We start from the raw sequence: 56174 nt of genomic DNA on the forward strand, positions 1-56174 counted from the left end.
ATTTGGCGACCGTTGCGTCAAACTCTTCCGGGGTCGTGCGCAAAGGCTTTGGGAAACAATGCACCGCGCCCAGCTCAAGCGCCTTTGCAGCTGTACCCGAGCCAGCCTGTGCGATGCTTGAAAGCATGATGACCGGCATCGGGCGTTTTTCCATGATTTCTTCAAGAAATTCCATGCCAGTCATCACCGGCATTTCAACATCGAGGGTGAGCACGTCGGGCTTCAATTCCGCGATCATCTCACGCGCTTCAGCAGCGCTGGAGGCGACACCGCAAACACTCACGCCTTTGGCATTTTCCAGGATCCCGGAAAACAAAGCGCGCATTGCGGCAGAATCGTCGACGACCATTACTCTTGTATCACGCATGGGAATTACTGTCCTGAAAACAATGAGTTAAATATTGCCTCAAGCCGCACAGTCTCTGCACAGCATTACGGCGTTAAGAGTGGCTAATCGCAAGCGGCCCAAGAATTCTTGTCATCGCGCTTAAGGGCTCGCGCTTAGATAGCCGCACAATCGGTCTTCACCCCTTGCAATTAGTCAAACGGTGAGTGCGGCCCGCAATCCAGAAGATGCGGCAATCAGAAAACTCATCGATCGAGGCCATTTCAGGTCGGAGCGCAAAGGCAAGGATGATGCTAAGATGAAAATTGCTCGCATGTCGAAACTGGGCGCAATGGGTCTGGTCGCGCTGCTGTTCCTTTCGGCGATTGTCGGCCTTGTAGGATTAAACACCATTCGCATCGGCGGTGAGTTGGATCGCGCCAAGACGCAAATGCATGAGTTCAACGCCGACATCAGCCCACCGCCCGCCTATCTGGTCGAAGCGTTCGCATTGGCGAATGTTATGGGCGTGCACCCGGAAAGCTATGATATTAATGACAAGCGTCTGGCTGATCTCGAAGCACAATATCGCGAGCACGCACAATACTGGGCTCAAAGCGACCTTGACGATGGTTTAAAGGCTGACCTTGCGCAGGCAGCGAACACCGATGCCGCAGAATTTTGGAACGTGGTGAACGATACGCTGAAACCGGCGGTTTTGCGCGGCGACGCAGCCACCACTGGCAAGGCTTTGGAGAATCTGCTCCGGATTTACCGCGCCCACCGCTCGAAGATCGATAGCCTGATCGAAAAAACAGCTGATAAACAAGCACAAGTTGAAGCGAGCAATAATAGCACGGTCACAATAACCCTCGGCGTGCTTGCGGTCATCATTCTACTTCTTATCGGGGCGTTGATTGCAGCATTGAACGTGCTTTCACGCAAGGTGCTCGTGCCGTTGGCTGATACAGCCACGACGATGGAAAAACTGGCTGGCGGTGACACCGACTACGGTCAAACCACCAGGCACCGCGATGATGAAATTGGCGCTATGACCCGCTCGATTGAAACCTTCCGAACAGCGATCAAGTCCGACAAGCTTCGTTCGAAAGAACAAAAGGAAGTGGTCGAAACGCTGTCAGAGGCGCTCAACCGGCTTGCTGCGGGCGATTTGTCCCACCGGATTGATGATACGCTGAAAGGTGAACAGGCCAAACTTCGCGACGCGTATAACATCTCAATCCAACAACTTTCGCGCATCATTGACGATGTGCGTGGCTCAGCCCGCAGTGTTAATATGGGATCAGATGAAATCCGCGCGGCGTCCGATGATCTTGCCACCCGCAATGAGCAACAGGCAGCAAGCCTTGAGGAAACGGCTGCATCCATGCGTCAGGTGACCGAGCTTGTGCGCAAGACCGCCACCAATGCAGGCTCTGCTCAAACGGCGATGAAAAAGACGCATGAACAGGTCAGCGATGGCGGCCAGGTTGTGACCAAGGCGGTCGATGCGATGGCTTCGATTGAAAAATCAAGCGAGGAGATCACCCAGATCATCGATGTGATCGAAGGGATAGCCTTCCAGACAAACCTGCTTGCCTTGAACGCCGGGGTGGAAGCGGCCCGTGCCGGAGATGCGGGCAAAGGTTTTGCTGTGGTCGCAAACGAAGTGCGCGCCCTTGCCCAGCGCAGTGCGGAAGCAGCAAATGACATCAAGAGCCTGATCTCCACCAGCACCACTCAGGTCAGTGAAGGGGTTACGCTTGTCGGCGAGACGGGTTCGCTGCTCGAGGGTATTCTTGAGAAAATCAGCTCAATGGCCGGTGAAATTGACAACATCGCGTCGATGGCGGTCACGCAGGCGACGAGCATTGAACAGATCAACTCCTCGGTGGATGCGATGGATCAGATGACCCAGCGCAATGCCGCGATGGTTGAGGAATCAACGGCGGCGGCCCGGTCACTCTCGGATGAAGCGGGACGCCTGCAGCAGATGGTGTCGCAGTTCCGCACTGCCAGCGCAGGAGAACCTCGCCTATCGGTGCAATCATCGCCTCAGGCACCGGCATTTCAAGCGCCTGCAATAAAGGCCCCTCCAAAGGCTGCTCCCCTAACAAAGCTGCCAGTGCCAAAGCCTGCAAACCCACCATCAGCGCCAGCCCCGGCTTTCAACGGCAGTCTGGCACTCGATCAACAGCCAAACGAAACCCTGGATGATCAGGATTGGAGCGAGTTCTAACTCGTCCACCCCGCCCCTTTAAAAGATGCAGCAGGTCATCCGCTCATGGAACCTGCCCAGTTCGGAGGATACGATGAACACAGTAATTCTTCCTGCCATTTGCGACCGCGCTGCGGCTCGATCGGTTTACCCCGAGCTGATCGGGTCGATCGGCGATGCCAAAGTCGCGATTGATGCAAGCGGCGTGGAGCGGGTTGGTCAATCCATGCTTCAATTGCTTGTTTCGGCTGCCGAAACAGAGGGCGGAATTGCTCTGAATTCCCCCAGCGAACCTTTCCTCAAAGCGATTTCTCTTGCTGGACTTCAGGGCACTTTGGGTGCCGATATTACAGACGCGGGTGCAAAATGAACGACGACGATATTCAGCAAATTTTCTTCGTTGAATGCGAAGAAGCGCTTGAAGCCACAGAGATGGGGCTGGATGCTTGCAAGGCAGGCACGCATGACAGTGAAACGATCAATGCGATTTTTCGCGGTGTTCACTCGATCAAAGGGGGGGCAGGTGCATTCGGTCATACCGCGCTTGCATCTTACACCCACTGTTTTGAAAACCTTCTGGGCGACATCCGCGAAGACAAGGTCGCGCTCACCCCGCAATTGACCGACCTGCTTTTGCTGGCGTGTGATTTGCTGCGCAATCATGTCGAGGCTGCGCGCGGTTCAGGGGATATCCCCGATGACACAGCCCTGATGGAAAAACTCGAAGCGGCGCGATCTGGCGGCGTTGAAACCATCGAGACAAGCACTGGCGAAATCACTGGCGACAGCATTGGCGATGACCTTGACCTTGACCTTGACCTTGATGCTCTTCTTGATGATCTGACCGGCGATGCTGGTGCAACGTCTGAGCCACAAGCTGAGGACGAGGCGCCAAGCTGGCTGGTGCACCTGCGCCCTCACGCAGCAGCCCTTGATAATGGCGGAGAGCCATTGTTGTGGCTGCGCGAACTCGCCAGCCTTGGCGGTATTTGCGAAGCGTGTGGACAAGCCGATATCCCTGGTCTGGACGGGTTCGACACCGATCAAGGGTACTTTGCCTGGACCTTCCGGATGCCGGGTTCAGTTGCCCGCGAGGATGTCGCAGAGATTTTCGATTTTGCAGGCGAAGACTGCGGCCTTTCGTATGACAATGATCCCTTGCCGCCGCTCAAGCTGCGTGCCGATACGCCGGCAGCACGGTCCAATGCGGCAAAGGAGGCTTCAAAGGCTGAGCCAGCGACAAATGCGCCGGTTGATAAGGCAAAAGATATTCGCACAGCTGCCCCGGCGCCGGAGGCTTCACCCGCTTCAACCGCTTCACCCGCTTCAACCGGAGCCGGAATTGCGCCTCCTGCGGCCTCCGCTGTCGCTCCCGACAAAGCTGAAACCAACTCCGAGGGTCAGGCACAAGAATCCAAGCCCCAGCCAGCTGCCACTTCAAATTCGGCCAATTCAAATCCCGCCACACAAAGCGTGCGGATCGATCTTGCAAAGCTCGACCGCCTCATCGACGGCGTAGGCGAGCTTGTGATCGCACAGGCGATGTTGGCGCAGCGGCTTGAGAATGAAAACTTCGCACATATCGAAGAGCTTGGGCTGCTTGATACGCTTATTCGCGATATTCAGGAGCACGCCATGGCCTTTCGCGCCCAACCGATAAGCTCGGTTTTTGGGCGTGTCCCGCGCTTGCTTCGTGAACTGGGCAGCAACACTGGCAAACACGTAAAGCTTGAGGTGTTTGGTGAGGGAACCGAGCTCGACAAAACCGTGATTGAACGGCTTTCCGAACCGATGACCCACCTTATCCGCAATGCGGTAGATCACGGGATCGAAGGGCCAGAAGACCGCAAGGCTGCTGGAAAAAACCCGGAAGGCACGCTCACACTGGCAGCTGAGCAAAAAGCGGGCCGCGTGGTCATTCACATCAAGGATGACGGGCGCGGGATCAACCGGGAAAAAGTGCTCGCCAAGGCGATCGAGAACGGCATCGTTTCAGAAGACGCCAACCTTTCCGATGATGAAATCTGCCAGCTGATTTTTGCACCTGGCTTTTCGACCGCAGCCGAAGTGACCAGTGTTTCAGGACGCGGCGTTGGTATGGATGTGGTGAAATCCAATGTTCGCGATCTGGGCGGCAGGATCACGATTGAATCGGTCGAAGGCGAAGGCACCACCTTTAGCCTCGCGCTTCCACTCACACTGGCCATCTCTGATGGAATGATCGTCCAGTCTGGCGATCTGTCGCTCGTAGTGCCGCTCACCCATGTGATCGAAAGCCTGCGCCCTTCCCCAGAAGATCTTAAAGGCGTGGGGACACAGCGAACCATGCTCAATGTCCGGGGCCGATTTGTGCCGGTAATCTCGCTTGGCGCGGTCACTGGTGCAAAGGGTTGGATTGATGATCCATGCAAGGGCGTGGTGGTTCTGGTCGAGACCGAAGGACACGGTCAGGCAGCCTTGATGGTCGATCTGATCACCGATCAACGCCAATTTGTCATCAAAAGCCTTGATGCCAATTTCCGCACCGTTGACGGGGTCGCAGGGGCAACAATCCTTGGCAATGGTCAGGTATCATTGATCGTCGATGTCGATCATATGGTCCGCGCCGCTGTCTCCCCCTCCTCATTAGCCATTGCGGCGTGATGTGATGGAACAGGCGCTCAGCAGACCAGCGGACGGATCAGTCGTGCCCGGCATCAGCCCGCAGCTCTACAAAGAAGCTGATTTTGCCAGGATTGCTGCTTTGGTGAAGGCCGAGGCGGGCATCATTCTGAGCTCAAAGAAGAAGATGCTGGCTTATTCGCGGCTGGCCCCGCTGGTGCGTGAAAGCGGCCTGCAGACCTTTACCGAGTACCTCAACGTGGTCGACCGCGACGTTGCGCACCGCAAACGCGTGATCGCCGCGCTCACGACCAATCACACCTATTTCAACCGCGAACCGCACCATTTTGAGCACTTCTCAGATGTCGTACGCCCCGATTTGATCGCGCGCAGCCAGTCAAAGGACAAGGTGCGTATCTGGTCTGCGGGATCGTCAAGTGGTGAGGAAATTCACACGCTTATGATGTTCTTGCTGGGCGAGGATAAGGCGAAGGGCAAAGCCATCGCAAGAGGCAACCTGCTTGTGCTGGCCAGCGATCTGGCCCCCCATGCGGTGAACGCAGCGCAAGCGGCAACATATGATGGCGCAGCGGTCAGCAAACTGCCTGACACTCTTCGCAAGGCGTGGTGCGATCCCATCCCGGGCGACCCCACCAACAGCGTCACCATTGCCAGGGAAATCACCCAATTGATCCGTTACCGCCAGCTCAACCTGCTGCGTGCATGGCCCTTCGATGCACTGTTTGATGTCATCTTCTGCCGCAATGTCATGATCTATTTTGATGAGCCGACCAAGGCCGAACTGGTCTTGCGTTTTGCGCGCCAGCTCAAGGTTGGGGGGTATCTCTACATCGGCCATTCCGAGCGCGTTTCCGGAGAGGGTGCGCGTCTGCTCAAGCCTGTTGGCGCAACAATTTACCAGAGGATTGAAGGATGACTATTCGCGTTCTTGTTGTCGATGATTCGGCCATGATGCGCGCCTTGATATCGCGCAAGCTCAATGACGAGGCCGATATCGAAGTCATCGCAGGCGCAAGCGATGCCTCAGAGGCGCGCCAGCTGATCAAGCAGCTTGATCCTGATGTTGTCACGCTCGACATCGAAATGCCGGGAATGGATGGATTATCGTTTCTTGGCAAAATCATGGCCTTACGCCCCACCCCTGTCATTATTGTATCGGGTTCAACCAGAGCCGGCACACAGGCAACCGCCCGCGCGCTGCAATTGGGAGCGGTCAATTGTTATGCCAAATCGACACGCGAACGCTCAATCCGGGACGATGATGGCGGCGAATTGGCCCGACTTGTGCGCGAGGCGGCCCGCGTCGTTATGCCAAAACCCAGAACAGGCGGGTCCAGAACAGATGAGCCTGCGCACAGCTCTGCACCCCGCATATCGCCTGCGCCAACACCGGCAGAGCAAAGGTCGACCACACCGCCCGCATTGATCGCCATTGGATCTTCGACCGGAGGAGTTGAGGCGCTGCATTCACTGCTCGCCGACTTTCCAGCCGATTGCCCGCCAACGCTTATTGTTCAGCACGTGAACGCGACATTCGCGCCAGCGATTGCGCAAAGCCTCGACAAAATCGCTGCACCAAATGTTGCACTCGCTGAAAGCGATATGCTGCTGCGGCCTGGCAATGTTTATCTTGCGCCGGGAGATCAAAAACATCTCGAAGTGGCGCGTGCAGGATCGCAAGGATTTCGCTGTGTGCTGCGACAGGGCGATCTGGAAACGGGTCACAGGCCAAGTGTCGACAGACTATTTGAATCGGTCGCCAAAATCGCGGACGAGCAAGCACTCGGCGTAATCTTGACCGGTATGGGCGAGGACGGTGCGAGAGGGCTTTTGTCTATGGCTCGCTCAGGCGCCTATACGATCGCGCAAGATCAATCGTCCTGCGTGGTGTTCGGCATGCCGCGCGCTGCCATAGCATTGGGGGCAGCCAAGGCGGTCTTGCCTCTTGGCAAAATCACCGCCGAAATCTTCGCAAATCACCCGGCACCAGGGCGCCTTTCTGGTGCCTCCGATATGGCTTCAAAAATTGCATCCTCTGCTCAGCCCCCTACCCGCGCAAGGCCAATCGGCTTGGGGCAAGCTGAGAGACATTTGAGCGCTAGCGGAGGAATTCATTCATGATAGCGACTTCCACGACATCAACCGTACGCACAGTCAGGCAGACCATCATGCAAGGCGAAGCGCGGGCTAGCGCTGATGAACGGGTGATCATGTCGACTGTTCTGGGCAGCTGTGTTGCCACATGCCTGTACGACCCCATTGCCCGCGTGGGGGGCATGAACCACTATCTTCTGGCAAAGCCGCTCGATCAAAGCGTTGCGTGTTCGGATGGGTCTTATGGGCTCTATCTGATGGAGCTTTTGATCAATGAAATGCTCAAACTGGGGGCTGACAAGCGGCGGATGAAAGCGCGTCTTTATGGCGGCGCAAATATGTCCGCCGGCCTTAGCCGTATCGGGTCCGAAAACGCGGCATTCGCGCGCCAGTTCTTGCGCGACGAAGCCATACAAACTGTGTTCGAAGACCTTGAGGGCAGCAATGCAAGGCGCATCGAATTCAGCCCTGTGAACGGGCTTGTGCGCGCGCGCACCGTCGTTGGTGAAGCCGTACCAAGCATCAAACCAATCAACCTCACTAAGGATAATCCACGGGGCGGCTCGCAAGGGCAGCTTGGTGATGTCGACCTATTCTAAAGATCAAAGGAGCACGTAATGGAAACAAATCAGCCATCAGCGCAAGATGCGTCATCATCGCAAGTCAGGGTCCTGACAGTCGATGACAGCGCCAGCATGCGCGCACTGCTGCGCGCGGCGCTGACATCGAGCGGATTTGAAGTAGAGCAGGCCGAAGACGGTCAGGAAGCGCTTGAATGGCTTGCGACCAATGAAGTTGATGTGGTGCTGACCGACATCAACATGCCGCGTCTTGATGGATTTGGCTTGATCGAGAAGCTTCGCGAAAGCGCCCTTCACGCAGAACGTCCGATCCTTGTCCTGACTACGGAAAGTTCGGACGAAAAAAAGATGCGGGCAAAGAATGCGGGTGCGACCGGGTGGATCGTCAAACCGTTTGACGCCGCCAAGCTCACGGCCGCCCTGCGCCGTGTTGCGCACTGAATACCTCACTCGCTTAAGTCTTTTGGAGCGACCTTGCCATGTCCTATGAATTGATCACTTTTGGTATCGCCAATCAGCTGTTTGGCATCGACATCATGACTATCCGGGAAATCCGCGCATGGTCGCCTGTAACGCGTTTGCCGCGTGTGCCAGACCATGTGGCAGGCGTCGTCAACCTGCGCGGCACGGTCCTGCCGGTTGTTGACCTTTCAATTCGCCTGGGTTGGCCTGCAACAGAGACCACTCCGCGTAACCCGATTGTCGTGGTTGAACACGAGGGTCAATCGCGCGGCCTGATCGTGCACGACGTCAATGACATCGTATCCATTGCTCAAGAAAGCATGCAGCAGCCCGATGCCGGATCGAACGATACCGTGACCCATTTCCTTGCAGGGATCGCACCGCTCGATGATCAGATGGTGATGGTGCTCGATCTCAAGAAGCTCATGGCAGCCGACGAGATAGAACTTGCCGCTTAAACATAACAAGACAACATCGGGCCTGCCTTTATGACACCTTCGACCTGTGACCTTCTCAAAGCTGCCGCTTCGTCTCTAAGGGTGATGGCAACTCAGGTCGAGAACCTGGGCGCTGAACTCGTGGTTGATCCCGAGGTTGCCCAGCGTCATCTGACCAGCCTGCAAAGCCTTGACCGGTGGAGCCAGGAACTGGTGCAGCTGGCCAATGTCATTTCGGCCGAAGATCGATTGGCCGCAGCCGATGACGTCACTTTAAGCGAGCTGCGCGACCAATTGCGCCAGGTTGGTTGAGGGCTCTCTTTTCAAAAAGCCGTCTTAAGATCACTTAAAAACTCGCAAGGGGCCAAGGTGCATTTCGCCGTGGCCCCTTTTGTGTATGTGGCATTCAGCTAGGGTCAGGACGGGGGACTAGATCAGGGACGCGCGGCTCTAAGGGATGCAGGCCTCAAGACGGGCACGATGCCTGTCTATCCGATAGGCGGACGACCTGGGCGCTGCTAGCCTTCGGGGCGGGTCCGCCGGTTTCATCACAATCAGGCTCGCCAGTAAGATGGTCGAATGTATCGCCCACCACGCGGTTCCTGCCGCCTCTTTTGGCGCGGTAAAGTGCCTCATCCGCGCGTTTGAAAGTCTGCGTGTAGTCGGATCCGGGGCGAAACTCTGCAACGCCAAAGCTGGCCGACACCTTTTCCCCATCGGGAAGGTCCGGGTGCTTGGCGCGCTCGAACCCGGTTCGCAAACGGTCCGCCAGAGCGTAGGCCCCCTCCTCTGAACAATTCCAAGCAACGACGCAAAACTCTTCGCCGCCGATCCTCCCCGCAGCGTCTCCGGGCCTGATCCGTTCGCCGATCAATTCCCCAAACCGGGTGATGACCCGGTCGCCAGCCGTGTGACCAAATGTGTCGTTGATCCGTTTGAAGTGGTCGATGTCTCCCACGATCAGGCTGACCAGGATGCGTTCAGATGCGGCGCGTGCCAGCATTTGCCTTGCCAGCAATTCAAATGCGCCGCGCGTTGGAAGCCCGGTCAAGGCATCCTGCGCCGCGACCTCTTTGGTTTGCTCCAACCGGTCGGTGATGATCGAAGCAATCAGGCACAGGGCGATAAGGGTCAACAAGGTCGCCAGGAAAAGTATGTGAAAAGCGCTTAAGACAGCCATGGCCGCATCCTGTTCCATAGGCGCAGACAGGACCAGAAAAGTGAGCGATGGTTTGACGAAGGCAAAGACACTCAGCGTTACGATCACCCACATTAAAGCAGTGTCAGCGAGGTTTCGTCTCGTTCCGTAGAACAGGCTCATCGCGATCAGCAAAAAGGCCGCCGCTGAATGGGTGTTTTGCACAAGGCGCATCGCGTCTTTCTGACCAAGCTCCATTGATAGCCAGATCAAGAAACACACCGGAACCATTGTGGCGGCGAAAAAACCAATCGGAACCTTCACCTCGGCGCGCTTTGCAATACCCCATAGCAAAGACAACATCGCTCCCATTGAAACGACATGATATGCAACATAGCCAAGTGCAGAATTCATGGCCTGCAAAAGCCAGATATTGATCGACACGCCGATTGCCAAAAACCCAAAGCAGGCGGCAAACGCAAGCACAGGTCTTTGCCCACGATCATTCCACCAAAGTGCCAGAAACACGAAAGTGAAGATCATCGAAATGACCGGCGTGATGAATGTCAGGATCGCTGTTTGCATCGCACTCTTTACCAATCGCCATACTATCGCAGGGATTGGTTAAAGGCCTCTTTGATGCAGTTACAGGCTTCGTACTTGGCGCATTTTGAGCGGAGTTTAAGACTCTTTATCGCGGTTCGAAACAGCAGCTTTCAAAACGGCGGTATTACGATTGCCAAAACGGCTGATTTGCCAGCCTCTAACCCGTTTGCCAGCCTCCACCCCACTCAAGCGCTTCGCAAACCGCGTTGATCTGGTTCTTGATCGACTGGCTTGGGTATATTGCAGGATGTGCGCTCAGCATTTTGCACCCGGTTACGCCCGCCTCCTTTGGCCTTGTAAAGAGCCCCATCAGCGCGCGCAAATATCTGTTCGTAGGTTTCGCCAAACGAAGCGGTTGCGACCCCGAAACTCGCAGTCAGGCGAATGTCAGCGCTCAGGCCCTCGTGAGAGAGCTGAGCAAAGGCCTGTCTGATGCGTTCGGCGAGGCGTTCTGCGGGTTCATTGGGGCAATTCCAAACCGCAATGCAGAACTCTTCGCCGCCAACCCTTGCTGCGGTATCACATCCGCGCACCATTTCACTGATGAGCCCGCCGAAGCTTGCGATCGCACGATCACCGGCCTGGTGCCCCCATATGTCGTTAACCTGCTTGAAGTGGTCGATATCGGCAATCACGAGACTAATCGGAACAGCTTCAGTGTGCGCCTTGGGAAGCAGGGTTTGCATGGATTGTTCGAACGCAGCGCGGTTGCGAAGGCCGGTCAATGGGTCCTGCTCGCTGGTTTCGCGCAAGGTTTTGGTCAATTCTGCAATCGTTGCGCCGATCAAAACCATCGCAGAGCCAACCGATTTCACACCCAGCACCAGACCGATAAGCGAATAATAGATGGAATCGCGATAAGCTGTCTCGTGTATGGACTGTTCAAACATCAAGGTCAGGTTGGGACGAACGAGGTAATCAACCGCTTGCAAGGCAACCACGGCAATGATCGCGTAATCGGCAAGCTCGCGGCGCCTTGCCATCAACAGTATGGCCAGTCCCATAATGTTCATCGCGCCATAAGCAGTGTTCACGATGATCAGTCTTGGCCCGACCTCCGGGGTAATGCTCACAGCCAAAGCGAGGACGAAGGCGCTAATCGCATAGATTCCCACCATGGTGGGAATATGCACGCGCTGGCCAACCCGCTCGCACGCCGAAGCAATCGAAACGATCGTGCCAAGGCTGTAGAAAAACTGGGTCGTGTGAAAAAGGTAGAACGCATCGGCTGGAAGGAAATGCGCTGCAAGAAAGCCGATCGCGAACAGGAAATAGCCGATCGCAAACCCAAGCACATGGCGCCTCATTCCCCCAAGCTTCCAGAACACCGCAAAGGTCGCTGCAAAGAGCAACGCCATCATGGGGGTCAGCATTCCAAGGATTTGAGCTTGCATCGGTTCGAACGTCTCCCGAACGCCTGTCGCTACGCAGATAAGGTTAATTCTCCCTTTCGAAGAACCCCTTAAACGGCGATCCATGCCGTGTTTTCTTCGCGGGATGCGCCCGGCCTTTGGCAAGCTCGCATTTTTTCCGGAGCCAGGGCTTCCTCGTTTCCAATGCCGTCTTGCCCCAAAGCGCTCTCGCGCCTATCTGGACGGGCAAAGCGACATTTCATAAATTTTCGACCCAAAGGACCCGCCCCATGGCTGCGCAATACGCTTTCGTAATGAAAGGCATGACCAAGAGTTTTCCCGGCGCGAACAAACCGGTGCTCTCGAACATCAACCTGCAATTCTACCAAGGCGCCAAAATCGGCATCGTGGGCCCTAATGGCGCGGGAAAATCGACCCTGATGAAAATCATGGCCGGGATCGACACCGATTTTTCGGGCGAAGCATGGGCTGGCGAAAACATCACCGTTGGCTATCTCCCGCAGGAGCCTGAGCTTGATGCGACCAAAACGGTTCTTGAAAACGTCAAAGACGGCGCGCGCGAAACCGCTGATCTGGTTGAGGAATTCAACGCTGTTTCTGCCCAAATGGCAGAGCCAGACGCGGATTTTGACGCGCTTGGCGACAAGATGGCCGAGCTTCAGGCAAAGATTGATGCGGTTGATGGATGGACCCTCGACAACCAGCTTGAAATCGCGATGGAGGCACTGCGTTGCCCACCTTCGGATGCGAGCGTCGAGAACCTTTCCGGTGGTGAAAAACGCCGTGTCGCCCTCACCCGCTTGCTGATCCAGAAGCCGTCAATCCTGCTGTTGGACGAACCCACCAACCACCTTGACGCGGAAAGCGTGGAGTGGCTCGAAAACCACCTCAAGGAATATGCAGGCGCCGTCCTGATGATCACCCACGATCGCTACTTCCTTGATAACGTGGTGGAGTGGATCCTCGAACTCGACCGGGGCACGTACTACCCCTACGAAGGCAATTACTCGACCTATCTCGAGAAGAAGGCCAAACGTTTGGAGCAAGAGAGCCGCGAGGAAAGCGGCAAGCAAAAGGCTCTGTCGCGCGAGCTTGAATGGATCAGGCAAACGCCTGCTGCACGCCAGACCAAATCAAAGGCACGTATCCGCAAGTTTGAAGAGCTTCAGGAAGCGCAAGCTGGCCGGGCTCCCGGTAAAGCGCAGATCGTCATTCAGGTGCCAGAGCGCCTTGGCGGCAAGGTGATCGAGGCCAAGAACATTTCCAAAGCTTACGGCGATAAGCTTCTGTTCGAAAACCTTTCTTTCATGCTGCCGCCGGGCGGCATCGTTGGCGTGATCGGCCCCAATGGTGCGGGCAAATCGACACTGTTCCGTATGATTACGGGGCAAGAAACGCCGGACAGCGGCACCATCGAAATCGGGGAGACTGTGCACCTTGGCTATGTCGACCAAAGCCGCGACGATTTGACGCCGACAAACAACGTGTGGGAGGAAATCTCCGACGGGCTCGATTACATGCAAGTCAACGGCCACGAAACGTCAACCCGAGCTTACGTGGGCGCGTTCAACTTCAAAGGCGCAGACCAGCAAAAGAACGTCGGCAAACTGTCCGGCGGTGAGCGCAACCGTGTGCACATGGCAAAAATGCTCAAGCAAGGCGGCAACGTCCTGCTGCTCGACGAGCCTACCAACGACCTTGATGTCGAAACCCTGGGCGCGCTTGAAGACGCAATCGAAAACTTCGCCGGCTGCGCCGTGGTAATCTCGCACGACCGCTTCTTCCTGGATCGTCTGGCGACGCATATTCTGGCGTTTGAAGGCAATTCCCACGTCGAGTGGTTCGAGGGCAACTTCGAGGCTTACGAGGAAGACAAGCGCCGTCGTCTGGGCGATGCAGCGGATCGGCCTACGAGGTTGGCTTATAAGAAGCTGACTAGGTGATAGTCTACTCAAAGAGTAAAATCACTTTGCATTCTCTTTCCCCTCGTGCATGAGTTCGCAGATGGGGGAAGAAAATCCACGGCTCGTAGTTCGGATTGATACTAAGAACCCAATAGAGTTGCGCGATTTTGTTGGCGCATTCATTGGGATAGGGAATCAATTCGAGGTACAGTACGCTCGCGAGCATGGGGTGTCCAAAGGAACCGCGCGGTTCTTCGTGCACGAGGTGCGCGAAGGTTCTATAATCGCGGAACTTGTTCCTTACTTTTTCCGGCGAGCCTAGCTGCTGGCGGGGTCTTGGCTGCAATAGCGAATGCGAACGAGCTGATTTCGTTCGTCAAAAACATCAAGTCGGGCATCGGATTTCTTAAAAGGCCGAGTGGACGGCTCCCTGACGCATCGAAGAGCGAATTGGGGGACTTTCTCCGGACTGTGCAACCTGTCGCTCACGACAGCAATGGCACTCTGAGCTTAGCTGTATATGAGAACGACGATTGCCGTGTCGCTTTTCAGTTCGACACCCGCGAAGCCCGTGATGTCGAGGCAAATATTTTGGCGCAGACTGCTGAAATGAATCAGACCGAAGATGCAGATCACAAGAGGGTTTTGATGGTTTTCACTCGCACGAATGTTAGTCATGCGCAGACAGGAAAACGTTCGGGAGAATTGGTCGAAATCGAAACGCTTAACTCGCGACCCCTTCCAATCGTTTATGCTTCTCGGCTTGCTGAAGAACGAATCCGCCATGAAATCGCCGATGGCGACGATAATGTCTATAAGAAGGCGTTCGACGTCGATGTGAATGTCGAAATGCGTGCGGGCAAGCCTATCGCTTACCGACTTGTCGCGGTGCACGATGTCATTGACCTGCCTGACGAAGAATAATGCTTGCAACTGCCATATTGCTTACGGCGATGTGGCATAAGCGTTTATTCCCACCACCTCGTCACCCCGGACTTGATCCGGGGTCCAGCTTCTTCTCTTCGCGGACAACCTCAAAAAGCAAGCTGGATCCCGGCTCGGGGGCCGGGATGACGGGAGTGGCTCCTCACCCCCCAAACGCGGCATCCATCGCTGCCTGCGCGCTTTCGGTTAGCTCAACATAGGTCATGCGGTGGTCGGTCTTATGCGCGATCCGGCGAACCGCGCCCTTTTTCTGGAGCGCCTCCAGATACCGCAAAGTCGTGGTCGGCGCGATGCCGCCTGTCAGGCCCAGAACCGAAACCGTGACCGCTCTGCCCTCTTTGCCCGCTTCGTAAAGCTCAAGCATCAAAGCCGCTTCGGGCTTTAAACACGTGGTGAGCCCAAGCGCACCAGAGAGCGCTGCGTCGCGTTTCTTGAGCGTTGAAAGAGGTGTGGTGCCCTTCTCTGATTCAAATGAAGCACCGGGAAAACTGTTCTGTAAAAACGATTGCATTACCCGCACCTTACTCGCGTAAGAATGTTTATCCGAAGGTAGGATCGTCCTTCGTTTATAACGTAGCTGCACCGTGAAAAAAGCATCATAGCCGTTCCATGAATCCGGGCAAGCCTAATGCGCTTTTCCCCTAACCCCAAATTAACCAGGCACAGCTAACACGGCCCTTCGATTTTCCGGGGGTTTCATCATTTGCGCGAGTTGCTGCTCTTTTTCTCAACACCATTGTTGACGTTGATCTTTGCGACCGCGTTCCTTGTGATCTGGAGCCGGGACAGGGGGCGGATGGAAAATCTGGCCTTGAGCATTGGCTGGCTCCTGTTGACCTCGGGCTTTTCGATCTCGCTTTTGAGCCCTGACCATTGGGGCCGCGCTATTCCTGCGATTACCCACGTGCCCTACGCTCTGTCCGCGGTCGCGATGTCTTGGGGCGTGCTCACCCGCATCGGGGTAAAGCCGCCGATTGTCGCGCAATTGTGGATCGCCTTCACCGGCTTTGCGACGTTAATGCTGGTGCAAAATGTGGGCAATTCGATCGTCGCTGACATTTACATCACCAATCTGACGTGCGGTGCGATGATGATGCTGACTGCCCAGCTGTTTGCGCAAGGTGCGGGCCGCGATCTGGTTGAGCGATTCCTGCTCGTGATGCTCGTTCTGACCGCAGCGCAATTCTTCATTCGCCCGGTCGTATCCTTCATGTTCGATGGCCCGATTGCCGCTGAAAGCTACCGCCAAAGCGTCTATTACTTCGCGTTCAACTGGGTCTTTGCCTTTGGCTCTGTATTGTTCGGGCTGGCGCAGATTTCCGGTTCGGTAAAAGATCAGGTGACCGCGCTTCAGGATAAAACCTCGCGCGATGATTTGTCTGGCCTGTTGCTCAGGGGCGAGTTTGAAGCCCGGGTCGAGGCCGCCCTTGCAAGAGCCAATGTCGAAGGCGTCAACACCGCGCTTGTGATTGGCGATATCGACCACTTCAAGCAGGTGAATGACATCTGGGGACATCTCGCAGGTGACGCAGCGATTGCGGCTTTTGGCAAGATGACCGAGGCCATGATCCGATCAAGCGATATCGCAGGCCGGGTTGGCGGCGAAGAATTTTGCATCCTTGTGTGGAATGCGGATGAAGACATTGCCGCAGGCCTTGCAGAACGCTTGCGCATTCGCACCAGCTCGCTGGAGATCGGCAACACATCCCTCGATGTGCGGCTTACGGCCAGTTTCGGTGTCGCGCAGCAGGAAAAAGGCGAAGGGTATCGCGGGATCTTCGCAAGAGCCGACAGCGCGCTCTATGCCGCCAAGCAGGCCGGGCGCAACTACGTCAGCCGCGACAGCGTGGTTTCTAAATCTGCATCACAAGCAAACGCCAAGAGCGCCGTTCAGCATCAGGACCGCGTTTCTCAAAATGGCGGTAGCCCGGAAAAGATCAGCCTTAACGATGATTTAACGCCCAATAGCGAAAGATACGCAGGTTAGATGATCGAAAGATCGAGCGTTGGAACGACCGTGGGGACGAGCGATGACCGAACAGGGGGCAATTTTGGAAAGCTTAGGCGCAGTTGATCCAGTCCTTATCCTGATCATTGGAGTTGCGATTGGCGTGGCTGCGACGCTGGGGATGCGCCAATTGACGCGTGGCCCGCGAAAGACAGCGGACCCTTTGTCCGGCCTGTTTGCAAGAGAAACGCTCGACACCCAACTCGCACAATTTGCTGACCCTGTTGCGGTGTCTGAACGCAAGGACAGAGAAGCCTCAGCCTTCAGAGCCAAGATGTTCGCCCGGCGCGTGACCCATCCATCCGAAACAGCCGACGTGCACCCTCACCGCCCCCCTCATTTGGCCGACCGCTATGACCACGCAGCGGTGCTTGCACACGTTGCCAAGGTTATGCGCGCGGGCACGCATTTGGACGAGGAGGCGCCTTACCAAACCGCCGCAGAAGGCGATGATGACGCGGGCGATTGGGAAGAAGTGCTGCTATTGCCTGCGCCCGCTCATTCACCGCAAGAAAACGCGGCTGCCAAGGCGGCCTAAGAGATGGCGGCCTAAGAGATGGTGGCCTAAGAGATGGTGGCGCGCCTAGGGCGAGACCCAGCGTCCCGTCCAATTCCCCGCCTCATCCTTTGCAAACTGGGCTCTGACATGGCCGGTATGCGCCAGATATAGCCAATCCAGCTCAGCCAGCTCGACCAATAGCACAGCGAAGTTTTCGCGCGCGGGGACCAATTGTTCATCGGTTGGCTCGTGCCCCTCAAACTCAGCGGGAAGGCCCGATGTCGGGGTATCACTTGCCGCCCCTGGCCCCTCGCCCATGTAACACCGCCGCGCAAAATTGGTGCCGTTGTCCCATGCGGTTTGGGTAAGCGGATCATCGCGCAAGATGAGCCCTTTGCCCCTCACGCGGATCTGGATTTTTGAACCCTTGTCATAAAACAATACCGCCATGCGCGGGTCAGCCTCGACCGCTGCCACTTTGGGGGCGCGGGTGTCGGTATGAAAGCGCAAGGTCCATGCCGATGAATTAAACTCGCGCAGGACCATGCTGCGCACGTCCACATCGCTTGTGACGACAGCCGGCACATGCATGGGTGAACGCCGATCTTTGGCCGCGCGGACAAGGCGCTGTTTGAGGTCGGTTTCGACTTGGTCAAGTGTTTCGAACATAGACAAGGGGCCATTGAGGCTTTGACCGCTCTCGTCAAGACGGCCACATTCAGGTCGTTCATTTTGAAGGCGTCGAACATGAACGGGAGCCTAAACGAGTGGTTAAGCTTGCGCTCAGCGTTTCCGCTCTAGACAGGTTTCAACGAGGCATTCGATGGCTCGTAATCAACAAGCCGTAAGTGGTGGGGCGGCAACACTGGAAGGCATTTCTCATGGATTTAACGCAGTTCTTGCGAGGAAGCGCTCTATCGGCCTTGGCCATAACGCTTGTCTTTGTTGCACCTGTTGAAGAAGCGCAAGCCGAAGTGCTGGCCGTGTCAGCATCGGCTGCGACCGAATTTCAGCCAGACAGAGCGGATCGCCGCAGTGAACGCCGGGCCAACCGTGGGGAACGCCGGGCCAACAGGCAGGATAATCGCCAAGAGCGCCGCGCAACGCGTTCTGAACGCCGCCCTGAACAACGCTCCGAAAGGCGCGCGAACCGGGACCCGCAAACGCAGGACCGCGCAGATCGCTGGGTTAATCGCGGTGACCGCGCGCGCCAGAATGCGCAGCGTAACGCGCGTGCGGACCGCGTAGATCGTCGTAGTGAACGCCGGGCCGACCGGGTCGATCGCAGCAGTGAACGGCGCGCGGACCGGGTTGAACGGCGCGGTGACCGCACGGCGGACCGTTTGGACCGGCGTGGCAATAACCGCGCAGCTGACCGGGTTGATCGGCGCACGGATCGCCGGGCAGACCGAGTGGAGCGCCGGGGTGACCGGCGTGCGGATCGGATCGAGCGTCAGGGTGACCGCCGCGCGGATCGGGTTCGTGATGGCCGCTTTAATGATGGCCGGGTAAACCGCCGGATAGACCGCGCTGAGCGCAGGGGCTTTCGCGATGGCGTCCGCTCTGAGCGGCGCGCTGATCGCAGGGATGATCGCCGCATCCGCAACGACCGTGGTTTTTATCGCAACGACCGTGGCTGGCGTGATCGCAGGTTCGCTTATGGCCGGGGTTACCGCGATGGTCGCAGTGACTTCCGCCGCTGGAACAATCGTGGCTGGCGCAATGACCGTCGCTTTGGCTGGAGAAACTGGCGCGGATCAAACCGCGATATCTTCCGCCTTGGCCGCTATCATGCGCCGTTTTATGGCCACCGCTACAACCGTCTGAGCGTAGGTTTCTATCTCGATAACCTGTTCTTTGGACAGCGGTATTGGATCAACGACCCGTTCGCCTATCGCCTTCCGCCCGTCTATGGCCCCTATCGCTGGGTCCGGTATTATGACGATGTGGTTCTGGTCGATGTTTACACCGGCGAAGTGGTCGATGTGATCCACGATTTCTTCTGGTGATGACCGGAAGCCAAGACCTGAGTTAAGTCGGGTGCAAGTGGATGGAGAACCCCCGAAGGAGCCAATTCTTCGGGGGTTTTCTTTGCTTCATCCCCGGTGCTAATCATCCGGTGGTATGGCGACGACACAAAACATTCCTGACCAGGACGCGCTGAGGCGCATGGGCAAACAAGTGCGCGAGCGATTGGCCGCTGACCCTCGGGTTTATAAGATCGAAACCGACAAGGTCGAATTGTTCGCAGTCGGCGACTTTTTGACCCCGGAAGAATGTCAGCGCCTTTGCCTGATGGTCGATGAGACCGCCCGCCCCTCATCCTTGCACGAGATCGGCTATGACAGCGGCTTTCGCACCTCTTATTCGGGCGACCTCAACCCCCATAACAGCGTTGTGAAAGAGATCAGCCAGCGCATCGACAACCTGCTTGGGGTCAAAGCAATCGTGGGCGAGGCCATCCAAGGCCAGCGCTATATGGAGGGGCAAGAGTTCAAGCCGCACAATGACTGGTTTTACACCAGCGAAAACTATTGGAAGGGCGAACGCAAACGCGGCGGTCAGCGCAGTTGGACAACGATGGTTTTCCTGAATGAGGTCGATAATGGCGGCGAGACGCATTTCACCGAGCTTGGCATCAAGATTGAACCCAAGACCGGCGTGCTGCTCATCTGGAACAATGCGCTACCCGATGGGCGGCCCAATGAATCCACCATTCACGCAGGCACGCCCGTGTTGAAAGGCACTAAATACATCATCACCAAATGGTATCGCACACGCAAATGGAAGTAACCGGGCGAAAGTCGCCTACGCCTTCGCCAATGCTTCCTCGATCAATTTGCGGGTCGGCTCCACACCGTACAACGCGATAAAGCTGCCCATGCGCGGCCCCTGCTCTGATCCGAGCAGCGTTTCGTAGAGCGTCTTGAACCAATCGCGCAGGTTTTCAAAGCCATAGGCCTCGTTCTTGCCGATTTCATAGACCATGGTCTGCAAGGTTTCCGCGTCCGCATCCGCTGCGGCTTCGGCCAGTTTCGCATCCAGCTCGCGCAAGGCATCCACCTCACCGCCTTGGGGAGCGCGCTTTTTCAGCGTGGGCACGATAAAGTCGCGGGTGTAGGCAACCGCTGCTGTGATCATCCGGTCGAGATCAGCGTTCTTCTCTGTCTCACCGAGATAACTCGCGACATAATTCGACAGGTTTTCCGCCGTCGCCTCCGCACCCAGCACGCTCGCCAAGTTCAACAGCAGGCCAAAGCTCACCGGAACCGTGTCCCCAGCGCCGGGTGCCTCAGCGCCCGCAAGCGAGTGGTTGGCGCGCAGCAAGTGCCAAACAGGATTGCCCAATTGCTTGTCGAGCGGTTGTTCGGCCAGACGCTCCCGGAATTGCCAGTAGTCATCAACCGCGCGCGGGATGACACCAGTGTGCAGCTGCTTTGCGCTTTTGGGATTGGGGAAGATGTAGAAGCCAAGGCTCTCTTCGGTCCCGTACTCCAGCCATTGCTCAATCGTCAGGCCATTGCCTTTCGACTTGGAGATTTTCTCACCCTTTTCATCGAGGAACAGCTCATAGATGAGCCCCTCAGGCTTGTTCCCGCCAAGGACACGCGCAATCTTGCCAGATTGCACGCCAGTGTCGGTCAAATCCTTGCCGTACATCTCATAATCAACGCCCAGAGCGACCCAGCGCATGGCGAAGTCGACCTTCCATTGGAGCTTGGACTGACCGCCAAGCGCGCTTTGCTCGATCACCTCGCCGTCTTCATCGGTGAAGCGGATGGTGCCAGCGTCGGCATCCACGACTTCAACCGGCACTTGCAGCACAACGCCCGACTTGGGCGAGATCGGCATGATCGGCGAATAGGTCGCCGCGCGCTCTGCCCGCAAGGTGGGGAGCATAATGTCGAGGATCGCCTGATTGTTGCGCAGGACATTTTTCAACGCATCATCGAACGCGCCTGTGTTATACCGGCTGGAGCTGGCGATAAATTCATATTCAAACCCGAACCGGTCGAGAAATTCGCGCAGCATCGCATTGTTATGCGCGGCAAAACTTTCAAACTTTTCAAACGGATCAGGAATGCGGCTAAGCGGCTTTCCAAGATGCTCGGTCAACATCGCCTGATTGGGCAGGTTTTCGGGCACTTTGCGAAGCCCGTCCATATCATCGCTGAACGCGACCAGACGCGTCGCCTCACCTGTCAGCGCCTCATAAGCGCGGCGCACGAAGGTGGTGCGAAGGACCTCTTGGAACGTGCCGATATGCGGCAGGCCTGATGGGCCGTAACCCGTCTCAAACAACACCGGCTCACCGTTTGGTTTTCCGTTACCGCCCTTCCCATGCAGGCGCTTGTGCAGGCGCTGGGCCTCCTGAAAAGGCCAGGCTTTGGAAGAACGGGCGGCTTCGATCAGTGCGGTGTCAGTCATAAGGTCGGCGCATATCGGCATGGCGCGCGCGTGTGAAGCGATTTTGTGCAGGCGCGAAAGTGTAACCTTTCGGGCGGCTACGTCGAAGCTGGATTCACTGCGGGTCTCCACGATGCGTCCGTTCGCGTGATTGGGCGTTCACCCGCAGGGTCGCAAGGGAGGGGCGGCTCGGCATTCCTTTACGTGACTAAGATGCCGGGTCGTCCCTCTTTTGTGCGCGCCCTCTTGGTAAAACCACAGAAGTCTTGTCCATCGCCGTTTACATCGCCGCCAAGCATCTCCATCAAATCGGCAAGGTGTCAAAAGCGAACCCCCTTCCCCTTCCCGCGCTTCATGCCAGCCATTCTGGCAATTGGCTGCGTGCGTCCAATGGATCGACCGAGGCCGCGTCCAAGGGGGATGCGATTATGGCGGCGGCCGATACGCCGGTGCTTTTGCTCAATGCGCCCTTGGTGGCCAATCGGTTGGGGTATCCGGATTTATCAGGACTCGACCTGTTGGAGCTTTTTGCCTTTGTGCATCCGGCGCGTTTCTGTGTGCCGACACCGCGCGGGCTTGCCTCGGCGCTAGGGCTCGACGAACCGGCAAGCGATCAGGATGTGCCCGAATTTCTGCAAACCGCAGCGGGCGTTTTGGCAGAGGCGTGCGAGGACCCGGAGTGGTTTGAGCGGGCGGGCGCGTGGTCTTCGCTCCAGTCGTTAGAGCGGCTGCGCTGGCCATGGGCGCAGGTGCTAAAGCCGCATATCACGCGGCCCGAAAAGGCGGAAAAATGGCTGTTCTCGGCCCTGCCCGAATGGGAAGAAGCGGGAGAACGCGGCCCGCCCCGGCAGGTGGAACTGGTCCCGGCTGATGTGCTGGCAAAGCTGGATGAGCTGACCGGAGAGGGGTCAGAAAAACGCGAGGGACAGCGCAATTACGCGGGCGATGTGGCGAAGATATTTGCCCCGCGCGACAAACGCGAATTGCCGCATGTTGCGCTGGCGCAGGCGGGCACGGGGATTGGCAAGACGCTTGGCTATCTTGCGCCCTCCTCGCTGTGGGCGGCGCAGTCGGGCGGGACGGTCTGGGTGTCGACCTTTACCAAGAATTTGCAGCGGCAATTGCGCGCGGAATCGAGGCGGGCCTGGCCAGTGAAGCGACCCGATGGCACCCCGCCCGTGGTGGTGCGAAAGGGGCGCGAGAATTACCTGTGCCTGCTAAACCTCGAAGACGCTCTCCAAGGCGGTTTTGCAGGGCGTCCCGCGATCCTGGCGCAGCTTGTCGCGCGCTGGGCGAGCTTTACCCGCGACGGCGATATGATCGGTGGCGACCTGCCCGGATGGCTCGGCACGCTGTTCCGCAAACGCGGGATTGCCGCGCTTACCGACCAACGCGGTGAGTGCATTTATGCAGGCTGCCCGCATTATCGAAAGTGCTTTATCGAACGCGCGGCCAGAGACAGCGCGCAAGCCGATCTGGTGATTGCCAACCACGCTCTGGTGATGGTCAATGCAGCGCGCGGCCGCGATCATGCACAACGCCCCACCCGCGTGATTTTCGATGAGGGACACCATGTGTTCGAGGCGGCGGACTCCACATTCGCCGCGACCATTTCGGGCCAGGAAGCGATTGAACTCAGGCGCTGGATCCTCGGGCCAGAACGCAAGAACCGCGGACGCAGGCGCGGGCTTTCGGCCCGGCTTGCCGATATCGCTTCCTATGACGAGGAAGGCGGCGAGGCGATTGATCTGGCTTGTGAAAACGCGAGCGCCCTGCCCGGTGAAGGCTGGCTCCAGCGCCTCAACGAAAACGAACCGTCCGGCCCCATCGAAACGCTTCTGTCGGCGGTGCGCACCGTGACCTATGCCCGCGATGAAACGGGACAGGAGGCAGGATATGGTATCGAAACAGAAGCTTCGGGCTTGCCGGGCGAAGTGATCGAGGCGGTAAATTTGGCGGCAGATGCGCTTGCCAGTACTCGCACACCCCTGATGAAATTGGGCGCGCGGCTTGAGGCGATTATGGCGGACCCGCCCGATTGGCTTGATGGACAAGGCAGAGCGCGGATCGAAGGGGCGCGGTTCTCGCTTGCGTGGCGGGTTGATCTATTGGCTGCATGGGAATCGCTTCTGGTGCGCCTTGGTGGACCTGCTGACCCCGAATTTGTCGATTGGCTTGCGGTGGACCGGTCCGACGCGCGGGAATTTGATGTGGCGATCCACCGCCGCTGGCTCGACCCGATGAAGCCCTTTGCCAAGGTCGTACTGGAGCCTGCACACGGCGTGATGCTGACCAGTGCAACGCTTACTGACCGCATCGACAGCGAGGCGGGCGATCCTTGGGAAAGTGCAATCGCAAGATCAGGCGCGGCACATATCGAAAGCCAGCCGCTGCTCACCCAGGCGAGCAGCCCGTTCGATTATGCAACCCGCGCCGAGGTCCTTATCGTTACCGACGTGAAGAAAGGCGACCTGCCGGGCTTGGCGGGCGCATACGCGCGCCTGATCGAGGCAAGCGAGGGCGGCGTCCTTGGCCTGTTCACGGCCATCCGCCGGATGCGCGCGGTCCATGGCCGGATTGCCGACCGTCTGGCGCGCGAAGGTCTGCCGATATACGCGCAGCACGTGGACCCCATCGATACGGGCACTTTGGTGGATATTTTCCGCGATGATCCAAAAGCCAGCCTGCTTGGCACCGATGCGCTGCGCGACGGGGTGGATGTGCCCGGACGAAGCTTGCGCTGCGTGGTGCTGGAAGCGGTTCCATGGCCCCGCCCCGATATCCTCCACAAGGCACGCCGCGCGGCGGGCGGCGGCAGCAAGCATGACGATCGCATCATCCGCGCAAAGCTTGCCCAAGCCTTTGGCCGCCTGATCCGTAATAAGGATGACGCAGGCCATTTCGTTGTGCTCTCCTCCGCTTTCCCCTCCCGCCTGCTCTCCGCTTTCCCCGAAGGGACCATGGTGCGCCGGGTGACATTGGACGAAGCGCTAGAGCGGGTCAAAAGCGGCTTCATCGGCGAAGACCCACCAAAAGCCGATCAAACTGCTGGTATGTTGGACGATCAATTGCCAGATACATTCGCATGACGAGGCGGGGCAAATGATCGAACAGTGGGACTACCTCATCCGGCTGATTTCTATCGGCAGCGGTTTGACGCTGATTGCGATGGTGGTTGCCAGCGAAGTGCGCCTTGCGATCCGTGTGCCATTGATCGGGATGCTTGTGGGGTCGGTTGGCTATATGCTTAACAGTTCGCTTATGACCACTCGCGGACCCATGAGCCCATGGGTTGATTTTATCGCGCTTTCCACGCCGTTCTGGATTTGGCTGTTTGGCCGCCGACTGTTTGAGCGCGAACCTGAGCGTCGGATCATCCTGGTTGCAGCCGCCTTGATGGTGCTTGGGTGGTTCTTGTCAAATTTCGTCCCCATCGCAGGTGTCACAGGCTTTCTCGTCCTGCACACGGTCGCCCTGTTGCTTGTCGCGGACCTTGTGCGGGTCGGCATATTCGAGCGCGATGACGACCTGATTGAGGAACGCCGCATGGTGCGCCTCTGGTTGCCTTTGCTGGTGGCCTTGCAGGCAGGGCAGATCTTGATGATCGAGATGCTTGAGCTGATATCTATCGTCGACAGCCGACAGCCGGTTGTTTCGGTCGTAAACTCCTTTGTAATTCTCGTTATAATGCTGTTTGCAAGCATCACCTTGTTCCGCACCAACCGCGATCTCTTGCCGGCACAAGGAGAAGAAGAGCCCGCCAATCCGGACAAGGAGCTGATCCCTGATCTGGATTTGTCGCCTTCTGAAAAAGTGCTCCATGACAAGTTGACCACTGCGATGGAGGACGGCGCTTACACAGCCCCCGGCCTGACGATTGCGGCACTCGCCGATCAACTTGACACCCCCGCCCATCGCCTGCGCGCGCTCATCAACAGCCGCCTTGGGCACCGCAATTTTAGCGCATTTCTGAACCGTTACAGGATTGCAGAGGCGCAGCGGATGCTGTCCTCAAGCGAGCATGTCGATTTGCCAGTCCTCACTATCGCGATGGATTTGGGTTACAATTCGCTGCCCCCCTTCAACCGCGCCTTTCGCGAGCTAACCGGTTCAACGCCAAGCGAATATCGCAGGCGAGCCTTTGTTGAAGAGCCGCTTGAGCCAGAAGCGATTGCAGCTGATCAAAACTGAAAAGAGCGGCTCAATTTTGAAAATGAACGGCATTTTGCAAAGTTGCTAAGACGCTGGCGACAAACCGGTCCACACCAAGGGCACACCAATTTGATGGAGCCCACGACATGACGCCTGCCGATGCCATTCAAGACACCGCCTCGCTTGACACCGCCTCGCTTGACACCGGCTCGCTCGACTATGCGATCGCGCAGGTAGGGCAGCATTTTGCAAATGTGCTGTATTTTGATCTTGGGCGCTATCTGATCGCGGCAGGGGCGCTCACAGTGTTCCTGCTGGTCTTTCGAAGCTGGTCGGACGCGCGGCGAATTCAAACAAAGCGCAAGGCATCTCGCCGCGATTACATCCGCGAAGTGCTCTCATCGTTTCGCACGGTTATCGTGTTTGCCTTTGTCACATTGGCGACGCTTGTTGGCCGCGAAATCGGCGTGATTGAGGTAAAGCTCGACAGCGCCCCGGTGCTTACCGTGGCGTGGCAATTTGCCTTGATCGTCTTGGTTCACGATGCCTATTTCTATTGGATTCACCGCGCCATGCACACCAAGGCGCTGTTCAAGATTGCCCACCTTCACCACCACAAATCGCGCACGCCCACGCCGTGGACGGCTTATAGTTTCGCGACAGTAGAAGCCGTGGTGGAGGCCGCATTCATGCCGGTCTTCCTCGTCATCACCAGCCTTCTGGGGCTGCAATATGCAGGGTTGGCGCTGCTGTTTTTCCTGTGGCACATGATTATCCGCAATGTGATGGCCCATGCTGGCAGCGAGCTGTTCCCGGCTGGCTGGGTGGACAACCGCTGGACCAGCTGGATCAGCACCACCACGCACCATGATCTGCACCATTCGTCGGGCCATAATTACGGGTTCTACTTCACATTCTGGGACCGGATGATGGGCACAGAGCACCCGCGCTACGCCGAGGAATTTCGCAGACACGCAAAGCCCCTTTTTGGCGGCAAGCGTTTCCCACAATTCTCGCGGGCCAAGGCTGAAAATATCAGCATTATCCTCGCGGCGATGCTTGCCGCGGCGACCACGGTGCACGGCTGGCTGATCGCGGTCGATCCCGGCTTTATCTGACCGCCACCCACTTACTTTGAAATTGGCTTTGCAGGTTCGGGGTACTCCTCGTGCCCGGACCTTGCACGCGGCAGTCTCCACGACAACGCCCTTCCCCAGCGGCCAAACACCGATGGGCGCAAAGTGTGAGACTGCCGCATTCCATTTGCTTTCAAGTCATGGCATGGGAGCACAATCACTTCGCCGACATGCTTTGGGGACTGCCACTTGGCCAAATTATTGGGAATCCTGCGCCACGCAAAATCCGATTGGAGCGACGGGGCCAGCCGCGATTTTGACCGCGGTTTGAACGAGCGCGGGCAAAAAGGCGCGGTCGTGATGGGCGACCATATCCGCGAAGACGGGCAAGTCTGGGACAAAGTCATCGCCAGCCCCGCACAGCGCGTAAAAGCCACCTTCGAAGTCGGCCTTCCTGAAATGGGAGTAACCTTTGATGACCGGCTGTATCTGGCCAGTCCCGATACGATCTTTGAGGTTGTGCACGAGCATGGGGGCGACGCAGACGCGGTCCTGATTTCGGGTCACAATCCGGGGCTTTATGAAACGATCCTTGAGCTGGTTTCGCCGGCGCAGGAAAACGATTTGTTCAAAGAGCTTATCATCAAATTTCCGACCGGGTCATTTGCCATTCTTGAATGCAATATCGACAGCTGGGCTGATCTTAGAAAGTTCACCGGCAAGCTGGTTCATTTCAAACGGCCACGCGACCTTGATCCGGCGCTTGGTCCTGGCGCGTAAGGCTATTCGCTCACTGCCAGCCCCGCTTCTAAAGCCTCTGAAAGAACTTGCCTTGGCCCCGGCCCGTCTGCGCCAAGCTTATCCTCCGGATTATAAATCGCGCATTTTTCCAGGCTAAGGCAGCCGCAGCCGATACATCCATCAAGCCTGTCGCGGGTGCGTTCAAGCGCGGCGATACGCGCATCGATTGAAGCACGAACGGCTTTGCTGATCCGGCGCCAATCCTTGGCTGTGGGCGTACGGCCATGGGGCAGATCGCGCATGACCCACTGTATCTGGGCAAGGCTCAACCCCAGTTTTTGCGCAATCAGAATAAAGCTCACCCGGCGTATATCGGACCGCAAAAAACGCCGCTGATTGCCGCCTGTGCGGATCGGCTCAAGCAGCCCTTTATCCTCGTAAAAGCGGATCGCAGAGACGCTTTGCCCTGTGCGGCGAGAGATTTCTCCGATGGGGATGAGGTCCTTATGAGACAGCGGGCGATGCGAAGGCGAGCGTGTCGGGGGTGTCGGGGGTGTTTTGGCCATAACCCTCGATAGCGCATTCAAAGCTTGACCTCAACTTAGGTTGAGCTTGCACAGTAGTCCTACTTAGTGATTCGAACACGGGTCACTGTGCCTGAATAAAGGAGTAAAACCAATGGCTTTAGGACGAATTGAGCACGCAAACCTGACAGTCACCAACCCGGAGCGAAGCGCGAAACTTTTCCAGGAAATGCTGGGTTGGGAGGAACGCTGGCGCGGAAAATCGCAATTGGGCGGCGACACGATCCATGTGGGAGAGCCGCGAAATGGAGCGACCTATCTGGCGCTCTATACCAATGAAGAGGTGCGGGCGGATGAGGGGAGACGCTATTCAAAAGGGCAGCCGCTGAACCATGTGGGTCTGCTGGTCGATGATCTGGATGCAGCCGAAAAGGTGGTCACAAGCGCGGGGCTCAAGCCATTTGGTCATGACGATTATGAGCCGGGTAAGCGGTTCTATTTCTTCGACTGGGACGGGATCGAATTTGAAGTCGTCAGCTATGCGGGAGACGCGTCATGAACGAGATTATGCCGCGCGAGCCTCTATTCCCTGACCAACCAAAAAAGCGCGCTAAACCTCAGCGACGCGTCCCCCCGCCAACCCAGGGCTGGTCGGTCGCATCAATCGTGATGGCCGCGTCCCATGGCTTGCAAAGGCTCTTCGCCTCGTCAGGTGCGCCCGACATCCACAGGCCATAATCATCGGGCGCAAGGATGACGGGCATGCGGCGGTGGACGCTCTCAACATCTGAGCCAGCGCTGTCGGTCATGACCATGGAGTAGCAGGTGCCGAACTCCTCGCTTTTGCGCCAAACACCAGCAGCGGCAAAGGTTTCGGCATCGGGCAGTGACAGCCAGGTGCGGGTCTTTGCCCCCTTTGCCCCTTGCGCCTCTGCCCATGCGGTAAGCGGGATCAGGCACCGCCGCCGCTCAAACGAGGCGCGCCAGAAGAAGCCATCGAGCTTGTCTTGCCTCGCATTGTTGACGGGTTTGGGCTTCAAAGGCTGGCCGTTCTTGCCTTTCATCACGAGGGGGAAGCCCCAGCTCATGGTGCCCACCTGATATGCCCCTTCGGCATTCGCCGCGACGACCAATCCGGGATAGCCGGGGTAAACCTCTTCGCCAAAGTTCGCGCCTTTGACGGCATCTACTGCATCGAAGAGCCCTGCGATTTCATCGACGGTTTTGGTCATACGGTAGAGGTTGCACATCGCTTACGCCCCCCTTCAAGCGCCCGCGTTGCCAACCACAAAGCACGCGGCCGCCATCAATGCGCCTGCCATGCGGTTGGAGCGGAACCGTGCAAGCGGGTTGTCTGGATCATTTGGATCAAGCGTAGAGACTTGCCACAGGAGGTGCCCCGCGACCGGCAACAGCGCCAAGAGGGCGAAAACATCAGGGCGATAAAGCCAGATGCCCAGCCCCCAAAAGCTAATGGTCGCAGCATAAAACGCAGCCACTCCGGCGTGCACATTCTTACCCATGCGAAGGGCGCTGGACCTGATCCCGACAAGCGCATCATCCTCGCGGTCTTGCAGGGCGTAGATGGTGTCGTAACCGATGACCCAGCAAATGCAGCCCGCATAAAGCGCAGCCAGCGCGTCCCAATTGTCAAAGCGCAGCTCAGTCCAACCGACCAGCAGCCCCCAATTGAACACCATGCCAAGCCAGGCTTGCGGCCACCAGGTGATGCGCTTCATAAAGGGATAGGCAGCGACCAGAGCAAGGCTGGCCAGTGCAACCACTTGCGCGGTCAGGCGCAGTTGGAGCAGCACCACAAGCCCGATGAGGCACAGGAATACCAGCCAGCCCCAAGCGAGCTTTTTGGACACACGCCCGCTTGCAACAGGACGCAGAGCCGTTCGCGCAACACTCGCATCAAGCTTCGCATCGACGATATCGTTGTAAACGCACCCCGCCCCGCGCATCGCAATCGCGCCCAGCAAGAGCCAGCCGAGCAGCGCAAATTGCGGACCGGCCCCGGCGAGCCACACGCCAAAAACGCAGGGCCAGAACAATAGCCACCACCCGATCGGGCGATCAAACCGGGCAAGCTGCGCCAGGTCACGCGGCAATTGCGGGAGCCGCGCGATCAGGCCGCGATGCTCGCTGTCTGGAACAATGTCGGGAGAGTTCGTGTCGTTCACGGACGTACGATGCCCCCTGAACTCTTGTTATTCTTGCCCTTGCTGCCCCCGCTTCTGGTCTGTTTTCCAAACCGGCGCAGAAGCCCAACAACAATCCAAATCTTGCGAATGCGCGCTATCATCTCTTCCCCCTAGCCGCTCAAACGCTTAGGGAAAAGCCATGCCTGCAACACCCGCCTGGCCGCCCAAGAGCGCACCACGTTTGTTCGTCGAATTTACGCTCGGCGCAGGCCGGACTTTTGCGCTCGATGGGCCTCAGGCGCACTACCTTGGCAAAGTCATGCGGGTGAAGACAGGCGACACCGTGATCCTATGCGATGACCAGACCGGCGAATGGGCCGCCCGCGTCGGGCAGGTCGAAAAACGCCGCGTCGATGTGACCATTGTAGAGCGCCTGCGCCCGCGCGAAGAAGTGCCGGACTTGTGGCTTTGTCCTGCGCTTCTCAAGAAAGACCGTTTCGACCTTGTGCTTGAAAAGGCAACAGAATTGGGGGTCGCACGCATTCAGCCGGTCATCACCCACAGATGCGTTGCGGACAAACTCAACGAAACCCGCGCTCGCACCGTCGCAACAGAGGCCGCCGAGCAATGCGCGCGCACCGCGCTTCCCGAATTGGCGGAGCCGATGAAGCTGGAGGCGCTGCTTAAAGACTGGCCCGAGGACAGAGTGCTGTTCTTCGCCGATGAGGAAGGCGGAGAGCCTGCCGCTGAAACCTTCGCCGCGCATGACGGCCCCGCTGCGATCCTGATCGGACCCGAGGGCGGGTTTGACGATGCAGAGCGCGCCAGTATCCGCAGCCACCCCCAAGCCCGCGCCATCACCCTTGGGCCGCGTATCCTTCGCGCAGAAACCGCAGCCATTGCGGCGCTGTCGGTCTGGATGGCATCGTCTGGCGATTGGGGCACGGGTGTTTCGCCTCGCAAAGAATGACTTGGCGCGGCAATAGCGAGTTTACCCTTCCCCATGTCACTTTCGTTTTCTAAAGCGACGCTCCAACAAAGGAGCTCTCAATGAGCACACGCGAAGCTTCCAGCCAAGACGAACCCGTCATCGAAGGCATGGATGACCTAACCGCCCCCATGCGCGGCGGCGAAAAGCCCAAAGCAGACTGGCGCATTGGGACAGAGCACGAAAAGCTCGTTTACAAGCGGCTTGATGCAGGGGGCGACAGGCGTGCGCCGTCCTATGACGAGCCATGCGGCATTCGCGATCTTTTGATGGGACTGCGCAAATTTGGCTGGGAACCGATTGAGGAAATCGGACCGGATGGAAAAGCAAATGTCATAGCCCTCAAAGGCGAAGACGGCGCGGTCAGCCTTGAGCCTGCGGGGCAATTGGAACTTTCCGGCGCGCCGCTGGAGACGTTGCACGAGACCTGCAACGAAACCGGGCGCCACTTGGCACAGGTCAAGGAAGTGGGCGAGAAATGCGGCGTGGGATATCTTGGCCTTGGCATGTGGCCCGACAAGACCCGCGAAGAGCTGCCCGTGATGCCAAAGGGCCGCTACAAGATCATGATGAACCATATGCCCAAGGTCGGCAATCTGGGCCTCGACATGATGCTGAGAACCTGCACCATTCAGGTCAATCTCGACTATTCGTCCGAGACTGACATGGTGAAAAAATTCCGTGTAGGCCTCGCGCTCCAACCGCTTGCCACCGCGCTGTTCGCCAATTCGCCTTTCACCGAAGGCAAGCCCAACGGCTACCTCTCTTACCGCAGCCACATCTGGTCAGACACCGATCCGCACCGCACCGGCATGCTCCCCTTCGTCTTCGAAGACGGTTTCGGGTATGAACGCTGGGCTGAATATATGCTCGATGTGCCGATGTATTTCGTTTTCCGCGACGGGAAATACATCGATGCGGCCGGCCTATCGTTCCGCGACTTTATGGACGGCAAACTGTCCGTCCTGCCCGGTGAACGTCCAACGGCGAGCGATTGGTGGGATCACCTCTCGACCGCTTTTCCCGAAGTGCGCCTCAAAAGCTTTCTTGAAATGCGCGGCGCTGATGGCGGGCCTTGGGGCCGGATCTGCGCGCTACCTGCGTTCTGGGTGGGCCTGCTCTACGACCAAGGGGCATTGGATGCCGCTTGGGACCGGGTCAAAGGCTGGTCGATGGAAGAGCGCGAGAAATTGCGCAACGATGCGCCCAAACTGGGCTTGCAAGCGCCCTTACCCGGAGGCGGCACAATGCAGGATCTGGGCCGCGAAGTGCTCGAAATTGCGCGCAAGGGCCTCTCTGCCCGCGCCCGTCTTAACGTCAGCGGCGACAATGAAACCGGCTTTCTCGAAGAGCTCGATGAAATTGTCTCCAGCGGCAAAGTCCCCGCACAACGCCTTCTCGATGCCTATTACGGCGAATGGGACGAGGACGTGAGCCAGGTTTACAGATATTCGTTTTAGAACAGGTCAATTACACCTCAGTTTCACCCCCAACCGATGAATTCTGTTCACGGTGTGTTGGCCAGCACATCGATTGTTCCAAGAACTGTTCAGACGCTCTCTCAGTCATATCAATGAATGGGGGAAACCATGTCAAACCACAGAATCAAACTCATCCGCCAGGCGGACGCACATATTGATGTCGGCAATCCAGTTGCCGTCGTAGAAGAGGCAATCTGTACCTGCCGCGAAATGTGCGTCAGCGCGAGCAAGGAAATCAGCGATATCCGCCTTGCAGGCGGGGCAGTCGGCGAAGGAATGGATAAGGTCAAGGAAGCCTATTTCAACAGCGAAGGGCGCAGCTTTCCAATCTGGTTCGGCTGGTATGAAAAAGACCCGGACCGCGCGCTGCGACGCATCGAATTGCGTTTCAACGAGATCATTCAACGCATCGACAAAGGGCTTAATGTGCGTTGCCGCCCGGCCACAGGACGGCGGGCGCGGCGGTGCGACGAGGGTATCACCGCCTTTCAAAGTGGAGGTATCTCAAGACCGCGCAAATTTCACCTGTGTCCCGAATGGTTCAATAAGAAATATCAGGACGATGCTCATCGGCTGAAGCTGGACAAGAAATATTACCAGGCATCGGTCATCGCGCACGAATTGTGCCATGCAATCGGTGCGTTTGGTGCTCCCGACTTCAAAGATGCTTCTGGCAACAAAGTTTACGGCGAGGTTCGTTCGCTTGCATTTGCGGCGGCCGATCCATTGAACGCGGTACGAAGCCCGGAGAATGTGGAGAATTTCCTGACTTATCGCGAGCGCATCAGACAAAAACCCACAGATTTCATCCGTATGCCCAAGGCAGGCACAACGCCTGCGCTTCAATGGACGGGCGTACCCGCCAATGTCGATGCGGCGATTAATCATCCCAATGGCAAGGACTACTTTTTCAAAGGAGACCGGTATTGGCGCTATGATCATTCAATCCACCAGGTCGACAAGGCAAATGCCAAGATCGGACAGGACGGTTGGGCAGGAGTTCCAAGCAATCTGGACGCAGCCATCCTCCACCCCAAGAACGGGAAAGCCTATTTCTTCAAGGGCAATCAATATTGGCGCTACAAATTCGGCGAAGGCGTCGATATCGACCGGCCCCGCACAATCGGCAAGGACGGCTGGGCCGGAATGGACGGCAATATAGACGCTGCGATCGTCTCCAAAGACAAAAGCCATGCGCTCTTCTTCTATGGCCCATACTACCGGGTGTTCAATTTTCAGACCGACACGGCAGGTGCGCTGATGAACCTTCGCACTACGACGCGCTGGGGGCAGTTTGACTACCTTTATGGTAACTTCAATGCTGCGCTTATGAATGAGCACACCGGACACGAGACATTTTTCACCAGCGACTTTTACCAAATGGATGATATGGCTGGATATAGTATCGCGTGAGGCAACGCATAAGCAGTTTGGCCTCAGCACTTCGAGGGGGGACAATTTCATGCTAATCGTGTTGGCACAGGCCACATTGGGTGATGGCGCGCTCGACAAAGGGCGCGCCGCATTCACCGCCATGATCGAGGCGTCGCGCAAGGAAGAGGGCTGTATCGCCTATTCCTATGGCGTCGATGTGCTTGACGCAGCCAAGCTTGTCATCGTTGAAAAGTGGGTCGATGATGCCGCCCTCGCCTATCATTTTGGCACGCCGCATATGGCTGCGTTTCAAAACGCTCTTGCCGGGCTCGATATAACCATAACCGAGCTCAAGAAATTTCAAGCCGATGGCGGCTCTCCCCTTTCGTAAGGCCATAGGAGCGATATTATGATCGTTGTGATCGGAAGCTTTCGTATCCCGCCCAGCATGGTCGATGTCATGCGCCCGGTGATGGAGGCGATGATGAACGGAAGCCGCGCAGAGGAAGGGTGCATCGAATACACCTATGCGCTTGATGCGTTTGACCCCGGCCTTGTTCGAGTGATCGAAAAATGGCGCGACAAGCAGGCTTTGGAGGCACATTTGCGCACTGTTCACATCGCAGAATGGCGCGCGCAATGTTCAGCGCTTGCGGTAAGTGACAGAGAGCTCACAGGCTATGAAACCAAGGACGATGGGTTCCACTTTTAGGGTCAGGACCTAATAATCCCACCTTCGAGGTTTGAAGCAAAATGGCCGCTTATTCCGCCGGTTCCTGAGCGCCTTCAAGGGGGGCTTGAGGCTGGCTGGGCTTTGCCCCCCTGCCCAGCACCACACCCATCAGCCAACGCTTTAACGCAGCGAGCCTTGAGGTGATGACGCCGTTTTCTTCCATCCACTCATAATACTGGCGGTATTTGGGGTCCTCGGCGAGCAAATGCGCCTCTTCCGTGCGCGCGCGCCAGTAATATATGGCGTTCACAATCGCGAGGAAGAAACAATTGCGGATCATATCGGTGGCAGAGCCATTGGTCACCAAAAACGGCATGACCGAACACCACCAGAACAGGTTCTTTGACAGATACGCCGGGTGTCGGGTGTAGCGGTACGGCCCATTGGTCAGAACACCGCGATAGGTGAGGTTGGAAAAGCGAATGCCAAACACTACCGTTGCCCAGGCATAAATCGCGGTCAGGAATACCAGCCACACTGCCCAAATCCACAAAAGCCCCGGTTGTCCCGCTAACCAATGGCCCCAACCGGCCGTTGCGCCCTCATAGCTCAAAATCTGGCTGTTATTGCCGATAATGCCCCACACAAATGGCGGGTAGCAAAGGAGCGCTGCCAGCCAGCCGCTTACAAACGGATTGCCAGAACGGATGTGAGCATCAAGCGGGCGCAGTGTAAAAAGGTAACCCACGGTCCCGATTTGCACATCGACCACGAACAGAAATGTGATCAGGAACATTCCGATTTCAAACGGATTGGCGAAGATGGCCTGTGGGTCGGCCTCAACAATGATCGCAAACCCGCCGGGCAGGATCGAAATCATAAAGGCACCAAAGAAGCCTTTGATAATCCACGCACGCCAGTGTTTCTTGACCGCTTCGATGTCGATCTGGGCACGGTCGTCACTCGCAGGATTGGTCGCGATCAGCGCGCCAAAATGCCAGGTCGCGTCCTTGGGTTCGACCATATATCGGTCAAGCCAGATGACATAGGGAACGCAAAGCACGATCAGCGGCAAGATGGCAGCGCCCAGCACCTCCATCGCAAACAGGTAATCCCCGCCCCAATACCACCGGCACAGCATATACAGCCCCGCCAGAACGGCCCATGTCGCCCACAGACCGATGATCTTGATCGATGAGACACCGATGGTTTCCTCAATCGGGCGCTTAAGGCTCCAATCAAGGCCGGTTGAGCTGCGCTTGTGAACTTTGTCGACCAAAAGCGACCACACAGCCATCGGCCCTGCGGTAAACGCCATTGCGGTGAGCGAGGCATAAGGCCCTGAAAGGACGCCATATTCGCCCTCAATCCCTAAAGACTCAGCGATTAGCGGGAAGCTTCGGCAAAACAATATCCACACGAGCAGGCCAAGCAGGCCAGCAAAGCCCACGCCCGAGGACACGTCGCTCTTAGGCAAGGTCTTCGGGGCATCCGTGACCGCATTCGCGGCGTTGGTCGCATTAGCTGTGGTGGCCGTAGTCATGACCCTCCTGCGCTTAAGGCAAAAGGGTTAATATGCTGCGCACACGATCATTTTCGGCCATTCTGGGTCGTTCTGGGTCGCTCTGGCTGCCCGCCGCAGAGGCGCGGCTGGCATCCGGTCCGGCTACTGCCAAGCGTGCACCGTGCCCGAATCGTCCAGGATATAAAGCATGTTGTCAGACACCACAGGGGCAAGGCTTACCGATGAATCAAGCTCGGTAAAAAGCTGCGCCGAGCCCTCGCCAGCACTGACCTTCCAAACTTCGCCGCGCGAGCTTGCCACCCAAAGGTGACCGCCTGCGAGAACCGGCCCCGTCCAGAAGATCGGGTCTTTCTTTTTCTCAACATTGCGGTGGGTTTGCAGCTGGGTAATCCAGCGCACCCGGCCGGTTGAACGCGCAATCGCAAGAAGGCGCGCGTCATCGGTGAGGGTGAAAATCCACTCGCCCGCAATCGCAGGGGTGGAAATACCCGCAAGGTTAAGCTCCCAGATCCGTTGACCTGTGACCAGTTCATAAGCGGCCATCCGGCCCCCTTGGCCAAGGGCATAAACACGGCCTGAATCGATGATCGGATCGGCGTCAATATCCGTGACAGAGCTCACCTTGGTTGAGATGTTGGTCCGCGCCAAAGCATCGGCCCAAAGCGTGCGGCCATTTTCATACCGGTATGCGGAAAGCTCGCCAGAGGAATATCCTGCGATAATCGTGCCCTGCCCTGCGGCAGGTGCCGCAACGCCAAAGACGCCCGATTGGGTTGTTGAACCGGACTCGTTCCACAACAATTCACCATCAGCAGCGTTGAGAGCGATGACCTGATTGTCCTGTGTCATCACATAAATCTGGCCAAAGGCAATCGTTGGCGAACCGCGAAGTGGCCCTGCCGGGTGAACCTTCCAGATCAATTCGCCGTTTTCCGCGTTCAGCGCCTTCACATCGCCCGCGCCATTGGTGGCATAGACGATGCCGCTTTCAAAGCTCACCCCACCGCCGAACGCAGATGGACGCATATCGTCGCTCATCTCATCGTCATCCAGCCGCCAGACTTGGGCACCTGTCTTCTTGTCGAAAGCGTACACTGCCCCATCGGTATCGATCGTGAAAAGCTTGCCTGCGCCCGTCACCGGGGCTGCGGCCAAACGCTGTGCGTTGCTTGAACCGGCGATAGAACGGCTCCACACCTTGGACGGGTTTGCAGCAAGCGCAAGGTGGCCATAACTCTTGCTGGCCGAGCCACCGACTTGCGCCCATTCGGTGTTCACTTGTGCAGGCGGAAGCACGACAGAAACACCGGCAAGCGCCGGGTCAACCGCAGCACCGCTTTCGATCCGCGACAGGATCGGTGTGCGGTTGCCAACCGTGGGGGTCGTGCGGTCTTTACCGCCGCATCCGGTCAAAACCATGGCCAAAGCCCCGGCGATGACAACGCCCTTCAATCCGGTTTTTGCGTATTTCATCTTCATTCCCGTCCAAAATCCCAATTCTCTTTACCCAAGCGGGGGATGCTCCCCAAACCCCGCCCGGTTTTACCCTGCTTAATTCGGCGCAGGGCCGCCTTGCTGTTCGAGCAATTCTTCAACATCATCAATCGCGTCCACGCCCAAAAGGCCTGCCATCTGGCGCGAACGATTGCGCAGCGTGTCTGGAATGGTCTCATCCTGAGCAATTGCGGAAAAGAGCGCGCCCGCTTCCTTGCGGTTGCCCGCCTCAAGGTGAGCAATCGCGACCAATTCTCCAGCGCTCCCGAAATAGGCGTTGCCCGGCACAGCAAGGCCTTTGAGCTTCGCGATCACGTCGGCTGGATCGCGGTCATCGAAATTGGTCGAAATTTCGCGGATAAGCGCCAGGTCGCGCAGGGCCTGAGGCGCCTCGGCATCGGCCACGACGGCGGCGTACAGTTCGACCGCGCGCGCGTCTTCGCCTTGTTCAAGGGCTGCGCCTGCCTGAAGGAAGCGGGCAACGGTGCGCGCCCCGCTTGAGCCATCTTCGACAAGCCCTGCGACTTTCTCTTCAGCGCCGGCGAAATCGCCCGCTTCGACGGAGTCGAGCGCGCTGACGATGGTTTCCGACTGCGTTTCAAGCCCGGCCTCGCTGGTGCTGTCCCACCACCAATATCCAAACATGCCCACAATGATGAGCGCAACCGCGCCGCCAAGGGCAACGCCGTATTGCTGGAAGAACTGGACCGTATCGTCCTGACGCACAGCCTCATCAATTTCGCGCATAAGGATTTCGTCCTCGCGCGATGCGCCGTTTTCAGGTGAGCCGGGCTTTTCGGTATTATCGGATTTTGTCGGAGTACGCGCCACGGGGCGGATGTTCCTCGTTACAGTTGTTTTTCTCTAGCGCGGCTCTTTAAGGCGCACGCGGCTAACGCGCAATGGTGGGCACGCGCTTCGCCGGATTCTTTGCCAATCTGTGTGAATCATATTGAACGACAGGTGAAGGACGTGCGGGCCAATCACTTCCCTTCCATCGCCCCCCAGTAGAGCGCGCGGTATGCCTGGGTCATGGTTTGCGCGTCGAAATGGGTGCGCGCCTTGTCCCGGTTTTGTTTACCCAGCTCACGGCGCAGGCCATCGTCACTGGCAAAATCGGACAATATCTGCCCCAAGGGTTCAGCCCCGCCAGCGGGCACAATGAACGGGCGGTTTGCGTCTGACACCATTGCCTTCACATCGCCCACATCAGGCGCAGCGACCGGCAGGCCTGCCGCCATGGCTTCGACAACGCTAAGCGGGAATTGTTCGCTCTTCGAAGAAAGGGCGAAGACATCGAACAGGCCGATGACCTGCGCAGGGTTCGGGTGTGCGCCGGGTAAATGCACGCGGGTGCTGATCGAAAACCGCTGTGCCGCCGCCTCAATGGCACCCCGCTCCGGCCCTTCGCCAAGGATCACAAGGTGCCAGTTTTCGGGAAGGCCCGCAAAAGCCTCCACCAACATCGGCAACCCCTTGACCGCGCGAAGGCCCGCAAGCGTGCCGACCCAGCGCTCCCCTTCCCGCTTTTGCAAGGGCAAGGACGAGGGCAAGGACGAGGGCAAGGACGAGGGCAAGGACGAGGGCAAGGACGAGGGCAAGGACGAGGGATCGGGCGCATTGGCAAAGGCTTGGGTGTCGATCCCATTGGCAATGCGGTGCACTTTGGCTGCGGGCTGTTTCCACACGCGAAGGGCAATCTGTTCCAGAACGCTGCTGGGCACGACAAGGCTGCGCGCAGTTCGCAGCGCAATCCGGCGCATCCAATTGCGGCTGGATTTAAGACCATGCGCCTCGTCTTCGTTAAAGCCATCCTCATGATGGATAAGCGGGGGCAGCCCCATGGCTTTGGCAAATATCCGGTGCGCCAGAACGCCGTCCATTGCGCCCCAATTGTAGGTGAGCACGAGATCAAACGGCTTCATCGCTTTAGCCAGAGCGGCGAGCCTTCCCGGAGCCAGCCGCCCGGTAAGCGATGGAAAATCAACGGGAAAATCCACTTTGAGCGATGGATCAATCGCCCCGCGCGCCGCCATCTGCTGGGGCATCCCAGATACAACAGTATGATGGAGCGCATCGCCAAACGCGTTCATCAAGCTTACCGCGCGTAGCTCCTTTCCACCGGCGGCAAAGGTCGAATGCAGGTGCAGGACTTTGGGCGGGCGGGTCGATTGCGTCATCGAGGAAGGCGCGTCACACCGTCGCCAAAAGCGCCTCGATAGCGCTCAAAGCTTCTGGCTCATTGAGCATCGGGGCATGGCCGACATTTGGCACAGTCACTTGCGTCATGGCGGGGTTGCGCTTGCCCATTTCGGCGACGGTTTGGGGCGACAAAAGGTCGGACAAGGCCCCGCGCACCAGCACCATGGGCACGCCTTTCAGCGCATCGAACGCGGGCCACAGATCGGCGGGCGCTGCGTTACCGGGCTGTTTGAACGGTTCGGCGATGGCCATGTCATAGTCATAGCTGACCCGCCCGTTTTGGCTGACCACCATGGTGCGCTTGGCCATTTCGATCCATGCTTCAAGGTCGTATCCGGGAAACGCCTCCCCATGCACAGACGCCATTGAGCGCGCGGCGTGGATCCATGTGGGATAGCTGCGCCCCTGGCCGACATATCCGCCGATCCGATCAAGGCCCGCGGTTTCGATCTGGGGACCGATATCGTTCATCACCACCGCGACAAGCCGCCCCGGTTTTGCAGCGGCCAACATCATCGTCATCAACCCGCCCATCGATGTCCCGATGGAGATAAACCGATCAATCCCCTCTTGTTTCAGAAGAAGTTCGACATCGGCGACATATTGCGCAGGGTTATAGGTAGAGCTGTCGGGTGCATAATCGCTTTGCCCCCGGCCGCGCATTTCGGGCACGATCACCCGCCGCGTTTTGGCGATATGCTGTGCCAATTCGGCAAAATCACGCGAATTGCGGGTAAGGCCGTGCATACACAGCACCGGAGGACCATCATAGCCTTGAGGCCCCGCATAATCGCGAAAGTATAGGGTCAGCCCGTCCGCGCTGGTCCAGCTTTTGTCTTGATAAGGTGTGGCCATGGAGGCTTTGCAAATTCCTGTGGTTTAAGCAGCGCTTGCGCCGCGCCTTGTTCGCCCCCACTATCACCCCATGAGCGACGAACCGCAAGCAGCGATCTATCACCCGGACCCCAAAATCAATGCCCTTGCCGATTGGCTGGGAGCCAAGGTCGAGGCGGCAGATTTCCCTGAGGCGAAAATCCGGTTCCGCAATGACCGGGCAGCGGCCAGCGTGGGGCTGGACACGTTAAGCGATGAGGAATGGGCGCAGCATTTTGGCCGGTTTGCCCCGCTTAAAGGCAATCTGCCCTCCCCACTCGCGCTCAAATATCACGGCCACCAGTTTCGCGTTTACAACCCGGAAATCGGTGATGGGCGCGGGTTTTTGTTTGCACAAATGCGCGGGGGCGATGGCCGCCTGTTGGACCTTGGCACCAAGGGGTCTGGCACGACGCCATTTTCAAGAGCGGGCGATGGGCGACTGACATTGAAAGGCGGCGTGCGCGAGATATTGGCAACCGAAATGCTCGAAGCCCTTGGCGTCAACACATCGAAGACTTTCTCGATCATCGAAACGGGCGAGAATCTGTGGCGCGATGACGAGCCTTCGCCCACGCGCTCAGCGGTCATGGTGCGATTGTCGCATTCGCACATCCGCATCGGCACGTTTCAACGCCTGATGGCGCATGAGGAAGCCGACCATATGGAGGCGCTTGTGGCCTATTGCCTTGAGCATTTTCCCGGTCCCCCACCACCAGAAGATGCGCCCGATCGCGACAATCCGGCGGTCATATTGCTCCACAATGTGGTCGAACGCCTCGCGGACCTCGCCGCAAGCTATATGGTCGCAGGGTTCGTCCACGGCGTGCTCAACACCGACAATATGAATGTAACGGGCGAGAGTTTTGACTATGGCCCGTGGCGCTGGCTGCCGGAATGGGAACCGGGCTTTACCGCTGCCTATTTCGACCATTCCGGCCTATACGCCTTTGGCCGGCAGCCTGAGGCGCTGCACTGGAATTGCGGGCAATTGGCGATCGCCTTGCGCCTTATGTCCGAAAGCGCGCCCCTGATCGCGGCGATGGAACGGTTTGGCCCGCTCTACATGGAAGCGGTCGCGCGGCGATGGTGCTGGCGGCTTGGTATTGAACCGCGCGGGGCAGAACACGATGCGCAGATGGTTTCGCTATGCGAGAAAACCATGCGCGACAATAAAGCACAGCCCGATGCGTTTTTCTTCGAAGCGCGCAAAATCCTCAATGGGATCAAAAGCGATCAGCAAAGCCCGCTTACCGGTGAACTTGCGCAATTGCTAAAATCCTATTCGCTTACCGACAGCTCGCACGATTATTGGAGCGATGATGCCCCCCAAACCATGCTGATCGAAGAAGTTGAGGATATCTGGGCCGCGATTGACCGTGATGATGATTGGGCACCGCTCCACAACAAAGTCACAGCGCTTCGCCGGATGGGAGAGGCGCACGGCAACCCTCCACTCGCGCAAGGTCATATTTTACAACAGGTGAGTTAACCTTACCGCCAAATTCATACTACTTGCACAATGTTGGCGTTACCGACATGATTCGAAAAACTTTTCCCGAAACATTTGTGCTCACAGATACGAAGACAAAGAAGAGCGATGGCTAAAGCAGACACAGAGCTGGTATCCTACGCTCCGGCAACGGGTGAGGAAATCTGGCGTGGTGAAATCGATGATGTGGACGACGCCGTCAGCCGCTCGCGCCGCGCCTGGCCTGCGTGGGCGGCCAAAGCGCAAGGTCAGCGGATCGAGCTTGCCCGCCGCTTTGCCAATGAAGTGCGCACAGACGCAGAAAAAATCGCAACCCTTATCGCCAATGAAACCGGCAAACCCATGTGGGAGGCCCGCACCGAAGTCGAAGCGGTGGTCGCAAAAGTCGATATCTCGGTTCAAGCCTATGCCGAACGCACCGGGCGCAGCAGGCACGACAGCGCGCTGCAGGGCACTTCGGCGTTAAGGCACAAACCGCACGGCGTTATGTCAGTGCTTGGCCCTTACAATTTCCCAGCCCACCTGCCTAACGGCCACATGGTTCCAGCGCTTATCGCGGGCAATACGGTGATCTTCAAACCGTCCGAAAAAACCCCGGCGGTCGCCATGGCCCTGCTTGAATGCTGGAAGCGCTGCGGGATGCCAGAAGACGTGGTGCAGGTCGTGATCGGCGGACCTGACGAGGGTAAGGCGCTCGTTGCGCACCCCGGCGTTGATGGCGTGCTTTTCACAGGCTCTGCTCAGGCAGGGATTGCGATCAATCGCAAGCTTGCGGCCAATCCGGGCAAAATCGTCGCGCTGGAAATGGGCGGCAACAACCCGCTTGTTGTGACCAATACACCGCTGATCAAGGACGCCTGCGCTCTCATCCTGCAAAGCGCGTTTACCACCTCTGGCCAACGCTGCACCGCTGCGCGCCGGTTGATTGTCGTCGAAAGCATGTATGACAAGCTGATGGCCGAACTTTTGCCGCTTGCGCGCAAGCTTTTGGTGGACGAACCGTTTGCTGATCCTCAACCCTTTATGGGTCCAGTGATCGACAATGCCGCAGCCGACGGCATCACCGACAGCTTCGTTGCATTGATGACGGAAGGGGGTAAGCCATTGCTGCCAATGCGTCGCATAAAACCGGACGAACCCTTTGTAACACCCGGCATAATCGACACGACCAATGTTCCGGACCGGCCTGATATTGAACTGTTTGGTCCTTTGCTTCAGGTCATCCGCGTGCCCGATCTGGACGCTGGTATCGCAGAGGCGAACAACACGCGCTTTGGCCTTTCGGCGTCGCTTATCGGGGGGTCGCCTGATGACTATGGCCGGTTCTGGGCGAACACGCGCGCTGGCATCATCAATTGGAACCGGCCCACCAATGGCGCGTCATCATCGGCACCCTTTGGCGGAATTGGCCTTTCTGGAAACCACCGGCCTTCCGCCTTTTATGCCGCCGATTATTGCGCATATCCTGTTGCCAGCACCGAGATGGAGCAACCACGCGCCAGCATCGCGATTGGCGTCAAGGAATAGAGGTTTGGGTTTTGAGGCTCTCGCACCTCGGCACTGAAATGGCTTAGCGGATCCAGTGGATCACATCCACTTCGGTCAAACCGCGCGGCCCTTCGCGCCCATGCACCTCCAGCCTTTCGTCACGCCATTCGCCGCGAAGCTGGGCTTCTGGCGATTTGATGTGTTCAACGATAAAGCCTTCGCGCGATGCTTTGGTAAAGTGATATTCAAGCGCGTCCTGAACCCCCACAGGGGTGTGATACCGCACCACTCGCACAACGCAGCGATTGGTGTCAGCGCCCGCCGCCTGTTGCACCATTCCATGCGGCATTACGGCAGAAGTTTCAGGCATTTGCGTCGACCATAGCAGACTTGCATCCATGCTCTTGATACAATCCGTGCGGCCTCCCACCGCCTTGATGATGTCGCCTGCATTGGACAATGCGCCCAGCGATACGGCGTTCTCGCTTTCAACCGGCAAAGGCAGATTTTCGACCTGCCCACCGCTCAGCAACTGGAGACGCGCCGCCTCACGGGCCCGCGATGCTGCCTCTTCATTTTTCCCGATCGGAGGCAACGGGTGGCTGTCGTGAAACGCGATCACCGCATTGGCCTGATTGCGCGAGGCAAGGTCAGGGTCAGTCATAAGCGGATCGTTCAGCGCCCGCGCCAGAATGGGGTCTTGCGCCAAAACCGCGTTCGAATACGCCTGTTCGCCCGCGATCCCGTTCTGCGTTTCTCCGCAAGCTGTCAGAGCGCCAAGCGCCAGAAACGGTGCGGCGCAGAAAAATGGCCCGTTCAAAAGGGAGCCACTAAAGAATGTGGTGGGAATTGGGCGGTTCGTCATGCCTGCCCTTTTGCCAGCCAAATGGTTAATTTTGGCTAAGTATAATCCTGAAGATCTGTCCTGAGTGCGCAGTTTACCCTGTTTTGTGCACGGCATGTTTCCGGCCTGAACGTGAAAACGCCCTCATACCCCGAAAGGATATGAAGGCGCCTTCCACGGCTGGTGGTTGCCGCGCCCGGGCCGGTGGTGGAATTGGCCCAAGAATGGGAGGAGCGCGGGGGAATATTCAAGGCGCGCGCCTCAATATGCGTTCATCTTTAAGGTGGCGAAGCTGAATGAAGTGCGAGCACATGGTTAGCTCGCATTCATCTTGGCGAGCGCCAGCGGCAGCTTTCGCGAGTTTGGGCGCAAACACTGTCGCTTGCGCGTGGTCCTTTGCACGCTTAGGGGGCAGCTCTCATGTCCGACAACACACCCCCTCAGCAACAGCCATCCGGCCTGCCCGCAGCGCTTGGCGCTTATACGATCTGGGGTATCTTACCGGTCTACATCATGCTTTTTTCCAGCGTGCCGCCGGTCGAGTTTGTAGGCTGGCGGATCATCTGGACGCTGCCCTTGTGCCTTATCATCGTCGCGTTCCGCCGCCAGTTTGGCGAAATTGCCCGCGCATTCGCCGCCCCGCGCATGATGCTTGCCCTTTTGGCGAGCGCGATCCTTATTGCGATCAATTGGTTCGTCTACACCTGGGCGATCATGCAAAATCAGGTCTATGCCGCCAGCCTTGGCTATTATCTGAACCCGCTTCTGAACGTGCTTTTGGGCACGCTTTTGTTGGGAGAGCGCCTCAGCAAACTGCAGTGGCTAGCCGTCGCGATTGCCGCATTGGCCGTGGCGATCTTGTCAGCAGGCGCGATCACCACGCTATGGATCAGCCTTACTCTTGCGATGAGCTTTGGCCTTTATGGCGTTGTGCGCAAACAGTTGGATGTAGGCGCCTTGCCGGGCCTCACGATTGAAACGATGATACTTGTTCCCGTCGCTGTTGGCATTGTCCTTTGGTACGGCTTTACGCCTGAAGGCTCCGCTTTTGGCCGCGATTTGCAAGTCAGCGGGCTGCTCGTCATCTCTGGCGTGGTGACGGCTGTCCCGCTTCTGCTGTTTGCGATTGCGGCGCGGCGTATGCCCTATTCGACGCTTGGCTTTATCCAGTTTCTCGCGCCTACACTGGTGTTCTTGCAAGGGCTCTTCATCTTCGGTCAGCAATTGCGCACCGTTCAGCTTGGCAGCTTCCTGCTCATCTGGACAGCGATTGCGATCTTTGTCGCGGACCTCTTGTGGCGGACCCGCAAGGCAAGGCTGGCGCGAGCTTAGCCCACAAATTTCCAGCCAATGGTCTGGCCGCCGTGCCACGGGACGATTGAAGAGCCAGCCAGAGCCAATTCTTCGGGTACGTCCACTTGCGTGCGTTCGAGGGTTACGGTCTCTTCATGCACCGGCAGGCCGTAAAAGGCCGGACCGTGAAGCGAGGCGAAGCCTTCAAACTTGTCGAGTGCGCCCTCTTCATCGAACACGGTGAGATAGCTTTCGAGCGCATAAGGCGCGCCGAAAATCCCTGCACAGCCGCATGAGCTTTCCTTGTCGTGTTTGAAATGCGGCGCTGAATCGGTGCCAAGGAAGAACTTAGGGCTCCCCGATGTCGCCGCCTTGCGAAGCGCCAATCGGTGCGTCTCGCGCTTGGCCACAGGCAGGCAGTAATTATGCGGCTGAATACCGCCCACCAGCATCGCATTGCGATTGATATGGAGATGCTGCGGGGTGATTGTCGCGCCCACATTGGGTCCGGACTCGAGCACAAAGTCGACCGCATCGCTGGTGGTGATGTGTTCAAACACAATCTTGAGATCGGGGAAATTGGCGACGATATCGCGCAAATACCGCTCGATAAATTCGGCCTCGCGGTCGAAGACATCAATGTCGGGGCTGGTCACTTCGCCGTGGATGCAAAAGACGATGCCCTCATCGCTCATCCGCTGGAGCACCGGGTAAATCTTGCGCACATCGGTGACGCCATGGGCTGAATTGGTGGTGGCATTGGCGGGGTAGAGTTTGGCGGCGGTGAAAACGCCCTCCTTGGCTCCGCGCACCAGATCGTCTGCGTCGGTGTCATCGGTGAGATAACAAACCATCAATGGTTCAAAATCCACGCCCTTGGGCACAGCTGCCACAATCCGGTCGCGGTAATCGGCTGCCATTTGCGCGGTTGTCACAGGCGGGGTGAGGTTAGGCATCACAATCGCCCGGCCAAATTGGCGAGCGGTGTAAGGTACAACGCCGCGCATCACGTCTCCATCGCGGAAATGGAGGTGCCAATCATCGGGGCGGCGGATCGTGATAGTGTCAGTCATAGGTCAAGCGCATAACGGGGTGCGCGGGGGCTTTCCACCTTTCATTCACGCGCTTAAAGCGCTCATCCATGACCACTATCGGATTCCTCGCCTGCGAGACCACCCTTCCCGGCTCCCAAAACCGGCGCGAAGACGCGTTTGAACACGACCTTATGGTCGAAGCGATTACGCCCGCTTTTGCCAGACGAGGTTGGACATTCAAGGTCATCGACTGGGAAGCGCCGATGGAGGCGTTTGCAGACGTGGACCTCGTGATGATCGGTTCTTCATGGAATTACTGGGACAAGGTTGATGCGTTTCTGACAAAGCTTGAGGCGCTTGCGAAGACCGGCATCACGGTTTGCAATTCACCCGAAGTCGCGCGTTGGAACATCCGCAAGACCTATCTTGGCGAGTTGGAGCAAAGGGGCGCCCGCACGATCCCGACGCTTTGGCTTGATGCGCTGACCGCTGATGATGCAGCGGCGGCGATGGATCAATTTGGCTGCGATAAACTGGTGGTCAAACGCCAGATTGGCGCAGGCGCGGAAGGGCAGGAAATGCTGGAGCGGGGCCAAGTCTCTGATGATTGGCGCTACACCCACAAAGCCATGGTGCAACCCTTCCTTCCCGCCATTGCGCAGTCGGGCGAACTCAGCTTCCTGTTCTTTGGCGGCGTGTTCAGCCACTGCGTGCAAAAGCTGCCCAAGGACGGCGATTATCGCATCCAATCGCTTTATGGCGGCCGCGAGGTCACCCATGAACCAAGCGCGCAAGAAATCGCTCAAGCCGCTGCGATCATCGAGGCTCTGCCCTTTGCGCCTCCGCTTTATGCGCGCATTGATATGCTCGAAGGGGAGGATGCAAAGCTGATGGTCATGGAAGCCGAGCTTATCGAACCCTATCTCTATCCTGAGCAAGGGCCCAATATGGGTGAAAGCCTTGCCCAAGCGATTGCGAAGGAACTGGATTTATGAGCGCCACCTGGCTGAAATCACGCAAGCTTATTCGGATGCACGCCGAAGAAGCGGGCGAGGATGTGCGCGCCTTCCTGCAGGGGCTCGTCACCAATGATGTGAGCGGCGATCTGCCCGTCTACGCCGCGCTGTTGTCGGCGCAAGGCAAGGCCATGTTCGACTTTTTCGTGTGGGCTGATGGTGATGATGTCCTCATCGATTGCGAGGCCGCAGTGGCCGATGACTTGGCAAAACGCCTCTCGCTTTATCGCCTGCGCCGCAAGATCGCGATTGAGCGCGACGAGAGCCGCTTTGTCCATTGGTCGCCAGAACCCGCCGCTGGTGCAGCCCCTGACCCGCGCCTCGCCGCATTGGGGTACCGCTGGATTTCACCTGTTGCCGATGCCGATACGGCCGACGAGCTTTACCTTGCCCACCGCCTCTCGCTGGGCGTGCCCGAAGGTAGCGCGGAGCTTGGCGACATTCTGTGGCTCGAAACCAATGCGGTCGAGCTATCGGGCGTAAGCTTCGAAAAAGGCTGTTATATTGGTCAGGAAAACACCGCGCGCATGAACTGGCGGCAGAAGGTCAACCGGCGGCTTGTGGTGGTGCCGTTGGAGCATTCACAAGAGAAACGTCGCAAGGCCGCGTATCCAGAGCTTGGCCTGGCGATTGACCATTTGCGCGTTGCCGACCTTGACCCCTCCACCCTACCCGAATGGCAAGCCGCCGGGATTAGCGAGTAGCTTTCTCACCGTAATGGACAGCCATTGACGCCTCCAGATTGGCCGACGCCCGGTCGCGGGCCGCATCGCGCGGCAGGCCCAGAGACTTTGCCAAAGCCGCCCCGATCAACGCATCTCCCAGCGCCAGCAGCACGAGGCTGAGCGTGTCCTTGTGAACATGCAACGGGTCGTCCGCATGATGCTGAGCTTCTTCGGGCGCGATCTCGTCGACCAACTCGTGGATTGTGCTGATAATCGGATTGAGCGCATCCTCATTGCCCGTCAGCAGCATCCATGATGTGAGCGCGCCCGCCCCTTCGCGGTCGAAGGCATCAAAGGCGAGGTCCACCACCTCGCGCGCCGATCCGAGGCCTGCGCGGCTTGCCCGGACAGCCTCAATGATCGTCTCGCACACTGTCTTGGCCAAATGCTCGGCCAGCGCCTTTTGCAGACCGGATGCCGAACCGAAATGGTGGAGCAAATTGGCGTGTGTGCGCCCGATGCGCGAGGCCACAGCCTTTAGCGTCACCGATTGCGGTCCGGTTTCGATCAACAAAGCGCGCGCCGCCTCTAGGGCAGATTTGCGGGATTCTTCAGGGCTTAATCGTTTGCGACCAGTCATCGTCAAACGATCTAGGGGAATTCCCCTGCACGCTCAAGGCGCAGCGTGGCGCGTTGAGCATACAGGGGAGCATACAGGGGAGCTCTAATCAGGCGGCCTTACTGTCCGAATTGCCAGATGCAGTTGCAAGCTCAAGCGCATATTCCGCTGTCATCGCGGCCTCGCCCCGGCCACACGAATGGCGCTCAATCACGCGGCCAGTGGGCTCGAAACCAAGCTTTCGAAGCACCGTGCCCGACGCCGGATTGTCGAGAAAGTGCGAGCCGTAAACGCGCGGATAGCCAAGTGCTTCAGCGATAGAGAGCACAGCCCTGCCCGCCTCTGTGGCAAAGCCTTTGCCCCAATGCTGGCGCGCGATCCAATAGCCGATCTCGACCGCGCCGGGATATTCACGGCCAGAAGAATCAGAGACATGAGCATCAAGGCCAATACAGCCCACAACATGTCCATTGCACGCCGTCGTGATCAGAAAACGCGGTTCGTTGGGCGCAGGTACGCGCGAGGCAAAATCGCGCGCGTCTTGCTTTGAATATGGCCAGGGCGCGCGGGCAAGATTGCGTACGACACCTTCATCCGCAATGCCGCCATAGACGGCTTGCCAATCTTCGGGCCAAATCGGTCTCAGCAATAAACGTTCGCTGCGATGGAACACGGGTTCGTTTCCTCTCTTGCCAGACAAGGTCGCCCCTAAGCGACCTAGATGACAGATTGTTTGCACCTGACCAGCCAAATCCGGTGAAGTGCGCCAAAAACTCGAGAGGGAGAAACGACAAGAGGGAGTTGGGCTCCCCGTAATCGGGGTGGCCCTTCTCCCTCTAGAGTGCCGAATGTTTCATCGGCCAGGACCGCCCCAGTTCCCTTTCGGGTGGACGATCCTTTTTTTGAACCGTCCGCTTATTCAGCCGCTTCCGCAATGGCGTCGACAGACACGTATTTGCGAGCTTGCTTACCGGTGTGGAATCGGACCACGCCATGCTCGAGCGCAAATAGGGTGTGGTCTTTGCCCATACCCACGTTCTCGCCCGGATAGAATTTGGTGCCGCGCTGACGCACGAGGATATTGCCGGCGACGACAGCCTCGCTACCGAACTTTTTCACACCAAGGCGGCGACCAACTGAGTCGCGACCGTTACGTGATGAACCACCTGCTTTTTTATGTGCCATCGGTCCTGATCCTTACTTCTTGTCGGCCTTAGGAGCCGCTGTTTTTGCCGGTGCCTTTTTGGCGGGCGCTTTCTTCGCAGCTGGCTTTTTCTCAGCTGCTGCCTTTGGAGCTGCTTTCTTTGCCGGAGCCTTCTTGGCTGGCGCTGCTTTTGCTTCGGTGTCTGCGTCCTTCTTAGGAGCAGCCGCTTTCTTGGCAGGAGCCTTCTTAGCGCCAGCGCCAACATCAGTGATGCGCAGAAGCGTCATTTGCTGACGGTGACCAGCCTTGCGGCGGTAGTTGTGACGGCGACGCTTTTTGAAAACGACAACCTTTTCGCTCTTGGCTTGAGCAATGATCTCTGCCGAAACGGTCACTTTGCTTGCGTCAGCAACAGTGTCGCCTTCGCCAGCGAGCAGAACGTCGCCCAAAGTGATGGTGTCACCGGCTTCTCCGGCGAGCTTTTCAACGGCAATTTTGTCTCCAGCGGCAACCCGATATTGCTTGCCGCCAGTGCGCACTATCGCGAACATGGCTAAATACTCTCGTTTCTTTAAACTGTCCGATCAGGAGCGAAACTTTCACGCCCACCGGACCACCCAAACACAGCGTTTGGAAAAGCGCAGCCGGAAAAGCCGCGCCAGAAGGAAGCGTGCCGGTAAGGGAACGGGGCGTTTGAGTCAACGCTCCTTTTCATCGAAAATACTACAAATTGCAGGTTTGCAGCGTATTTGCGCAGCGCTTTGTGCGTGGTAGAGCACGGGCAGGATCATGAAACACACTCTCGCAATTCTTTGCCGTCCCCATTTTTGTATGGCCACCCTCATAGGGTTCTCGCTTGCAGGATGCGCTTCGGCTGATGGGCGTTACCCTTCGCTTGCCGTGCGCGATGCGGAGCGGGTGCAGGGCAGTTTCGAGCCCGCACCAACGGACCAGAACGCCGCCACAGGGACAATTAACCCCGAAACACTCGACGCGCCGTTCAAACGCGCAAGCGATGCCCATGCACGCTTTACAGCGATGCAACCCGAGGTTCGCGCTCTTGTCTCTGCATCGCGGGGCCTTAGCCGGGAAAACGACAGGCGCGCGCGCGCGCTTGTTGGCTTTGCGACGCTAACCTCGCTGCGATCACAGACCGCGCTTGCGCTCTCGGACCTCGACCTGTTGGAAGTGAACGCGGCCACCGGGTTTGAACGCACACGGGAAATTCGCGATTTCCAGAACGCAGTCCTGAGAATGATCACGCAGCAAGACGCCGCTCTCGATTCGCTTAATGAGGCCATGAAACAATGAACCAGATGTGCGCCACTTGCCCGGTAAAAGAATCCGCAGCCTGCGCCGTTTTGAGCGAGGAAGAACGCGACGCTTTGGCAGCAGCGGGCCGGACGCGGGTCCTCAAACGCGGTGAGATGCTGTTTGCAGCGGGCGATGATGAAGCGGCGTGCGCTACGCTTGTTTCAGGCGCGCTCAAGATCAGTGCCTTCGATGCAGAAGGCAATGAGCAGATTTTGAGCCTGGTGCACCCGGCCGGGTTTATCGGTGAATTGTTCAGCCCCTTTGCCCATCACGATGTGGTCGCTTTGACAGAAAGCCAGCTGTGCACTTTTGCGCGCAAGGATATCGAGCGTGCAATCGACGATTACCCTGCTCTCGCGCGCGCCCTGCTGAAACGCTCTCAAGAAGACTTACTTGCGACCCGCAACCTGTTGGAACTGACCGCGCACGCCACAGCCGAAGCCCGGCTTGCCGCCCTGCTCCACGATTTTGCGAGCGCCGCAAGCGATGCCTCATGCCACATCGCGAGCCATTTTGAACTTCCTCTCACCCGTGGGGAAATCGCCAATATGCTGGGTCTGACGATTGAAACCGTCAGCCGCAAGCTGGGCGAGCTTGAAGAAATGGGAGCGATTGCGCGCAAAGGAAAGCGCGGGATCGACATTGCCGACCCCGCGCTGTTGAGGGATATTTCAGGCCGATAGGATCCCGCCGACGCCCTTGGGGCAAAACGATCCCGCTTGGCTTGCACCATCAGTTTCGCCCCCAATTTCGCCTCCAAATTCTGCCACTTAGACTTTCGCCAAAGGTGTGCTCACGACACGATGGCGGCAATAGTCACTGCGGCAATCCCCCAGAACACTAGCAAAATTGGCAAAACCAGCACTTGAATCGCAGCTTCTGCCGGTGCGAGTGGGCCGGTGTTGGTCATGATCCCTTTGTTTTCAAATTCGCCCCAGGTCATGGCCTTGCTGTCATTGCCTTTGAGCTGTGTGAAGATGGCCGGCACGCCGAACGCTGCGATGATAAAGCCTGCAAAGATCACCATCGGGATAACCAGAACCGGGTTGATGAAGGCAATCGCCATAATCGCGATAAAGCCAAGGTAAGCGCCAACAGTGACGAGATAGAGCCTGTTGGGAAGGCCAAAGCTGCGATCTACGACAGGCGCATTTTTAGCGGCGGGCGCTGCAACGATGCGGGCCTTGCCTTGCTCGATTTGCGTTTGGATTTGCTTGCTCACTGCTGATCTCCTTTGTTGAAAGGAGAATTAGCGGGGCGCGAAAAGGCGTACCTTGACCCAGATCAAACTAGCCCGGTTTTTTAGGGTCAGGGCCCCTTATCCCAACGCGCCAGATCGGCATAGTCATCCTCGCGCGGCTCAATCCAGTGCCAGCCATCGGCGCGTTTCTCGCGTTTCCAGAACCATGCAGCGGCTTTCAAATGGTCCATGCAAAAATCGACCGCATCAATTGCGCCTCGGCGGTGACGGGCAGCAGCCGATACAAGCACAATGGGCTCGCCCACGCGCAGCTTGCCCACCCGGTGGACCATGAGAAGGCCCATAAGGTCAAACCGTGCGATAGCCTCATCAGCGAGGGCCTCCATTCCCGGCAGAGTTAGCGGTTCGTAGTGGGAGAGTTCGAGCGCCTCAACGCCCCAATCATCTTTGGTGCCTTGGCCCTCGCCTTGGCCCTCGCCTTGTCCCTCGCCTTGCCCGTCTTTATTGGGCCGTACCTCGCCAACGAATGTGCAGACCCCGCCAAGACCGGGGTTTGCCTGTGTGAACGGGCCGACAAACGCGCCGGGGATGAATGGCTCGGTGAGGAGGCGGACGTCCTTCACACCTGCCTAGCCCCCGCTCACAGGCGGAAGTAGGGCGACCTCATCGCCGTCCTTGGCGTTGAGCGCGGTCTTGTCGGCAAGCACGCGGCCATCGCAGGCGATGTTAACGCGCTCTTGGGTGAGTTGGTCAGCTACGTCTGAGCCGACCACCTCCAGCAGCCCCGCCCAATCAAGCGGCGCTTCGACGTCTTTACTCTCGGCTCCGGCCATATCGGCAAGCGGCCCCAGAAACAGGATTGTGACTGCCATTTTCGCTTAGCCCCCCGTCATCGACATATGGCGCGGCAAATGGGGAGCTGCGCCGCGCTCATCCATGCGGAAATGGTGGCGTTCGGGCTTGATAAGCATGGTCTTATCCAGTGCCGCCGCCAATTGCCCTTGCGGATCATCGGAACGAAGCGCGGCGCGCAGGTCCACGCGCTCTCCTCCGCCAAGGCAGGGGTAAAGCTGACCCGTCGCCGTCACCCGCAACCGGTTGCAACCATCGCAGAAATTGTTGGTGTGCGGCGTGATCAGACCAAGGCGACCGCCCGTCTCTGCCACATCGACATAGCGCGCGGGGCCACCGGTATTGGCGCCGTTGTCGGTGAGCGTCCACCGCTCCTCCAAGCGTGCCCGTACATCGCTGAGCGGGAGATATTGGTCGAGGCGTTCCTCCTCCACATCGCCCAGCGGCATGACTTCGATCAGCGTCACCTCGCAAGCCTCCCCATGAGCCCAAGCGATAAGGTCGGGAAGCTCGTCCTCGTTCACGCCTTTGAGCGCCACTGCGTTCAGTTTAACGCGCAGCCCTGCGTCCTTCGCCGCCCTGATCCCATCAAGCACTTGAGGCAAAGCATCGCGCCGGGTGAGCTCTGCAAACCGCGCCCGGTCGAGCGTATCCAATGAGATATTCACCCGCCGCACGCCCGCTTTGTATAGGCCTTGGGCATGGCCTGCCAATTGCGTCGCATTGGTGGTAAGCGTCAACTCTTTCAGCCCGCCCCCCTCAAGATGCCGCCCAAGGGCCGTGAACAAGTCAATAATATCGCGCCGCACCAAGGGCTCGCCCCCGGTGATACGCAACTTGGTTACTCCGCGCGCGATAAAGCCGGTCGCAAGGTCATACAGTTCCTCAAGCGAGAGCACTTCGCGCTTGGGCAGGAAGGTCATGCGTTCTGGCATGCAATAGGTGCAGCGAAGGTCGCAGCGGTCCGTCACAGACAGCCGCAGATAGGTGATCGCGCGGCCAAAAGTATCGATCAGAGGCGCGCCTTCATTGGCGAGCTTCAGAATGTCGCGCTGCCTGGTGCCTACCTCAGTCATGGGTCTGAGCGTAATGCCCCGTGACGCCTTTTGCACCTGCCAAATAGCCGATCAGCGCGCGGCATTGCGTCTCATCCCCTGCCCCGATCACATTGACGCGGGTGGGCGCTGCATCACGGGCCAAATCGCGCGCCAGAGATTGGCGCCAATCTGTGTGGTCGGGGCCAGCGGGCGGAAGAACAATCACAAGGTCGCCTTTGCCCATAGCTTCTCTCACCGCGTCCAAATGCCCGGCGAAAAACACGGCGCTCGCCTGAAGCGGTCCCTCGGGCAAATCAGAGACGTGATATTGCGCCAGTGTCATCGTTTATTGAGCGGGCCGTTCGCGGTGGAGGGTGATGCCGATCTTCTCACCCGCTTCGGCAATGGCGAGCTTCACGATCTTCACCGTCACCGCCTGAACGCGCGCATCCTGCACAAACAGCGTTTCGCAAATGTGGTCGCCCACTGCCTCGATCAGCTTGAAATGAACACCCTTGGGCAGGCCTTCGGACGCGGCGTGCTTCAAATCCATGTAATTTTTGGACGCATCCAGCGGCGTATCGGGATCATAGCGGTCCGCAATGTCGTAACGCGCCTGCACCGTAATGCGAAGCGGTTGGGGCTTGCCGGTTTCCTCGGAATAAATGCCGGTGAGGACATTCACTTCGAGGTCGGCAACTTCGAGGATGAGCGAATCGTTCATTCGGTTTCGTCTTTCGCAGGTGGACAGCGGCCAAGCAGCGCTTGCCGCAATTGCTCAGCGTGTTCAATCGTCTCAAGGCCGCTTATTTCAAAACTACCCGCCAGAAGAGGCTCATTGATAATTGGGCTGACGATAACGTCATCGCCTTGCACAACCTCGGCCTTTTTTCCGGCATTCGCTATCGTCGCCTCGGCAAGCTCCTTGGCTCCGACGTCATTCAAAACGATTGTCATGCTCAGATTGCCATAGCCATACAAGGTGCCGATCTGGACCCTTTCAACCTTATCAAAGCAGATTTCGAAGCTCGAAAGTGGAGGTCCGGGTTCTTCGGACGGGATACGAAAAACAATCGGCTGCGCATCGCTTTGCGCCATGAACGGCGTCTCGAACATCAGAAAAGGCGCAAGCGGTAACACCAACATCATCCCGGATTGCTCCACCGTGCAAAGATCGCTGTTGGCAAAAGCCGTCCGTTCCGATCATCCTGAGCCTGTCGAAGGGCCTCTTCGCGCACAGCCAGATCGCCGTGCTCGATTTTGCCGGGAAGATGCGCGAGCGCTTCTTCGAGCAGACCCGCAATCG

60 protein-coding genes (2 of these 60 only partly in view) are annotated in these 56174 nt (G+C 57.8%); 32 read left to right on the top strand and 28 right to left on the bottom strand.

Features of this window, described 5'->3' with window-relative positions; all coding sequences use genetic code 11:
- Positions 1–367 carry the 5' end (the start) of a chemotaxis protein CheB gene (locus EH31_RS06185; protein ID WP_034959209.1) on the bottom strand. The gene continues 680 nt to the left of window position 1, outside the view, so the window shows 367 of its 1047 coding nt (coding positions 1–367); the start codon lies at positions 365–367; its stop codon lies beyond the left edge, outside the window.
- A 277-nt stretch (positions 368–644) separates the two neighbouring features.
- Between EH31_RS06185 and EH31_RS06190 the strand changes: the two genes are divergently transcribed.
- The 9 genes from EH31_RS06190 to EH31_RS06230 all read left to right on the top strand — a co-directional run bounded on the left by EH31_RS06190 (position 645) and on the right by EH31_RS06230 (position 9051).
- Positions 645–2564, top strand: coding sequence for a methyl-accepting chemotaxis protein (locus tag EH31_RS06190; protein WP_152553486.1), 1920 nt, complete (start codon positions 645–647; stop codon positions 2562–2564).
- 73 nt (positions 2565–2637) lie between these two features.
- Positions 2638–2913, top strand: a complete 276-nt coding sequence (locus tag EH31_RS06195; protein ID WP_034959211.1) for an STAS domain-containing protein — start codon at positions 2638–2640, stop codon at positions 2911–2913.
- Positions 2910–5186, top strand: a complete 2277-nt coding sequence (locus EH31_RS06200; RefSeq protein WP_034959212.1) for a chemotaxis protein CheA — start codon at positions 2910–2912, stop codon at positions 5184–5186. The genes EH31_RS06195 and EH31_RS06200 overlap by 4 nt, the downstream gene beginning before the upstream one ends.
- A 4-nt stretch (positions 5187–5190) precedes the next feature.
- Positions 5191–6081 (top strand): CheR family methyltransferase, encoded by an 891-nt coding sequence (locus EH31_RS06205; protein WP_051699023.1) that lies wholly within the window; start codon positions 5191–5193, stop codon positions 6079–6081.
- On the top strand, positions 6078–7286 hold the full coding sequence (locus EH31_RS06210; protein ID WP_081853263.1) for a protein-glutamate methylesterase/protein-glutamine glutaminase: 1209 nt from the start codon (positions 6078–6080) through the stop codon (positions 7284–7286). Before EH31_RS06205 ends, EH31_RS06210 begins: the two co-directional genes overlap by 4 nt.
- Positions 7283–7858, top strand: a complete 576-nt coding sequence (locus tag EH31_RS06215; protein ID WP_034959213.1) for a chemotaxis protein CheD — start codon at positions 7283–7285, stop codon at positions 7856–7858. The genes EH31_RS06210 and EH31_RS06215 overlap by 4 nt, the downstream gene beginning before the upstream one ends.
- Before the next feature lie 18 nt (positions 7859–7876).
- On the top strand, positions 7877–8281 hold the full coding sequence (locus EH31_RS06220) for a response regulator (protein ID WP_081853264.1): 405 nt from the start codon (positions 7877–7879) through the stop codon (positions 8279–8281).
- Between the two features lie 38 nt (positions 8282–8319).
- Positions 8320–8760, top strand: coding sequence for a chemotaxis protein CheW (locus EH31_RS06225; RefSeq protein ID WP_034959214.1), 441 nt, complete (start codon positions 8320–8322; stop codon positions 8758–8760).
- 30 nt (positions 8761–8790) lie between these two features.
- Entirely contained in the window at positions 8791–9051 is a 261-nt protein-coding gene (locus EH31_RS06230) for a hypothetical protein (RefSeq protein WP_152553487.1), read from the top strand.
- A gap of 154 nt (positions 9052–9205) precedes the next feature.
- Here the strand turns inward: EH31_RS06230 and EH31_RS06235 are convergent, their stop codons facing one another.
- Both EH31_RS06235 and EH31_RS06240 read right to left on the bottom strand, forming a co-directional pair.
- Positions 9206–10462: a GGDEF domain-containing protein gene (locus tag EH31_RS06235; protein WP_034959217.1), complete on the bottom strand. Its 1257-nt coding sequence runs from the start codon at positions 10460–10462 to the stop codon at positions 9206–9208.
- Positions 10463–10668: 206 nt separating this feature from the next.
- A complete protein-coding gene (locus tag EH31_RS06240) occupies positions 10669–11877 on the bottom strand; it encodes a GGDEF domain-containing protein (protein ID WP_051699024.1) in 1209 nt (402 codons plus the stop codon).
- A gap of 248 nt (positions 11878–12125) precedes the next feature.
- On the opposite strand from EH31_RS06240, the gene ettA reads away from it, so the two are divergent.
- Together ettA and EH31_RS06255 are read left to right on the top strand one after the other, a co-directional pair.
- Positions 12126–13799: an energy-dependent translational throttle protein EttA gene (gene ettA / locus EH31_RS06245; RefSeq protein ID WP_034959218.1), complete on the top strand. Its 1674-nt coding sequence runs from the start codon at positions 12126–12128 to the stop codon at positions 13797–13799.
- 570 nt (positions 13800–14369) lie between these two features.
- Positions 14370–14684 (top strand): hypothetical protein, encoded by a 315-nt coding sequence (locus EH31_RS06255; RefSeq protein ID WP_206742014.1) that lies wholly within the window; start codon positions 14370–14372, stop codon positions 14682–14684.
- A gap of 163 nt (positions 14685–14847) precedes the next feature.
- Here the strand turns inward: EH31_RS06255 and EH31_RS06260 are convergent, their stop codons facing one another.
- A complete protein-coding gene (locus tag EH31_RS06260) occupies positions 14848–15216 on the bottom strand; it encodes a helix-turn-helix domain-containing protein (RefSeq protein WP_051699025.1) in 369 nt (122 codons plus the stop codon).
- Between the two features lie 228 nt (positions 15217–15444).
- Between EH31_RS06260 and EH31_RS06265 the strand changes: the two genes are divergently transcribed.
- Together EH31_RS06265 and EH31_RS06270 are read left to right on the top strand one after the other, a co-directional pair.
- A complete protein-coding gene (locus EH31_RS06265) occupies positions 15445–16692 on the top strand; it encodes a GGDEF domain-containing protein (protein ID WP_206742015.1) in 1248 nt (415 codons plus the stop codon).
- Positions 16693–16735: 43 nt separating this feature from the next.
- Positions 16736–17251: a hypothetical protein gene (locus tag EH31_RS06270; protein ID WP_034959222.1), complete on the top strand. Its 516-nt coding sequence runs from the start codon at positions 16736–16738 to the stop codon at positions 17249–17251.
- 45 nt (positions 17252–17296) lie between these two features.
- On the opposite strand, the gene EH31_RS06275 is transcribed toward EH31_RS06270, so the two are convergent.
- Positions 17297–17881, bottom strand: coding sequence for a PNPOx family protein (locus EH31_RS06275; protein ID WP_034959223.1), 585 nt, complete (start codon positions 17879–17881; stop codon positions 17297–17299).
- Positions 17882–18093: 212 nt separating this feature from the next.
- Here EH31_RS06275 and EH31_RS17950 point away from each other — a divergent pair, with 212 nt between their 5' ends.
- Both EH31_RS17950 and EH31_RS06290 read left to right on the top strand, forming a co-directional pair.
- Positions 18094–19221, top strand: coding sequence for an RcnB family protein (locus EH31_RS17950; protein ID WP_081853265.1), 1128 nt, complete (start codon positions 18094–18096; stop codon positions 19219–19221).
- Positions 19222–19336: 115 nt separating this feature from the next.
- The gene (locus EH31_RS06290) at positions 19337–20005 is read left to right on the top strand and encodes a prolyl hydroxylase family protein (protein ID WP_034959226.1); all 669 of its coding nucleotides are present in this window, start codon (positions 19337–19339) and stop codon (positions 20003–20005) included.
- 15 nt (positions 20006–20020) lie between these two features.
- Here EH31_RS06290 and EH31_RS06295 read toward each other — a convergent pair whose 3' ends face one another.
- Complete coding sequence (locus tag EH31_RS06295; RefSeq protein WP_034959227.1) at positions 20021–21640, bottom strand: lysine--tRNA ligase; 1620 nt, start codon at positions 21638–21640, stop codon at positions 20021–20023.
- 407 nt (positions 21641–22047) lie between these two features.
- Between EH31_RS06295 and EH31_RS06300 the strand changes: the two genes are divergently transcribed.
- The 4 genes from EH31_RS06300 to EH31_RS06315 all read left to right on the top strand — a co-directional run bounded on the left by EH31_RS06300 (position 22048) and on the right by EH31_RS06315 (position 27627).
- On the top strand, positions 22048–24708 hold the full coding sequence (locus tag EH31_RS06300; protein WP_241765856.1) for an ATP-dependent DNA helicase: 2661 nt from the start codon (positions 22048–22050) through the stop codon (positions 24706–24708).
- Between the two features lie 13 nt (positions 24709–24721).
- Positions 24722–25810, top strand: coding sequence for an AraC family transcriptional regulator (locus EH31_RS16825; RefSeq protein ID WP_051699026.1), 1089 nt, complete (start codon positions 24722–24724; stop codon positions 25808–25810).
- A gap of 107 nt (positions 25811–25917) precedes the next feature.
- Positions 25918–26889 carry a sterol desaturase family protein gene (locus EH31_RS06310; RefSeq protein WP_081853266.1) on the top strand — a complete coding sequence of 324 codons (972 nt, stop codon included), beginning with the start codon at positions 25918–25920 and terminating at the stop codon, positions 26887–26889.
- Between the two features lie 207 nt (positions 26890–27096).
- Complete coding sequence (locus tag EH31_RS06315; protein WP_034959230.1) at positions 27097–27627, top strand: SixA phosphatase family protein; 531 nt, start codon at positions 27097–27099, stop codon at positions 27625–27627.
- Between the two features lie 2 nt (positions 27628–27629).
- Here the strand turns inward: EH31_RS06315 and soxR are convergent, their stop codons facing one another.
- Positions 27630–28154 (bottom strand): redox-sensitive transcriptional activator SoxR, encoded by a 525-nt coding sequence (gene soxR / locus EH31_RS06320; protein ID WP_081853267.1) that lies wholly within the window; start codon positions 28152–28154, stop codon positions 27630–27632.
- Between the two features lie 112 nt (positions 28155–28266).
- Between soxR and EH31_RS06325 the strand changes: the two genes are divergently transcribed.
- A complete protein-coding gene (locus tag EH31_RS06325) occupies positions 28267–28671 on the top strand; it encodes a VOC family protein (RefSeq protein ID WP_034959232.1) in 405 nt (134 codons plus the stop codon).
- Positions 28672–28729: 58 nt separating this feature from the next.
- Here the strand turns inward: EH31_RS06325 and EH31_RS06330 are convergent, their stop codons facing one another.
- Both EH31_RS06330 and ubiA read right to left on the bottom strand, forming a co-directional pair.
- On the bottom strand, positions 28730–29362 hold the full coding sequence (locus EH31_RS06330; RefSeq protein ID WP_034959233.1) for an SOS response-associated peptidase: 633 nt from the start codon (positions 29360–29362) through the stop codon (positions 28730–28732).
- A gap of 15 nt (positions 29363–29377) precedes the next feature.
- Positions 29378–30298: a 4-hydroxybenzoate octaprenyltransferase gene (gene ubiA, locus EH31_RS06335; protein WP_034959234.1), complete on the bottom strand. Its 921-nt coding sequence runs from the start codon at positions 30296–30298 to the stop codon at positions 29378–29380.
- A 160-nt stretch (positions 30299–30458) separates the two neighbouring features.
- Here ubiA and EH31_RS06340 point away from each other — a divergent pair, with 160 nt between their 5' ends.
- The 5 genes from EH31_RS06340 (at position 30459) to EH31_RS06360 (ending at position 34814) form a co-directional block, all read left to right on the top strand.
- The gene (locus tag EH31_RS06340; RefSeq protein ID WP_034959235.1) at positions 30459–31229 is read left to right on the top strand and encodes a 16S rRNA (uracil(1498)-N(3))-methyltransferase; all 771 of its coding nucleotides are present in this window, start codon (positions 30459–30461) and stop codon (positions 31227–31229) included.
- Between the two features lie 80 nt (positions 31230–31309).
- Complete coding sequence (locus tag EH31_RS06345) at positions 31310–32707, top strand: glutamate--cysteine ligase (RefSeq protein WP_034959236.1); 1398 nt, start codon at positions 31310–31312, stop codon at positions 32705–32707.
- A 129-nt stretch (positions 32708–32836) separates the two neighbouring features.
- Positions 32837–34141, top strand: a complete 1305-nt coding sequence (locus EH31_RS06350) for a hemopexin repeat-containing protein (protein ID WP_034959239.1) — start codon at positions 32837–32839, stop codon at positions 34139–34141.
- A gap of 49 nt (positions 34142–34190) precedes the next feature.
- Complete coding sequence (locus tag EH31_RS06355; RefSeq protein WP_034959241.1) at positions 34191–34493, top strand: putative quinol monooxygenase; 303 nt, start codon at positions 34191–34193, stop codon at positions 34491–34493.
- An 18-nt stretch (positions 34494–34511) separates the two neighbouring features.
- Positions 34512–34814: a putative quinol monooxygenase gene (locus EH31_RS06360; RefSeq protein WP_034959242.1), complete on the top strand. Its 303-nt coding sequence runs from the start codon at positions 34512–34514 to the stop codon at positions 34812–34814.
- A 49-nt stretch (positions 34815–34863) separates the two neighbouring features.
- Here EH31_RS06360 and EH31_RS06365 read toward each other — a convergent pair whose 3' ends face one another.
- The 5 genes from EH31_RS06365 to EH31_RS06385 all read right to left on the bottom strand — a co-directional run bounded on the left by EH31_RS06365 (position 34864) and on the right by EH31_RS06385 (position 40851).
- A complete protein-coding gene (locus tag EH31_RS06365) occupies positions 34864–36318 on the bottom strand; it encodes a methyltransferase family protein (protein WP_051699027.1) in 1455 nt (484 codons plus the stop codon).
- Between the two features lie 123 nt (positions 36319–36441).
- A complete protein-coding gene (locus EH31_RS06370) occupies positions 36442–37773 on the bottom strand; it encodes an outer membrane protein assembly factor BamB family protein (protein ID WP_034959470.1) in 1332 nt (443 codons plus the stop codon).
- A 78-nt stretch (positions 37774–37851) separates the two neighbouring features.
- On the bottom strand, positions 37852–38625 hold the full coding sequence (locus EH31_RS06375) for a tetratricopeptide repeat protein (RefSeq protein WP_034959243.1): 774 nt from the start codon (positions 38623–38625) through the stop codon (positions 37852–37854).
- A 152-nt stretch (positions 38626–38777) separates the two neighbouring features.
- Entirely contained in the window at positions 38778–39974 is a 1197-nt protein-coding gene (locus EH31_RS06380; protein WP_034959244.1) for a glycosyltransferase, read from the bottom strand.
- A gap of 13 nt (positions 39975–39987) precedes the next feature.
- Positions 39988–40851, bottom strand: a complete 864-nt coding sequence (locus EH31_RS06385) for an alpha/beta fold hydrolase (protein ID WP_034959245.1) — start codon at positions 40849–40851, stop codon at positions 39988–39990.
- A 70-nt stretch (positions 40852–40921) separates the two neighbouring features.
- On the opposite strand from EH31_RS06385, the gene EH31_RS06390 reads away from it, so the two are divergent.
- Positions 40922–42361 carry a protein adenylyltransferase SelO family protein gene (locus EH31_RS06390; RefSeq protein WP_034959246.1) on the top strand — a complete coding sequence of 480 codons (1440 nt, stop codon included), beginning with the start codon at positions 40922–40924 and terminating at the stop codon, positions 42359–42361.
- A gap of 108 nt (positions 42362–42469) precedes the next feature.
- Entirely contained in the window at positions 42470–43888 is a 1419-nt protein-coding gene (gene astD, locus EH31_RS06395; RefSeq protein ID WP_034959248.1) for a succinylglutamate-semialdehyde dehydrogenase, read from the top strand.
- Positions 43889–43931: 43 nt separating this feature from the next.
- Here astD and EH31_RS06400 read toward each other — a convergent pair whose 3' ends face one another.
- The gene (locus tag EH31_RS06400; RefSeq protein ID WP_034959249.1) at positions 43932–44714 is read right to left on the bottom strand and encodes a hypothetical protein; all 783 of its coding nucleotides are present in this window, start codon (positions 44712–44714) and stop codon (positions 43932–43934) included.
- Between the two features lie 399 nt (positions 44715–45113).
- Between EH31_RS06400 and rarD the strand changes: the two genes are divergently transcribed.
- Entirely contained in the window at positions 45114–46025 is a 912-nt protein-coding gene (gene rarD, locus EH31_RS06405; protein WP_034959250.1) for an EamA family transporter RarD, read from the top strand.
- Here rarD and pyrC read toward each other — a convergent pair.
- A complete protein-coding gene (gene pyrC / locus EH31_RS06410; RefSeq protein WP_034959251.1) occupies positions 46022–47059 on the bottom strand; it encodes a dihydroorotase in 1038 nt (345 codons plus the stop codon). The two genes, rarD and pyrC, sit on opposite strands and share 4 nt — an antisense overlap.
- Before the next feature lie 68 nt (positions 47060–47127).
- On the opposite strand from pyrC, the gene EH31_RS06415 reads away from it, so the two are divergent.
- Entirely contained in the window at positions 47128–48015 is an 888-nt protein-coding gene (locus EH31_RS06415) for an ATP-grasp domain-containing protein (protein WP_034959252.1), read from the top strand.
- Positions 48012–48740, top strand: coding sequence for a CAF17-like 4Fe-4S cluster assembly/insertion protein YgfZ (gene ygfZ, locus EH31_RS06420; RefSeq protein WP_034959253.1), 729 nt, complete (start codon positions 48012–48014; stop codon positions 48738–48740). The genes EH31_RS06415 and ygfZ overlap by 4 nt, the downstream gene beginning before the upstream one ends.
- On the opposite strand, the gene EH31_RS06425 is transcribed toward ygfZ, so the two are convergent.
- The 4 genes from EH31_RS06425 to rplU all read right to left on the bottom strand — a co-directional run bounded on the left by EH31_RS06425 (position 48730) and on the right by rplU (position 51015).
- The gene (locus tag EH31_RS06425) at positions 48730–49341 is read right to left on the bottom strand and encodes a TetR/AcrR family transcriptional regulator (protein WP_034959254.1); all 612 of its coding nucleotides are present in this window, start codon (positions 49339–49341) and stop codon (positions 48730–48732) included. The genes ygfZ and EH31_RS06425 overlap by 11 nt on opposite strands.
- An 88-nt stretch (positions 49342–49429) precedes the next feature.
- Positions 49430–49993, bottom strand: coding sequence for a GNAT family N-acetyltransferase (locus EH31_RS06430; RefSeq protein WP_034959256.1), 564 nt, complete (start codon positions 49991–49993; stop codon positions 49430–49432).
- 242 nt (positions 49994–50235) lie between these two features.
- Positions 50236–50505 carry a 50S ribosomal protein L27 gene (gene rpmA / locus EH31_RS06435; RefSeq protein ID WP_034959257.1) on the bottom strand — a complete coding sequence of 90 codons (270 nt, stop codon included), beginning with the start codon at positions 50503–50505 and terminating at the stop codon, positions 50236–50238.
- Positions 50506–50517: 12 nt separating this feature from the next.
- The gene (gene rplU / locus EH31_RS06440; protein ID WP_034959258.1) at positions 50518–51015 is read right to left on the bottom strand and encodes a 50S ribosomal protein L21; all 498 of its coding nucleotides are present in this window, start codon (positions 51013–51015) and stop codon (positions 50518–50520) included.
- 280 nt (positions 51016–51295) lie between these two features.
- Here rplU and EH31_RS06445 point away from each other — a divergent pair, with 280 nt between their 5' ends.
- Together EH31_RS06445 and EH31_RS06450 are read left to right on the top strand one after the other, a co-directional pair.
- On the top strand, positions 51296–51775 hold the full coding sequence (locus EH31_RS06445) for a hypothetical protein (protein ID WP_034959259.1): 480 nt from the start codon (positions 51296–51298) through the stop codon (positions 51773–51775).
- Positions 51772–52461 (top strand): Crp/Fnr family transcriptional regulator, encoded by a 690-nt coding sequence (locus EH31_RS06450; RefSeq protein ID WP_034959260.1) that lies wholly within the window; start codon positions 51772–51774, stop codon positions 52459–52461. The genes EH31_RS06445 and EH31_RS06450 overlap by 4 nt, the downstream gene beginning before the upstream one ends.
- A 110-nt stretch (positions 52462–52571) precedes the next feature.
- Here EH31_RS06450 and EH31_RS06455 read toward each other — a convergent pair whose 3' ends face one another.
- The 8 genes from EH31_RS06455 to EH31_RS06490 all read right to left on the bottom strand — a co-directional run.
- A complete protein-coding gene (locus EH31_RS06455) occupies positions 52572–53000 on the bottom strand; it encodes a hypothetical protein (RefSeq protein ID WP_034959262.1) in 429 nt (142 codons plus the stop codon).
- 86 nt (positions 53001–53086) lie between these two features.
- Positions 53087–53602 (bottom strand): molybdenum cofactor biosynthesis protein MoaE, encoded by a 516-nt coding sequence (locus EH31_RS06460; protein WP_034959263.1) that lies wholly within the window; start codon positions 53600–53602, stop codon positions 53087–53089.
- Between the two features lie 6 nt (positions 53603–53608).
- Entirely contained in the window at positions 53609–53851 is a 243-nt protein-coding gene (locus EH31_RS06465) for a MoaD/ThiS family protein (RefSeq protein ID WP_034959264.1), read from the bottom strand.
- 6 nt (positions 53852–53857) lie between these two features.
- Positions 53858–54907, bottom strand: coding sequence for a GTP 3',8-cyclase MoaA (gene moaA / locus EH31_RS06470; protein ID WP_051699029.1), 1050 nt, complete (start codon positions 54905–54907; stop codon positions 53858–53860).
- Positions 54900–55211 (bottom strand): Rossmann fold domain-containing protein, encoded by a 312-nt coding sequence (locus EH31_RS06475; RefSeq protein ID WP_051699030.1) that lies wholly within the window; start codon positions 55209–55211, stop codon positions 54900–54902. Before EH31_RS06475 ends, moaA begins: the two co-directional genes overlap by 8 nt.
- A 3-nt stretch (positions 55212–55214) precedes the next feature.
- Positions 55215–55592: a dihydroneopterin aldolase gene (locus EH31_RS06480; protein ID WP_034959265.1), complete on the bottom strand. Its 378-nt coding sequence runs from the start codon at positions 55590–55592 to the stop codon at positions 55215–55217.
- Positions 55589–56017, bottom strand: coding sequence for a SecDF P1 head subdomain-containing protein (locus EH31_RS06485; RefSeq protein WP_034959266.1), 429 nt, complete (start codon positions 56015–56017; stop codon positions 55589–55591). The genes EH31_RS06480 and EH31_RS06485 overlap by 4 nt, the downstream gene beginning before the upstream one ends.
- Positions 56014–56174, bottom strand: partial view of a class I SAM-dependent methyltransferase gene (locus EH31_RS06490; RefSeq protein ID WP_034959268.1) — the end only. Its footprint extends 748 nt past the window's final position; only the last 161 of its 909 coding nucleotides appear in the window; its start codon lies off the right edge, out of view — the gene reads right to left on this strand; the stop codon is at positions 56014–56016. The genes EH31_RS06485 and EH31_RS06490 overlap by 4 nt, the downstream gene beginning before the upstream one ends.

This window comes from Erythrobacter longus, from assembly GCF_000715015.1.
Lineage (GTDB): Bacteria > Pseudomonadota > Alphaproteobacteria > Sphingomonadales > Sphingomonadaceae > Erythrobacter > Erythrobacter longus.

Coding starts and splice junctions, on each gene's coding strand:
- rplU (WP_034959258.1), bottom strand. CDS start 51,015: ATGTTCGCGATAGTGCGCACTGGCGGCAAGCAATATCGGGTTGCCGCT.
- EH31_RS06450 (WP_034959260.1), top strand. CDS start 51,772: ATGAACCAGATGTGCGCCACTTGCCCGGTAAAAGAATCCGCAGCCTGC.
- EH31_RS06290 (WP_034959226.1), top strand. CDS start 19,337: ATGGCGACGACACAAAACATTCCTGACCAGGACGCGCTGAGGCGCATG.
- EH31_RS06235 (WP_034959217.1), bottom strand. CDS start 10,462: ATGCAAACAGCGATCCTGACATTCATCACGCCGGTCATTTCGATGATC.
- EH31_RS06380 (WP_034959244.1), bottom strand. CDS start 39,974: ATGACGCAATCGACCCGCCCGCCCAAAGTCCTGCACCTGCATTCGACC.
- pyrC (WP_034959251.1), bottom strand. CDS start 47,059: ATGACTGACACTATCACGATCCGCCGCCCCGATGATTGGCACCTCCAT.
- EH31_RS06200 (WP_034959212.1), top strand. CDS start 2,910: ATGAACGACGACGATATTCAGCAAATTTTCTTCGTTGAATGCGAAGAA.
- EH31_RS06260 (WP_051699025.1), bottom strand. CDS start 15,216: ATGCAATCGTTTTTACAGAACAGTTTTCCCGGTGCTTCATTTGAATCA.
- EH31_RS06220 (WP_081853264.1), top strand. CDS start 7,877: ATGGAAACAAATCAGCCATCAGCGCAAGATGCGTCATCATCGCAAGTC.
- EH31_RS06485 (WP_034959266.1), bottom strand. CDS start 56,017: ATGATGTTGGTGTTACCGCTTGCGCCTTTTCTGATGTTCGAGACGCCG.
- EH31_RS06310 (WP_081853266.1), top strand. CDS start 25,918: ATGACGCCTGCCGATGCCATTCAAGACACCGCCTCGCTTGACACCGCC.
- EH31_RS06445 (WP_034959259.1), top strand. CDS start 51,296: ATGGCCACCCTCATAGGGTTCTCGCTTGCAGGATGCGCTTCGGCTGAT.
- EH31_RS06385 (WP_034959245.1), bottom strand. CDS start 40,851: ATGGCCACACCTTATCAAGACAAAAGCTGGACCAGCGCGGACGGGCTG.
- EH31_RS06425 (WP_034959254.1), bottom strand. CDS start 49,341: ATGACTGGTCGCAAACGATTAAGCCCTGAAGAATCCCGCAAATCTGCC.
- astD (WP_034959248.1), top strand. CDS start 42,470: ATGGCTAAAGCAGACACAGAGCTGGTATCCTACGCTCCGGCAACGGGT.
- EH31_RS06370 (WP_034959470.1), bottom strand. CDS start 37,773: ATGAAATACGCAAAAACCGGATTGAAGGGCGTTGTCATCGCCGGGGCT.
- EH31_RS16825 (WP_051699026.1), top strand. CDS start 24,722: ATGATCGAACAGTGGGACTACCTCATCCGGCTGATTTCTATCGGCAGC.
- EH31_RS06480 (WP_034959265.1), bottom strand. CDS start 55,592: ATGAACGATTCGCTCATCCTCGAAGTTGCCGACCTCGAAGTGAATGTC.
- EH31_RS06225 (WP_034959214.1), top strand. CDS start 8,320: ATGTCCTATGAATTGATCACTTTTGGTATCGCCAATCAGCTGTTTGGC.
- EH31_RS06350 (WP_034959239.1), top strand. CDS start 32,837: ATGTCAAACCACAGAATCAAACTCATCCGCCAGGCGGACGCACATATT.
- EH31_RS06340 (WP_034959235.1), top strand. CDS start 30,459: ATGCCTGCAACACCCGCCTGGCCGCCCAAGAGCGCACCACGTTTGTTC.
- EH31_RS06355 (WP_034959241.1), top strand. CDS start 34,191: ATGCTAATCGTGTTGGCACAGGCCACATTGGGTGATGGCGCGCTCGAC.
- EH31_RS06365 (WP_051699027.1), bottom strand. CDS start 36,318: ATGACTACGGCCACCACAGCTAATGCGACCAACGCCGCGAATGCGGTC.
- soxR (WP_081853267.1), bottom strand. CDS start 28,154: ATGGCCAAAACACCCCCGACACCCCCGACACGCTCGCCTTCGCATCGC.
- EH31_RS06360 (WP_034959242.1), top strand. CDS start 34,512: ATGATCGTTGTGATCGGAAGCTTTCGTATCCCGCCCAGCATGGTCGAT.
- EH31_RS06190 (WP_152553486.1), top strand. CDS start 645: ATGAAAATTGCTCGCATGTCGAAACTGGGCGCAATGGGTCTGGTCGCG.
- rpmA (WP_034959257.1), bottom strand. CDS start 50,505: ATGGCACATAAAAAAGCAGGTGGTTCATCACGTAACGGTCGCGACTCA.
- EH31_RS06255 (WP_206742014.1), top strand. CDS start 14,370: ATGAATCAGACCGAAGATGCAGATCACAAGAGGGTTTTGATGGTTTTC.
- EH31_RS06475 (WP_051699030.1), bottom strand. CDS start 55,211: ATGACACTGGCGCAATATCACGTCTCTGATTTGCCCGAGGGACCGCTT.
- EH31_RS06275 (WP_034959223.1), bottom strand. CDS start 17,881: ATGTTCGAAACACTTGACCAAGTCGAAACCGACCTCAAACAGCGCCTT.
- EH31_RS06330 (WP_034959233.1), bottom strand. CDS start 29,362: ATGTGCAACCTCTACCGTATGACCAAAACCGTCGATGAAATCGCAGGG.
- moaA (WP_051699029.1), bottom strand. CDS start 54,907: ATGACTGAGGTAGGCACCAGGCAGCGCGACATTCTGAAGCTCGCCAAT.
- EH31_RS06325 (WP_034959232.1), top strand. CDS start 28,267: ATGGCTTTAGGACGAATTGAGCACGCAAACCTGACAGTCACCAACCCG.
- EH31_RS06345 (WP_034959236.1), top strand. CDS start 31,310: ATGAGCACACGCGAAGCTTCCAGCCAAGACGAACCCGTCATCGAAGGC.
- EH31_RS06240 (WP_051699024.1), bottom strand. CDS start 11,877: ATGCAAGCTCAAATCCTTGGAATGCTGACCCCCATGATGGCGTTGCTC.
- EH31_RS06415 (WP_034959252.1), top strand. CDS start 47,128: ATGACCACTATCGGATTCCTCGCCTGCGAGACCACCCTTCCCGGCTCC.
- EH31_RS06270 (WP_034959222.1), top strand. CDS start 16,736: ATGACCGAACAGGGGGCAATTTTGGAAAGCTTAGGCGCAGTTGATCCA.
- EH31_RS06400 (WP_034959249.1), bottom strand. CDS start 44,714: ATGACGAACCGCCCAATTCCCACCACATTCTTTAGTGGCTCCCTTTTG.
- EH31_RS17950 (WP_081853265.1), top strand. CDS start 18,094: ATGGATTTAACGCAGTTCTTGCGAGGAAGCGCTCTATCGGCCTTGGCC.
- EH31_RS06300 (WP_241765856.1), top strand. CDS start 22,048: ATGGCGGCGGCCGATACGCCGGTGCTTTTGCTCAATGCGCCCTTGGTG.
- ygfZ (WP_034959253.1), top strand. CDS start 48,012: ATGAGCGCCACCTGGCTGAAATCACGCAAGCTTATTCGGATGCACGCC.
- EH31_RS06295 (WP_034959227.1), bottom strand. CDS start 21,640: ATGACTGACACCGCACTGATCGAAGCCGCCCGTTCTTCCAAAGCCTGG.
- EH31_RS06465 (WP_034959264.1), bottom strand. CDS start 53,851: ATGGCAGTCACAATCCTGTTTCTGGGGCCGCTTGCCGATATGGCCGGA.
- EH31_RS06230 (WP_152553487.1), top strand. CDS start 8,791: ATGACACCTTCGACCTGTGACCTTCTCAAAGCTGCCGCTTCGTCTCTA.
- rarD (WP_034959250.1), top strand. CDS start 45,114: ATGTCCGACAACACACCCCCTCAGCAACAGCCATCCGGCCTGCCCGCA.
- EH31_RS06215 (WP_034959213.1), top strand. CDS start 7,283: ATGATAGCGACTTCCACGACATCAACCGTACGCACAGTCAGGCAGACC.
- EH31_RS06195 (WP_034959211.1), top strand. CDS start 2,638: ATGAACACAGTAATTCTTCCTGCCATTTGCGACCGCGCTGCGGCTCGA.
- EH31_RS06205 (WP_051699023.1), top strand. CDS start 5,191: ATGGAACAGGCGCTCAGCAGACCAGCGGACGGATCAGTCGTGCCCGGC.
- EH31_RS06210 (WP_081853263.1), top strand. CDS start 6,078: ATGACTATTCGCGTTCTTGTTGTCGATGATTCGGCCATGATGCGCGCC.
- ettA (WP_034959218.1), top strand. CDS start 12,126: ATGGCTGCGCAATACGCTTTCGTAATGAAAGGCATGACCAAGAGTTTT.
- EH31_RS06390 (WP_034959246.1), top strand. CDS start 40,922: ATGAGCGACGAACCGCAAGCAGCGATCTATCACCCGGACCCCAAAATC.